This is a genomic window from Xanthomonas populi, from assembly GCF_002940065.1.
GTDB lineage: Bacteria > Pseudomonadota > Gammaproteobacteria > Xanthomonadales > Xanthomonadaceae > Xanthomonas > Xanthomonas populi.
Genome location: NZ_MDEJ01000010.1, coordinates 1 through 55179, shown reverse-complemented (window position 1 = coordinate 55179; position 55179 = coordinate 1). Strand labels below are relative to the sequence as shown.

General features: G+C 64.4%; 40 protein-coding genes, 1 other RNA gene and 6 pseudogenes. 28 read left to right on the top strand and 19 right to left on the bottom strand.

What is annotated here, in order from left to right; genetic code table 11:
* Nucleotides 1-97: 97 nt before the first annotated feature.
* Nucleotides 98-613 (top strand): annotated as a pseudogene (locus XpopCFBP1817_RS03025) (IS30 family transposase); the annotation flags it as partial.
* 166 nt (nucleotides 614-779) lie between these two features.
* Here XpopCFBP1817_RS03025 and XpopCFBP1817_RS03020 read toward each other — a convergent pair.
* From XpopCFBP1817_RS03020 to XpopCFBP1817_RS03005, 4 genes are all read right to left on the bottom strand, one after another.
* On the bottom strand, nucleotides 780-1517 hold the full coding sequence (locus tag XpopCFBP1817_RS03020; RefSeq protein WP_128415930.1) for an endonuclease/exonuclease/phosphatase family protein: 738 nt from the start codon (nucleotides 1515-1517) through the stop codon (nucleotides 780-782).
* Between the two features lie 49 nt (nucleotides 1518-1566).
* Nucleotides 1567-2382: a thiol:disulfide interchange protein DsbA/DsbL gene (locus XpopCFBP1817_RS03015; RefSeq protein ID WP_128415925.1), complete on the bottom strand. Its 816-nt coding sequence runs from the start codon at nucleotides 2380-2382 to the stop codon at nucleotides 1567-1569.
* Nucleotides 2383-2474: 92 nt separating this feature from the next.
* A complete protein-coding gene (locus XpopCFBP1817_RS03010) occupies nucleotides 2475-3125 on the bottom strand; it encodes a thiol:disulfide interchange protein DsbA/DsbL (RefSeq protein WP_128415924.1) in 651 nt (216 codons plus the stop codon).
* A gap of 92 nt (nucleotides 3126-3217) precedes the next feature.
* Nucleotides 3218-4006, bottom strand: coding sequence for a c-type cytochrome (locus tag XpopCFBP1817_RS03005; protein ID WP_167393803.1), 789 nt, complete (start codon nucleotides 4004-4006; stop codon nucleotides 3218-3220).
* Between the two features lie 144 nt (nucleotides 4007-4150).
* On the opposite strand from XpopCFBP1817_RS03005, the gene yihA reads away from it, so the two are divergent.
* Both yihA and XpopCFBP1817_RS02995 read left to right on the top strand, forming a co-directional pair.
* Nucleotides 4151-4774, top strand: coding sequence for a ribosome biogenesis GTP-binding protein YihA/YsxC (gene yihA / locus XpopCFBP1817_RS03000; RefSeq protein WP_128415923.1), 624 nt, complete (start codon nucleotides 4151-4153; stop codon nucleotides 4772-4774).
* Between the two features lie 368 nt (nucleotides 4775-5142).
* On the top strand, nucleotides 5143-6507 hold the full coding sequence (locus XpopCFBP1817_RS02995; protein ID WP_128415922.1) for a glutamate--cysteine ligase: 1365 nt from the start codon (nucleotides 5143-5145) through the stop codon (nucleotides 6505-6507).
* Between the two features lie 88 nt (nucleotides 6508-6595).
* Here the strand turns inward: XpopCFBP1817_RS02995 and XpopCFBP1817_RS02990 are convergent.
* A pseudogene (locus tag XpopCFBP1817_RS02990) lies at nucleotides 6596-8117 on the bottom strand (ATP-binding protein).
* Nucleotides 8114-8833: a response regulator gene (locus tag XpopCFBP1817_RS02985; RefSeq protein ID WP_128415921.1), complete on the bottom strand. Its 720-nt coding sequence runs from the start codon at nucleotides 8831-8833 to the stop codon at nucleotides 8114-8116. The pseudogene XpopCFBP1817_RS02990 and the gene XpopCFBP1817_RS02985 overlap by 4 nt, the downstream one beginning before the upstream one ends.
* A 137-nt stretch (nucleotides 8834-8970) precedes the next feature.
* Here XpopCFBP1817_RS02985 and XpopCFBP1817_RS02980 point away from each other — a divergent pair, with 137 nt between their 5' ends.
* The 7 genes and pseudogenes from XpopCFBP1817_RS02980 to fghA all read left to right on the top strand — a co-directional run bounded on the left by XpopCFBP1817_RS02980 (nucleotide 8971) and on the right by fghA (nucleotide 18150).
* Complete coding sequence (locus tag XpopCFBP1817_RS02980) at nucleotides 8971-10074, top strand: glycosyltransferase (RefSeq protein WP_128415920.1); 1104 nt, start codon at nucleotides 8971-8973, stop codon at nucleotides 10072-10074.
* Between the two features lie 388 nt (nucleotides 10075-10462).
* Nucleotides 10463-10834 (top strand): hypothetical protein, encoded by a 372-nt coding sequence (locus XpopCFBP1817_RS02975; RefSeq protein ID WP_425479049.1) that lies wholly within the window; start codon nucleotides 10463-10465, stop codon nucleotides 10832-10834.
* A 488-nt stretch (nucleotides 10835-11322) separates the two neighbouring features.
* Entirely contained in the window at nucleotides 11323-14889 is a 3567-nt protein-coding gene (locus XpopCFBP1817_RS02970) for a PAS domain-containing sensor histidine kinase (RefSeq protein WP_244171044.1), read from the top strand.
* 278 nt (nucleotides 14890-15167) lie between these two features.
* Nucleotides 15168-15444: pseudogene (locus XpopCFBP1817_RS02965) on the top strand (metal/formaldehyde-sensitive transcriptional repressor).
* A gap of 63 nt (nucleotides 15445-15507) precedes the next feature.
* Nucleotides 15508-16617 carry an S-(hydroxymethyl)glutathione dehydrogenase/class III alcohol dehydrogenase gene (locus XpopCFBP1817_RS02960; protein ID WP_006451640.1) on the top strand — a complete coding sequence of 370 codons (1110 nt, stop codon included), beginning with the start codon at nucleotides 15508-15510 and terminating at the stop codon, nucleotides 16615-16617.
* 68 nt (nucleotides 16618-16685) lie between these two features.
* A complete protein-coding gene (gene gfa, locus XpopCFBP1817_RS02955) occupies nucleotides 16686-17261 on the top strand; it encodes an S-(hydroxymethyl)glutathione synthase (RefSeq protein ID WP_023905099.1) in 576 nt (191 codons plus the stop codon).
* 58 nt (nucleotides 17262-17319) lie between these two features.
* The gene (gene fghA / locus XpopCFBP1817_RS02950; protein ID WP_128415918.1) at nucleotides 17320-18150 is read left to right on the top strand and encodes an S-formylglutathione hydrolase; all 831 of its coding nucleotides are present in this window, start codon (nucleotides 17320-17322) and stop codon (nucleotides 18148-18150) included.
* Between the two features lie 382 nt (nucleotides 18151-18532).
* Here fghA and XpopCFBP1817_RS02945 read toward each other — a convergent pair whose 3' ends face one another.
* Nucleotides 18533-19942 carry an aminotransferase-like domain-containing protein gene (locus XpopCFBP1817_RS02945; protein ID WP_128415917.1) on the bottom strand — a complete coding sequence of 470 codons (1410 nt, stop codon included), beginning with the start codon at nucleotides 19940-19942 and terminating at the stop codon, nucleotides 18533-18535.
* 142 nt (nucleotides 19943-20084) lie between these two features.
* Here XpopCFBP1817_RS02945 and XpopCFBP1817_RS02940 point away from each other — a divergent pair, with 142 nt between their 5' ends.
* Together XpopCFBP1817_RS02940 and XpopCFBP1817_RS02935 are read left to right on the top strand one after the other, a co-directional pair.
* Nucleotides 20085-20864 carry a PhzF family phenazine biosynthesis protein gene (locus XpopCFBP1817_RS02940; RefSeq protein WP_425479048.1) on the top strand — a complete coding sequence of 260 codons (780 nt, stop codon included), beginning with the start codon at nucleotides 20085-20087 and terminating at the stop codon, nucleotides 20862-20864.
* Nucleotides 20861-21787 carry a DMT family transporter gene (locus XpopCFBP1817_RS02935; protein ID WP_128415915.1) on the top strand — a complete coding sequence of 309 codons (927 nt, stop codon included), beginning with the start codon at nucleotides 20861-20863 and terminating at the stop codon, nucleotides 21785-21787. Before XpopCFBP1817_RS02940 ends, XpopCFBP1817_RS02935 begins: the two co-directional genes overlap by 4 nt.
* A 55-nt stretch (nucleotides 21788-21842) precedes the next feature.
* Here the strand turns inward: XpopCFBP1817_RS02935 and XpopCFBP1817_RS02930 are convergent, their stop codons facing one another.
* A complete protein-coding gene (locus tag XpopCFBP1817_RS02930) occupies nucleotides 21843-22181 on the bottom strand; it encodes an SRPBCC family protein (RefSeq protein ID WP_128415914.1) in 339 nt (112 codons plus the stop codon).
* A gap of 726 nt (nucleotides 22182-22907) precedes the next feature.
* Between XpopCFBP1817_RS02930 and XpopCFBP1817_RS02920 the strand changes: the two genes are divergently transcribed.
* From XpopCFBP1817_RS02920 to XpopCFBP1817_RS02895, 6 genes are read left to right on the top strand one after another with little or no spacing between them, the layout of a single operon-like run.
* Nucleotides 22908-23000: a potassium-transporting ATPase subunit F gene (locus XpopCFBP1817_RS02920; protein WP_006452907.1), complete on the top strand. Its 93-nt coding sequence runs from the start codon at nucleotides 22908-22910 to the stop codon at nucleotides 22998-23000.
* 15 nt (nucleotides 23001-23015) lie between these two features.
* Entirely contained in the window at nucleotides 23016-24824 is a 1809-nt protein-coding gene (kdpA, locus tag XpopCFBP1817_RS02915) for a potassium-transporting ATPase subunit KdpA (protein WP_128415912.1), read from the top strand.
* Nucleotides 24825-24835: 11 nt separating this feature from the next.
* Nucleotides 24836-26884, top strand: coding sequence for a potassium-transporting ATPase subunit KdpB (gene kdpB / locus XpopCFBP1817_RS02910; protein ID WP_128415911.1), 2049 nt, complete (start codon nucleotides 24836-24838; stop codon nucleotides 26882-26884).
* A gap of 27 nt (nucleotides 26885-26911) precedes the next feature.
* Nucleotides 26912-27541, top strand: coding sequence for a potassium-transporting ATPase subunit KdpC (gene kdpC / locus XpopCFBP1817_RS02905; protein ID WP_128415910.1), 630 nt, complete (start codon nucleotides 26912-26914; stop codon nucleotides 27539-27541).
* A 54-nt stretch (nucleotides 27542-27595) separates the two neighbouring features.
* Complete coding sequence (locus XpopCFBP1817_RS02900) at nucleotides 27596-30256, top strand: sensor histidine kinase (RefSeq protein ID WP_128415909.1); 2661 nt, start codon at nucleotides 27596-27598, stop codon at nucleotides 30254-30256.
* Nucleotides 30246-30962: a response regulator gene (locus XpopCFBP1817_RS02895; RefSeq protein WP_128415908.1), complete on the top strand. Its 717-nt coding sequence runs from the start codon at nucleotides 30246-30248 to the stop codon at nucleotides 30960-30962. The genes XpopCFBP1817_RS02900 and XpopCFBP1817_RS02895 overlap by 11 nt, the downstream gene beginning before the upstream one ends.
* 35 nt (nucleotides 30963-30997) lie before the next feature.
* Here the strand turns inward: XpopCFBP1817_RS02895 and XpopCFBP1817_RS02890 are convergent.
* From XpopCFBP1817_RS02890 to XpopCFBP1817_RS02875, 4 genes are all read right to left on the bottom strand, one after another.
* Nucleotides 30998-31074, bottom strand: a non-coding RNA gene (locus XpopCFBP1817_RS02890) — sX9 sRNA.
* A 134-nt stretch (nucleotides 31075-31208) separates the two neighbouring features.
* Nucleotides 31209-32582 (bottom strand): TolC family outer membrane protein, encoded by a 1374-nt coding sequence (locus tag XpopCFBP1817_RS02885; RefSeq protein ID WP_128415907.1) that lies wholly within the window; start codon nucleotides 32580-32582, stop codon nucleotides 31209-31211.
* 20 nt (nucleotides 32583-32602) lie between these two features.
* On the bottom strand, nucleotides 32603-33259 hold the full coding sequence (locus XpopCFBP1817_RS02880; RefSeq protein ID WP_128415906.1) for a protein-L-isoaspartate O-methyltransferase family protein: 657 nt from the start codon (nucleotides 33257-33259) through the stop codon (nucleotides 32603-32605).
* A gap of 128 nt (nucleotides 33260-33387) precedes the next feature.
* Nucleotides 33388-34041 (bottom strand): TetR/AcrR family transcriptional regulator, encoded by a 654-nt coding sequence (locus tag XpopCFBP1817_RS02875; protein WP_128415905.1) that lies wholly within the window; start codon nucleotides 34039-34041, stop codon nucleotides 33388-33390.
* Between the two features lie 355 nt (nucleotides 34042-34396).
* Here XpopCFBP1817_RS02875 and XpopCFBP1817_RS23875 point away from each other — a divergent pair, with 355 nt between their 5' ends.
* Both XpopCFBP1817_RS23875 and XpopCFBP1817_RS02870 read left to right on the top strand, forming a co-directional pair.
* Complete coding sequence (locus XpopCFBP1817_RS23875) at nucleotides 34397-34654, top strand: hypothetical protein (protein WP_425479046.1); 258 nt, start codon at nucleotides 34397-34399, stop codon at nucleotides 34652-34654.
* Between the two features lie 81 nt (nucleotides 34655-34735).
* A pseudogene (locus tag XpopCFBP1817_RS02870) lies at nucleotides 34736-36149 on the top strand (diguanylate cyclase); the annotation flags it as partial.
* Between the two features lie 91 nt (nucleotides 36150-36240).
* Here the strand turns inward: XpopCFBP1817_RS02870 and XpopCFBP1817_RS02865 are convergent.
* Complete coding sequence (locus tag XpopCFBP1817_RS02865) at nucleotides 36241-37125, bottom strand: LysR family transcriptional regulator (RefSeq protein ID WP_128415904.1); 885 nt, start codon at nucleotides 37123-37125, stop codon at nucleotides 36241-36243.
* Between the two features lie 120 nt (nucleotides 37126-37245).
* On the opposite strand from XpopCFBP1817_RS02865, the gene leuC reads away from it, so the two are divergent.
* The 6 genes and pseudogenes from leuC to XpopCFBP1817_RS23685 all read left to right on the top strand — a co-directional run bounded on the left by leuC (nucleotide 37246) and on the right by XpopCFBP1817_RS23685 (nucleotide 44218).
* Nucleotides 37246-38673, top strand: coding sequence for a 3-isopropylmalate dehydratase large subunit (gene leuC, locus XpopCFBP1817_RS02860; RefSeq protein ID WP_128415903.1), 1428 nt, complete (start codon nucleotides 37246-37248; stop codon nucleotides 38671-38673).
* 9 nt (nucleotides 38674-38682) lie between these two features.
* Complete coding sequence (leuD, locus tag XpopCFBP1817_RS02855) at nucleotides 38683-39330, top strand: 3-isopropylmalate dehydratase small subunit (RefSeq protein WP_128415902.1); 648 nt, start codon at nucleotides 38683-38685, stop codon at nucleotides 39328-39330.
* Complete coding sequence (locus tag XpopCFBP1817_RS02850; RefSeq protein ID WP_128415901.1) at nucleotides 39327-40112, top strand: class I SAM-dependent methyltransferase; 786 nt, start codon at nucleotides 39327-39329, stop codon at nucleotides 40110-40112. The genes leuD and XpopCFBP1817_RS02850 overlap by 4 nt, the downstream gene beginning before the upstream one ends.
* A 37-nt stretch (nucleotides 40113-40149) precedes the next feature.
* Nucleotides 40150-41223: a 3-isopropylmalate dehydrogenase gene (gene leuB, locus XpopCFBP1817_RS02845; protein WP_128415900.1), complete on the top strand. Its 1074-nt coding sequence runs from the start codon at nucleotides 40150-40152 to the stop codon at nucleotides 41221-41223.
* A pseudogene (locus XpopCFBP1817_RS22520) lies at nucleotides 41201-41938 on the top strand (TonB-dependent receptor plug domain-containing protein); the annotation flags it as partial. The gene leuB and the pseudogene XpopCFBP1817_RS22520, both read left to right, overlap by 23 nt.
* Nucleotides 41939-44218 (top strand): TonB-dependent receptor, encoded by a 2280-nt coding sequence (locus XpopCFBP1817_RS23685; protein ID WP_341865986.1) that lies wholly within the window; start codon nucleotides 41939-41941, stop codon nucleotides 44216-44218. It begins immediately after the preceding pseudogene.
* 180 nt (nucleotides 44219-44398) lie between these two features.
* Here XpopCFBP1817_RS23685 and XpopCFBP1817_RS02835 read toward each other — a convergent pair whose 3' ends face one another.
* The 5 genes from XpopCFBP1817_RS02835 to ilvC form a co-directional block, all read right to left on the bottom strand.
* A complete protein-coding gene (locus XpopCFBP1817_RS02835; RefSeq protein ID WP_128415899.1) occupies nucleotides 44399-45961 on the bottom strand; it encodes a 2-isopropylmalate synthase in 1563 nt (520 codons plus the stop codon).
* Nucleotides 45958-47082: a threonine dehydratase gene (locus tag XpopCFBP1817_RS02830; RefSeq protein ID WP_128415898.1), complete on the bottom strand. Its 1125-nt coding sequence runs from the start codon at nucleotides 47080-47082 to the stop codon at nucleotides 45958-45960. Before XpopCFBP1817_RS02830 ends, XpopCFBP1817_RS02835 begins: the two co-directional genes overlap by 4 nt.
* A 75-nt stretch (nucleotides 47083-47157) precedes the next feature.
* Entirely contained in the window at nucleotides 47158-47415 is a 258-nt protein-coding gene (locus tag XpopCFBP1817_RS02825; protein ID WP_128415897.1) for an ACT domain-containing protein, read from the bottom strand.
* Nucleotides 47399-49120: an acetolactate synthase 2 catalytic subunit gene (gene ilvG / locus XpopCFBP1817_RS02820; protein ID WP_128415896.1), complete on the bottom strand. Its 1722-nt coding sequence runs from the start codon at nucleotides 49118-49120 to the stop codon at nucleotides 47399-47401. Before ilvG ends, XpopCFBP1817_RS02825 begins: the two co-directional genes overlap by 17 nt.
* A 41-nt stretch (nucleotides 49121-49161) precedes the next feature.
* Nucleotides 49162-50163 carry a ketol-acid reductoisomerase gene (ilvC, locus tag XpopCFBP1817_RS02815; protein WP_128415895.1) on the bottom strand — a complete coding sequence of 334 codons (1002 nt, stop codon included), beginning with the start codon at nucleotides 50161-50163 and terminating at the stop codon, nucleotides 49162-49164.
* Nucleotides 50164-50809: 646 nt separating this feature from the next.
* On the opposite strand from ilvC, the gene ggt reads away from it, so the two are divergent.
* Nucleotides 50810-52519, top strand: coding sequence for a gamma-glutamyltransferase (gene ggt / locus XpopCFBP1817_RS02810; RefSeq protein WP_128415894.1), 1710 nt, complete (start codon nucleotides 50810-50812; stop codon nucleotides 52517-52519).
* A gap of 80 nt (nucleotides 52520-52599) precedes the next feature.
* Nucleotides 52600-54438 (top strand): methyl-accepting chemotaxis protein, encoded by a 1839-nt coding sequence (locus tag XpopCFBP1817_RS02805; protein ID WP_167393801.1) that lies wholly within the window; start codon nucleotides 52600-52602, stop codon nucleotides 54436-54438.
* Nucleotides 54439-54711: 273 nt separating this feature from the next.
* Here XpopCFBP1817_RS02805 and XpopCFBP1817_RS02800 read toward each other — a convergent pair.
* Nucleotides 54712-55179, bottom strand: a pseudogene (locus tag XpopCFBP1817_RS02800) (TonB-dependent receptor); the annotation flags it as partial.

The following is a 55179-nucleotide window of genomic DNA, read 5'->3' as shown; positions in this document are numbered from 1 at the left end:
ATCGCTGATTTTTTGAAGGTATGGTCATCATCCAGTGCGTGTCACCACGGCTACGACTTGGTTGTTCGAGGTGCCCCTAAGCGCAGAAGCGCGCGCGATGCTCCAGAGCGAGGTGCGGCGAGGTCAAAGCTTGCGCGCGATCTCCAGGGTGTTGGGGAGAAGCCCGTCGACAGTGCGTCGGGCGTTGGCCAGGCAGCACAGCACGGCCTCTTGCGCGCGCAGTGCGGGGAGACGTTACCGGGCACGGCGTCAGCACAGCATCCGGCGGCGGCTGACCCCGGAGACGGAGCTGTTCCAGGTGGTGCGCGATCATCTGGTGCTGTGGCGCTGGTCGCCCCAGCAGATGGCTGCCAAGCTCTCGCGCATGCATCCGGATGATCCTACCCAACGCGCCAGCCACGAGACCATGTACGCGAGCATCGACGCCCATCCGCTTGGGGTTTGAAGAAGGAGTTGGTCCAGGCCCTGCGCCAGCACACACCAACACGCGGATGACGGCGCACAACAGCTGCCAAACGCAGCTGGGTGCCGGAGGAGCTGCGGATTGTGCACCGCCCCGAACAGGTGCAGCAGCGTTTGGTCCACAGGCCACTGGGAAGGCGACTTGATCCAGGTGTTGCACTTGACTCTTGAGACTGCCCCGGCGCACTCATATGAGGCGTATCAGGTCCTGCGCTCCCAACCAAAAACCGCCTGCGTTATCGCACAGGCGGTGTCGAGGGGGGGGTGGGGGGCGGTCGAGTTCGCCAATACGCACCCGTAGCGACTTTTCGCGGTTTTTAACGCAGTAACTGCGTTGGCACGCGGATATCCATGCCAACCGCTAGATGATCTGAAAATGCTGCGGGAATCGCTTCGGTGCGCTCGATTATCAGGCTGTCGCTGACCAGAATGTGGTCGATCGCGCGATCAGGACGCCAGCTCGGGAAGGTATGCACTTCGCAGCTCGGCGGCTGCAATCGCGTATGGCGATACAAGGCCTGCATCTCCGGCCGGTCGGCCATGCAGTTGAAATCGCCCATCAACATCGCGTTGGGATGCTCGGACAACAATTCGGCGATGAAGGCTAATTGCGCCATGCGCGAATTGGCGCCCAGCGACAGATGCGCCACGGCCACTGCCAACCCCTCGCGCCCCTCACCGAACTTGGCCAGCAGAATACCGCGCCCGCCGATCCGGCCGGGCAGGGCGTGGTCCTGTACCTCCAGCGGTTGCAGCTTGCTGAGCAGACCATTCGCGCTGGAGGCCACCCCGCCCATGCGGCGGTTGGGTTGGTGGCTCCAGTAATCGAAGCCGGCGCGCTCGGCCAGGTAGTGGGTCTGGTTGGTGAAACCCGAGCGCAGGCTTCCCGGGTCGGCCTCCTGCAAGCCCACGATGTCGCGTTCGCCGGCCAGTTTGGCGATGCTGTCCAGGCTAATGCGCTTGCTGCCCAGCGGCAGCGCGTGCGACCAGCTGCGCGTGACGTAATCGCTGTAACGGCGGGTGCTGGAGCCGGCCTGGATATTAGCGGTCAGCACCCGCAGGGTGCGCGAATCCGATGGGTTCACGGCGTTGCGGTCGCTTGGGTCACTTGGCCAGCGTCGCGCGTTCGCGCGCGATCAGGTGATCGGCAATACGCAGCATGTCCGGAAAGCTCTGGCCCTTGACCAGGTACTTGCCATTGACGATCAACGATGGGGTGCCGGTGAGCTTGCTGCGGGTAGTGAATTGCTTGGCTCGGTTGGTCTTGGCCGACACGCCGAAGCTGCTCATGGTGTCGATGAAGGTCTTCGAATCTACACCGTACTTGGCGTAGAACCCCGCAATGTCCTGCACCGAATCCTTGCCGCGCTCGCCCTTGAGGGTCTGCTCGACGTGGATGGCCTTGTACAGCGCTTCGTGGGTCTTTTCCTGCACCTTCAGGGTCTCGGCGGCGTAGAAAGCACGGCCGTAATCGTCCCACGGGCCACCGAACATCGCCGGCACGTAGACGAAATGCACGTCTGAGGGCAAACCGGCCTTCCACGGCCCGATCAGCGCCTGGAATGCGTTGCAGGCGGGGCAGACATAGCCGAACACTTCGGCCACTTCGATCTTGCCGGCGGCCTGCTGGTACGGCTGGCCCCCTTCGATATCCAGATAGTCGGTGCCGGCAACCGGCTCGGGGCCGTTCGGGGCGCGCGGGGCGGCGCTGGGTGCGGCGACGGGCGGCGTGGTGGCGCTTTCGCCAACGGCCGGCGGTGCGGCGGGGTCGGTGGCCGGAGTGGCAGCAGCCGGCGCAGTCGCGGTGTCAGCGGCCGGCGTGGCAGCGGCGGGTGCGGTGTCGGACGAACCGTCCTGGGCCTTGCAGGCGACCAGGATCGGCAGCAGCGCCATCAGCGTCAGGGCGAAGCGGGTCTTCATCGGATTGGATCTCCAGCGTGGGGCAAGAATAAGAGCGGGACGGCCGCGGCGCGCATGATGCCACGCGCGGCAGTCGGTGGCGGTTACGCGGTTCAGCGCTTGGCAGGGCCTGTGTGTTCGCGGGCGATCAGATAGTCGGCCACGCGCAGCATGTCCGAGTAATTGCGCGCGCCGATCAGATAGCGCCCGTTGATGATGATCGCCGGGGTGCCGGGGAGCTTGCTGCGCTTGGCGAATTCGCGCGCGGCATCGAGCTTGGCGTCCACCGCCTGGCTTTTGTAGGTCTCGATGAAGCGCTGCTGCGGCACGCCGTAGTCGGCATAGAACGCCGCCAGCTCTTCCGGAGCCACGTTCTGGGAGGGCATGCTCTGCTTTTCGTGGATCGCATCGAACATGGCGCGATGGCTGCGTTTGGCCACGCCCAGGATGTCGGCGGCGAAGTAGGCGCGCGCGAATGCATCCCAGAAACCGCCGAAGGCCGCCGGCACCGGGGTGAAGCGCACATACGCCGGCTGCTTGGCCGCCCAGGCTTCCAGCACCGGTTCGAAATGCGCGCAGTGCGGGCAGGTGTAGCCGAACACTTCGGTCACTTCGACCTTGCCAGCCAGTGGCGCGTACGGCTGGCCACCGTCGATCACCATGTAATCGTCGCCTTCAACCGGCGGCGCGGTCTTTTCGGCAGCGCAGGCTACCAGCGGCAGCAGGATCAACAACAGTAGGGACAGACGGGAAAGTAGATTCATGCGGGCTCCGTGGGGATGGGGCAGTACGGGAAACGACGACGCCGGTCGCGGGACCGGCGTCGTGACGCGGTGTGGCAGTTGCGGCGTTCAACTCATGAGCGTGCGGGCGTCCCGGCGGGTGTCTGCGCGGCGGCGGCATCGTCGGCGCGGTCGTGCAGGCCCTGCAGATAGCTGGCCAGCGCCTGGATCTCCCGCTCGGTCAGTGGGTGCGCCACCTGCGCCATGATATTGAACAGCGCTGGGTTGCGCTCCTGGGTGGTGCCGGCCTGGTATTCCTTCAGGCGCCGCGCCACGTACTCGGCATGCTGGCCGCCCAGGCGCGGATACGCCGGGCCCGGATTGCCGCTGCCGGACGGGCCATGGCAGGCCATGCAGGCCGGCACGCCGCGCGCGACATCGCCGCTGCGGTAGAGTTTTTCGCCGACCTCGTAGAACTTCAGGCCCTGATACGGCCCCTCGTTGACCACCGCATCGTCGGCTACCCCGGCGGCGGACTTCTGGGTGGCGAAGTAGGCGCCCAGGTCGCGCATGTCCTGCGCGGTGAGGTCCTTGACGAACGGCACCATCACCGCCGACATGCCGCTATTGCGCTCGCCACTGGCGATCAAGGCCACTTGATGCGCCACGTAGCGCTCGGTCTGGCCGGCGATGCGCGGGTACATGGCGACAGCCGGATTGCCGTCCGGCCCATGGCAGGCAGCGCAGGCGGCGGCCTTGGTCTGGCCGGCCTTGGCATTGCCCCAGGTGGTCTTGGACAGGTCGACCTCCAGCGGCGCAACGCGCACAGGTGGGGGATCGGGAATCGGCGTGACCGCCGATTGCGCAAATGCCACAGCGGCAATAACCGGCACGGCGAGGACAAGCACACGAGCATGGCGCATCAGCTAAAGCTCCGTATGGACCCGGCCTGCGCGCGTTTGATGCTGGCTGTGGCAGGCGTACTTCGATTATCGACACGCCTTTGCGCCAGGGTCAACGAACAGTGCAGCAAAACCGCCAGACCCCGAACGTGCGATCCTAGGGAGATGTCGCTCCTTATCGAACAAGCCCGCTACCACCTGTCCGCCCATAACGCCCGGCAATTGCCGGACGATGGCGGCTACGAGGTCGCCTTCGCCGGCCGCTCAAACGCCGGAAAATCCAGCGCGCTCAATGCGCTGACCCGCCAGAACGCGCTTGCGCGGGTGTCCAAGACCCCAGGTCGCACCCAGCAACTGGTGTTCTTCCAGATCCAGCCCGAGCGCTGCCTGGTGGATCTGCCCGGTTACGGCTACGCCAAGGTGCCGCAGGACCTTCAGGCGCATTGGCAGGCCTTCATCGACCGCTATTTCCGCACCCGCGAGGCACTGCGCGGGCTGGTGGTAGTGATGGACATCCGCCACCCGCTCAGGGATTACGACCTGCAGATGCTCGGCTATGCCGCCGAACGCGGCCTGCCCGCGCACGGGTTGTTGACCAAGGCCGACAAGCTCGGCCGTGGCCAGCAAATGCAGACCCTGCAGAAGGTCAACAAAGAAGTCTCCGCCCGCTTCGGCGACAGCGTGACCGTGCAGACCTACTCCGGCGAATCGCGTCAGGGCGTGGACGAACTGCGCGGTATCGTCGGCGGCTGGCTGGGCCTTGATGGCGCGCCGCCTGCGGCCGAGTGATGCGGTCGTCGCCGCACTTTCCTCGCGGCGATGCCCGAGGCGGCCTGACGATGGCGAACCTCGGTGCGCCGTTTGCGGTTTGCGGTTTGCGGTTGCGCTGATCTATGACTGCTCGCGGGCGTTGGTGCAGTGCGCACAGGCAGTGCTGCCGCGCAACACCTCAGGCAGCGCTGCGCTGCACATGCCGGGGCCAGGAACACGTTGATCCCGTAGCGGCCGCGATCCACGACCGGTCGCCCACCGGTGGAAATGTCATGCCCTGTCGGTGTCGCCAATCCTTCCCTGCCGGGCGGTTATAGTGCGGGGCTTGCGGTGGCAGGGGAGTATCCCCACATCGTTCCCCCTTCATCACGTCTGCGAGCCTGCCCTTGTCGAGTCCCAGCCACGTTGCCGAAACGCCGATCACCGAACGCGCGGAGTTGGTCCAGGTGCTGGCCTCCGGCGAGAAGCACAGCGAAGACTGGCGGATCGGGACCGAGCACGAAAAGTTCGGCTTCCAGCTCGACGACCTGCGCGCGCCCACCTTTGAAGGTGAGCGCGGCATTCAGGCCTTGCTGACCGGCCTGACCCGCTTCGGCTGGGAGCCGGTGCAGGAAAACGGCCACACCATCGCGCTGCTGCGCGACGGCGCATCGGTGACGCTGGAGCCGGCCGGCCAGCTGGAACTCTCCGGCGCGGCGGTGGGCACCCTGCACCACACCTGCGTGGAAACCGGCACCCATCTGGACGAAGTGGCGCAGGTGGCCAGCGAGTTGCAGCTTGGCTTTCTCGGTATGGGTTTCCAGCCGAAATGGCGCCGCGATCAGATGCCGTGGATGCCCAAGGGCCGCTACCAGATCATGAAGAACTACATGCCCAAGGTCGGCTCGCTCGGCCTGGACATGATGACGCGCACCTGCACGGTGCAGGTCAATCTGGATTACGCCACCGAAGCGGACATGGTGAAGAAGTTCCGCGTCTCGCTGGCGCTGCAGCCGATCGCCACCGCCTTGTTCGCCGATTCGCCGTTCACCGAAGGCAAGCCGAACGGTTACCTTAGCTATCGCTCGCACATCTGGACCGACACCGACGCCGACCGCACCGGCATGCTGGATTTCGTGTTCGACGCTGGCTTCAGCTACGAGCGTTATGTCGATTACCTGCTCGACGTGCCGATGTATTTCTTCTACCGCGATGGCGTTTATGTCGATGCCAGTGGGCAGAGCTTCCGCGATTTCATGCAGTGCAAGTTGCCGGCATTGCCGGGTGCATTGCCGACGCTGCGCGATTGGTCGGACCACATGACCACCGCGTTCCCGGAAGTGCGCTTGAAAAAGTATCTGGAAATGCGCGGCGCCGATGCCGGCCCGTGGGATCGCCTGTGCGCGCTGTCGGCGTTCTGGGTGGGGCTGCTGTACGACGACACCGCGCTGGATGCCGCCTGGGATCTGGTCAAGGATTTCAGCACCACCGAGCGTCACGCGCTGCGCGATGGCGTACCCAAGCATGCGCTTGGCCTGCCGTTCCGCAATGGCATGGTGCGCGATCTTGCGGCGGAAGCGGTCAAGATCGCGCGCGAAGGCCTGCGCCGGCGTGCGCGCTTGAATGCCGACGGTCAGGACGAAACCGGCTTTGTGGATGTGATCGCCGAGATCGCCGAGAGCGGCGTGACCGCAGCCGAGCGCAAGCTGGCGCTGTATCGCGGCGCATGGAACGGCGACATCGATCGTGTGTTCCGCGAGTTTGCGTATTGAGCGAGCGTTGCTTGCGCCGTTGCACGGCGTTGCCGATGCGGCGCGCCGCTTGCGGTGTGTACACGCTAAACCCAGGTGCTACCCAGCGTTAGCGCCGTTCCGGCATGCAGGGCAGGCGCACCGTCACGCGCAGGCCGCCGCCGGCACGGTTGTCCAGACGCAGGTCTCCGCCATGCGCCAGCACGATGCTGTGCGCCACCGACAGGCCCAGCCCGATCCCGCCGGTATCGCGGTTGCGCGAGGACTCGCCACGCACGAACGGCAGCAGCAATTGTTCGTGCTGGGTGGGGTCGATGCCCGGACCGTCGTCGTCGATCCACAGCACGCCGCCGTCGTCGTCGCGCTGCAGTTGCAGGCGCGCACGCTTGCCGTATTTCAGTGCGTTTCCCAGCAGATTCATCACTGCGCGGCGCAGGGCCCAACGGGTCGCCATCCAGGGTGATCTCCGGCCCAGGCAGCAGCTGGGCATCGGCGCCGATGTCGGTGGCGTTGTCGACCACGCTTTCCACCAACAGGCGCAGATCCAGCGGCGCGCGTTCGCCGCGATGGCGATCGTTCTGGATGAAATCCAATGCGGCGGAGATCATCGCCTTCATCTCGTCGATGTCGGCCAGTGCCTTGTCGCGTAGTGGCGGCTGCAGGCCATCCAGGCGGAACGACAGGCGCGCCAGCGGGGTGCGCAGGTCGTGCGCGATCGCTGCCACCATGTGGGTGCGCTCGTTGATCAGTCGGTTCAGGCGTGCCTGCATCGCGTTGAATGAGTCGGCCGCGCGCACGATCTCCGGCGGGCCGCTGCGCTGCAGTGCGGGGGCATCCGGGTTGCGGCCCAGCCGGTCGGCAGCTTCGGCAAAGCGCTTGATCGGCGCCGACAGCGCGCGCGAGAACCACCACGCCAGCGGCACGTTGGCCAGCAGGCCGGCCATAAACAGCAGCACCACGTGGGTCTTGAACTCGGCCGAGAGGCGTCGCGGCGGCGATTCGACCGTACGCCAGCGGCCATCGGGCTGCTGCAGCGCGGCGGTGAAGCCATCCAGCAATGGCACGCCGGGGGTCAGACGCTCGCTTTCCCAGGCGCTGGGCGCGTCGTCCGGGCGCAGTCCGTTGCCGAACGGCGAGGCGCCAGGATGGCGATCGCGCGGCCAATCCCCTGGCGCTGGCGGCGATCGTTGCAAGGCATCGCGGCGATTGCCGTCCGGGCTGCCACTGCCGTCATGGGCCTCTGACGCCTGCGGCTGGCCCGGCATGCGCGGTGGCCGGGGTATGCCGATGCGCGGGCCCGGGCGATCGTCGGCGCTGCGGTAGAAGCGCACGCGCGGCTCGGGGACATCCAGCCAATGGGCCAGCAGCATTTCGGCGAACGTATCGCGCACCTGGCCTGTCGGCGATACCGGCGCCTGGGCGGACTCGCGCAACTTCAAGGTCTGAGTGCCGGCCGGCATGCGCGTGGACAGCAGCGCCACCACCTCCGGCAGGTGCACCGGCGGCTCGTAGACCGGCGTGCGCATCACCAGCAGGGCGATGCCGACCGCCTGGGCGGTGAGCAGGGCCACCGCCAGCAACACGAAGGTGCGGGCAAAGATCGACAGCCCGCGACGTGCCGGTTTGCTCACAGACGCGAGACGCCCGGCAGCAGCATGTAGCCTTCGTTACGCACGGTGCGAATCAACTCGGTATGCACGCGCTCGTTGATCTTGCGGCGCAGGCGGCTGATCTGGCTGTCGATGGCGCGATCGTAGACCTCGGTCTCGCGGCCGCGCGCGTAGTCCAGCAACTGGTCGCGGCTCAGCACCCGCTGCGGGTGCTCGACGAAGGTGCGCAGCAGTGCGAATTCGCCATCGGAGAGGTTGATGAAGATGCCGGTGGGGTCGCGCAGGTCGCGGCGCACCACATCCAGCCGCCAGCCGGCGAACTCGTAGACGTTGCCGCGGTGGTCGGCCTGCTCGTTGCTGGCCTGGCTGCGGCGCAGCAGCGCGCGTACCCGGGCCAGCAATTCGCGCGGGTTGCAGGGTTTTGCCAGGTAATCGTCGGCGCCCACTTCCAGGCCGATGATGCGGTCGGTGTCGTTGCCCAGCGCGCTGAGCATGATGACCGCAGGTGAACCGCGCTCGCTGGCCAGGGCCCGTGCAGCGCTCAACCCGTCTTCTCCGGGCATCATCACGTCGAGTACGATGAGGTCCGGGCGGCGCTGCGCGATGCTCTTGCGCATCTCCGCCACATTTTCGGCAACGTCCACCTGGTAGCCGTGGGTGCTCAGGAACTCGCCGATCAGTTTGCGCAGGTCAGGGTCGTCGTCGACCACAAGAACGCAGGGTTGTTGCATGTCCATGGAGGTCATCGTCGGTGGCGCGAAGATTTGGCCGCGTGGGGTGGTGGCTGCCGGATACATGGTGCTCGCAGTTGCAAGGCTGGAGCAGGCAGCATAATGATTGAATTTGTCATCCATTGGCACACGTGTGACGCGACATGACAGAACGAGACATCGCCAAGGAATCCATACCATCGGCACTGTGCGGCTGCAAGGGCAAGTGCGCGCATGACAAGGCGTTTCCGATGACGCGGGTGATCAGCCGCGACAACGGCGTGGGCCTGACCCGCGACATGGTATTGATGGCGCAGACCCTGCGTGCCGGTGGTGTGCCGGTGCAGGAAGTGGGATTCACCAGCCAGCGGGTGTACGACACCCTGCGCGAAACCCGTCTGTGGGCCAGCCGCGCGCTGTTCGGGCGGGTGCCGGTGCAGATCTTTTCCGAGCGCGTGTATGCGCGTTGCCTGCCGCTGGGCCAGGCCAACCTGCTGGTCCCCAATCCGGAGTGGATGCTGACCAAGTGGTTGCCGCATCTGCCTCAGTTCGACGCGGTGCTATGCAAGACCCATCACGCCGAACGGATCTTTCGCACTCTCGGCTGCACCACGCGTTTCATCGGATTCACCAGCCAGGATCGTCACGACCCACAGGTGGCGCGTCATCGCGCATTCTTCCATCTGGCCGGGCGCAGCACCGCCAAGGGTACCCGCGTGCTGCTGGAGACCTGGCAGCGCCATCCGAAGTGGCCGCTGCTGACGGTAGTGCAGAGCCCGCGCACCGCCGGCAAGCCGGTGGTCGCAGCGAATATCGATCACCGGGTCCGCTATATCGACGATGCCGGCCTGCGCCGGCTGCAGAACGCGCATCTGTTCCATCTCTGCCCGTCCGAGGCCGAAGGCTTCGGCCATTACCTGATGGAAGCGCTGAGCGTAGGCGCGGTGACATTGGCGACCGACGGCGAGCCGATGAACGAATTGGTCAGGCCCGAGCACGGTGTGCTGATCCCGGTGGCGCAGGTGCGTCAGCAGCGTCTGGCTTCGTATTACTCTGTCGATGCGGCGGGAATCGCGCATGCGGTGGAAACCGCGTTGGCATTGCCGCAGGCGCAGCTGGATCAGCTATCGGCCAATGCGCGTGCCTTCTACCAGGCCAACGATGCCGCGTTCGCTGCGCGCTTTCGCGCTGCGGTGATGGCATCGCTGCCTGAAAACGCCGTTGAAAACGCTGCCGTCAGTGTGGCACCTGCCGTCGTCAAGAACTGACGCGTCACGCCTGGCTCGCTTGTAGCGGCGCGATCAGCGCCTGCCAGCGCCTGCCCGCGCTTGGCGTATGACGACACGCGGGCGACACATGCGCGGCACATGCAGATGCAAAGCTTTGCTGGACGAAACGCGGGCGTCGCCCGCACGGCCACGTGCGTGCACTGCGCACACGTGCGCCATCCATCCAGGGAGATCGACGATGGTCCAGACACGCCCCACCTTTGCCGTCACCACTGCGCTGCTTGCTGCGCTGAGCCTGGGAGGCTGCGCCAGCCTCTGCGGCGCTTCTGCTGGCGCGCCACCGATGCCACCACCCCCGCCACCCCCACCGCCGCCTGCGCACGGCCATCATGGCCCGCCGCGGCCGAGTGCAGCCGAGCTGGCCGCAATGCACGCCTGCGCGCAGGAGCAGGGCGCACGCTTGCCATCACCGCCAGCCGCCGCGCGGCAGGAGCACATACCCGATCGACCACTGGATCGCGCAGCCTTCGATGGCTGCCTGGCAAACAAGGGGGTTGTGCTCCCGCCGCATCCGCCTGGCGGGCCGGGGCGCGGTGGACCAGACAGCTGGGACGAATCGGGCGAACCGCACGGCCCGCACGGCCCGCCACCACCGCATGACCCCGAATTCGACGCAGCACTACAGGCCTGCGCCACGGCGCAAGGCATCGCGCTGCCGGTGCCGGATGTGCCGCTGCCGCCGTCGTTGTTGCAATGCCTGGAAGCGGAGGGATTCAAGCCGCCGCCGCGTCACGGCTGATATCGATTGATCAAGCAGGTAGTGGTTTCTTAGCTGCCTGCTGGAAGTAGCAGTGCGATGCAACTTAAAGAGTGCCCTGTAGGTAATTAATAAGACGCGCGATACGCGTTCGCCGCCGGCCTCTGATGGGCTTTCGCATACTCATATAGATGCGAAAGTGGGTGCCAACAAAAACCGTTCGCACAGGTCTTATCGCGCACGCACCGCAGCTGCCTTGCTGCAAGCGGGCGTTGCCGTACAGCAAAAATGGCCGGTGTTTGGTCAGGTATCACTGCAAGCGGAGTGGACACCACGTTGCAGTCGCGTCGGCTCCGTCTCTGAAACGGAGCCTCACCCGTCAAAAAATACTGCAGATGTCGAGTACGCTACTACGGTCTCTTCGCTCGTGATTGCGCATTGTGTGGCTTCACCCTTGGCGAAAGATCAATGATGCGCGCAGGGAGAAACCAGTCACGATGAAGCGTGCGCCTGACGAAGATAGAGACAACGTGGAACGTTTGAAAGACGATGCGAGCTTGCTGGAAGAGCTGGCCGGCATGCGCACGTTGCATACGCTACAGGTCAGTCTTGCAGCGCAGCTCGATATGCGGGTGGCATTGCAGGAAATCGCCGCGCTTGCCTGCACGTTTGCGCGCACCGAGTGCGGTTGCGTGCAACTGGTCGACGAGCACAGCAACGACATCGAACTGGGTGTGTATCGTGGGCATGACGAGTGCCGACCGTTCGTGCAGCAGTTCTTGAAAGACGGTTTTCAGGCTATTTGCGATACCGTGCGCCGCGAGCGCCGACAGCTGGTGATCGAAGACATCGAGGCGTTTACGCCACGCAAGGGCACGCCGGACTACGCGTCTGCGTTGTGTAGTGGTATTCGTACCGCGCAGTTCACACCGATGTTCAATCGTGCCGGCGTGTTGCTGGGTTTGCTCAGTACGCAATTCACCGTGCCGTATCGGCTGGCGGAGCATGAACTCAGGTTGCTCGAATTGCTTGCATGGACCGCCGCCGATTATGTCGAGCGCAATCGTGCTCAAGCGGTGCTGCGGACCAGCGAATCGCGGCTGGTGGCGTTGTCGCTGGCAAGCTCCGAAGTGCATTACCGGATGAGCCCGGATTGGGGTGAGATGCGCGCGCTGACCGGTAAAGGCTTTCTGGCCGATACGGTCAATCCGAGTCGCGCCTGGCTGATGGACTACATTCCCGATGGCGATCAGGCATTGGTGCGGCAGAAGATCGACGCCGGCATCCACACAAAGACACCGATCATTTTCGAGCATCGGGTACGACGTGCGGACGGCAGCGTGGCGTGGATCGCCACCAAAGGCCTGCCGGCGCTGGATGCGCAGGGAAACATCTGCGAGTGGTTCGGCACCGCCGCCGACATCACCGCACGCAAGCAGGCCGAACAACGCCTGCGCGACAGCGAGACACGGCTGGCGCTGGTGCTCGACCAGGTGCCGATTGGCGTCGGTCTGTTCGATACGCAAGGCCGTTTCACTTACAAGAACCCGCAGCTGAGCGACCAATTGACCGGTCTCAGTCCCTCGCTCGATAGCGTGTATGGAGACCAATGGAAGGGAATCGACCAGCAAGGCAACCCGGTGACGCCGCAACAGTTTCCCGGTGTGCGTGCGTTGCGCGGCGAAGACACGGCAGCGCCGGTCGATTTCCGCCACCTGGATGGAACCACCGAACGTTGGCTACGCGTCACCGCCTTTGCGTTACGCGATGGCAGCAAGGTGACCGGTGGATTGACCGTGGTGCAGGACGTGACCGGACAACGCCACGTGCAGGCCGGACTGGGCGTGCTTGCCGAGCATAACCGCGACATTCTGGAAAGCATTTCCGACGCGTTCTATGGCCTCGATGCGCAGTGGCGCTTTACCTATATCAATCGTAAGGCCGAGGCGCTGTGGGCGCGCTCGCCTGCACAATTACCGGGCAAGGTGATCGGGGACGAGTTCGCCGCGTTGATCTGGTCTGCAACGCACACGGCGCACCTGCAGGCCGTACAGACGCGGCAGATGGTTCGCCTGGATGTGGCGTCGCCGGTGCTGGGCCATTGGGTCGACATCAGTCTGTCTCCCACCAGCGATGGCGGCATGTCGGCGTATTTTCGCGATATCTCCGACAGCAAACGTGCGCAAGAGCAGCTGCGTGCCAGTGAAGAGCGCTTCCGCACCGCACTGACGATCGAAACCGTGGGGGCGACGTATTTTGATATGGATGGCCGCCTGACCGATGCCAACGATGCGTTCTTGAAGATGAGCGGTTACAGCCGTGCGGATGTGGAAGCCGGCGCGCTGACCTGGCAGAACCTGACCCCGGCAACATCGCATGGCTTGACCGCGCAGGCCTTTCAAGAGTTGAAAGCCAAGGGCAGCACCACGCCGTATGAGCGCGAATATCTGCGCAAGGACGGCTCGCTCCGCTGGGCATTGTTCGCCGCCAAGCGGCTGCCGGATGGAACCGGCTTCGAGTTCGTGCTCGACATCACCGACCGCAAGCTGGCCGAAGCAGCATTACGCGAGGTGCAGGATCGCAATGCATTGTTGCTGAAGCTGTCCGATGCGCTGCGGCCGCTGAGCGACCCGGCGGCGATACAGGGCAAAGCCGCACGCGTGCTGGGCGAGCACGTGAACGCTGGCCGCGCGTATTTCGTCGAAGTGGATGGCAGAACGCAGCAGTACGTGGTCGAGCGCGATTGGCATCAACCTGGCGAAACCAGTCAGGCGCGGCGCTTGGCACTGAGCGATTGGCCGATGCCCTGGCTGATCGACGCGCAGACATGGGTGGTACGCGACACCGCCATCGACGCAGCGTTGCCCGACGACGGCCAGCGCGTGGCCTATCTCGGCAACGACATCGGTGCGCTGATCGTGGTGCCGCTGATCAATGGCGGCCAGCTGGTCGCCACCTTCGTGGTCAATCAGCGCACTGCACGCGATTGGACGGCTGCCGAAATCCGCCTGGCCGAAGAAACCGCAGAGCGCACCTGGGCGGCATTGGAGCGCGCACGCGCACAGGGCGCGCTGATCGAAAGCGAAGAGCGCTACCGGTTGATTCTGGAAAATGCGCTGGACTACGCGATCTTTACCACCGACACCAGCGGGCATATCCAGACCTGGCCACCCGGTGCGGCAGCGGTGTTCGGCTGGACCGCCGAAGAAGCGGTGGGCCAACATATCGCCATGAACTTCGTTGCAGAAGATCGCCTTGCCGGCGTGCCGCAGCGCGAGATCGAACAGGCGCACCACACCGGCTTTGCCCCCAACGTTCGCTGGCATCAATGCAAGGACGGCCGCCGCGTCTTCATCGAAGGTGCAATCCGGCCACTGCGTGATGGCGGTGTCGAGCCGCTGGGCTATCTCACGATCGGCCAGGATGTGACCCGGAGGCGGCAATGGGAAGATCGCCAGCAGGTGTTGCTGGCCGAACTGCAGCACCGCACGCGCAACCTGATGGGCGTGGTGCGCGTGGTCTTCAACCGCACGCAGCGCAGCAGCAAGACCATCGCCGAGCTGGCGCTGATCTACAACGACCGTCTGGATGCACTGGCACGCGTGCAGGGATTGCTGTCGCGCTTGAACGAGGGCGATCGCATCCTGTTCGATGAGTTGATCCATGTCGAACTTTCGGCAATGGGCGCGATCGATGCGCACGGCCAGGGCGAGCAGGTGGTGCTGGATGGCCCCAGCGGCGTGCGTCTGCGCTCCAGCACCGTGCAGACCTTTGCGCTGGCGCTGCATGAGCTGGCGACCAATGCGAATAAGTACGGTGCGCTCTCACAACCCGGCGGCCAGTTGCAGGTACGTTGGCGCTTGCTGCGCACCAGTAACGGCACGCGGCTACGGATCGAATGGAGCGAAACCGGCGTGAACATGCCAGCGCCCGGCCAAGCGCCACATGGCTCCGGGTACGGCAGCGAATTGATCGAGCGCGCGCTGCCGTATCAACTGCAAGCCGAAACCACCTATGCGCTGGACCCGGATGGCGTGCGCTGCACGATCGAACTGCCGGTGTCGGAAAGCATGCGTCTGGAGGGGGAGAAGGGTTAATGGGAGATGCTGCAGGTGCACATCACTCGCCGTCATGCGGCAGTGCGATTAGTTTCTAGGGTGCAGTCGCGAATCTGCAGGGAAGCCAGGACGGTTTTGAATCGGTCTATGGCACCGGCGCCACGGCGCCAGCATCACCGCTGACGGTACTCTGCGCACATCTCCCCTCAATCGGATACGCCGTCGCCAAACCGCATCTTCGTCAGAAGGTGACTGCATCCATGGCTTTTTTTCATCCGGATCCATATCCTGCCCCCCAGTATCTGGCCGGAGCCGTCATGCCGCATTCGCCGCAAGAGAAAAAGCGAGCGCTAGCACGCGTGCGACGCTTACGTGGGCAATGCGATGCGCTTGAACGTGCGTTGCAGACGGGCGCAGACTATGCGCCTGTGCTGCAGCAGATCGCCGCGATCCGGGGGGGCCGTGAATGGGCTGATGTCGCAGGTGCTTGAAGCGCATATCCGGGAAGATTTCGGGCATGCCGCCACGTCCGATGCGCAACGCGCCGAGCGGGTGCAGGAATTGCTCGGCCTGGTCCGGTCCTACCTCAAATGAACTCCCACCGGGTCGGCGCATGCCGCACCCGTCCTTGAATCTCATCGTCAGGAGCGTCATCCAATGAAATCCCGTGCAGCAGTTGCATTCGGACCCGGCAAGCCGCTGGAAATCGTCGAAATCGACGTCGCACCGCCGAAGGCCGGCGAAGTGCTGGTCCGCATCACCCACACCGGCGTCTGCCACACCGATGCGTTCACGCTGTCTGGCGACGACCCGGAAGGCATCTTCCCGTCCGTGCTGGGCCACGAAGGCGGCGGCATCGTTGAAGAGATCGGCGAGGGCGTCACCAGCGTCAAGGTCGGCGATCACGTGATCCCGCTGTATACCGCCGAATGCCGCAAGTGCAAATTCTGCCTGTCCGGCAAGACCAATCTGTGCCAGGCAGTGCGTGCCACGCAGGGCAAGGGCCTGATGCCCGACGGCACCACGCGCTTCTCCTACAACGGTGAGCCGATCTATCACTACATGGGCTGCAGCACCTTCAGCGAGTACACCGTGGTGCCGGAGATTTCGCTGGCCGTGGTCAACCCGGAAGCGCCGCTGGAGAAGGTCTGCCTGCTCGGCTGTGGCGTCACCACCGGCATCGGTGCCGTGCACAACACCGCCAAGGTCAAGCCGGGCGAGAGCGTGGCGGTGTTCGGCCTGGGCGGCATTGGTCTTGCGGTGATTCAGGGCGCGGTGCAGGCCAAGGCCGGGCGCATCCTGGCCATCGACACCAACCCGGGCAAGTTCGATCTGGCGCGCAGCATGGGCGCCACCGATTGCATCAACCCCAAGGACTACGACAAGCCGATCCAGGAGGTCATCGTCGAGTTGACCGATGGCGGCGTGGATTTCAGCTTCGAGTGCATCGGCAACGTCAACGTGATGCGGTCGGCGCTGGAGTGTTGCCACAAGGGCTGGGGCGAGAGCGTCATCATCGGCGTGGCTGGTGCAGGCCAGGAAATCAGCACCCGTCCGTTTCAGCTGGTGACCGGCCGCGTGTGGCGCGGCTCGGCCTTCGGCGGCGTCAAGGGACGTACCCAATTGCCGGGCATGGTGGAGCAATCGATGAAGGGCGAGATCGATCTGGACCCGTTCATCACCCACACCATGCCGCTGGAAGAGATCAACGAAGCCTTCCACCTGATGCACGAAGGCAAGTCGATCCGCACCGTGATTCACTTCTGACCGTACGGCCAGGATAGGCGCGCGGCCGCTTCCGCGCACGTGGTACCCGATACTCCGGGAGGGGCATGATGACCAGCGTCTCGATTCATCCTTCGGTAGACAGTGGTGTTGCGCGTGGAGGTGCAGAAAGCTTTCAGGGGGGAACCCTTGAATGCCATTGTGCCAGCGACAAGGTGACCGTGGAAGTGGGTGCGCAGACCGCGCATAACCACGCCTGCGGTTGCAGTAAATGCTGGAAGCCGGAAGGCGCGACCTTTTCGGTGATTGCAGTGGTGCCGCGCGACAAGGTCACGGTCACCGCGCATGCGGAGAAGCTCAAGATCGTCGACGAAAGCGCGGCGATCCAGCGCCACGCCTGTACCGGTTGCGGTGTGCATATGATTGGCCGCATCGAGAACAAGGACCATGCGTTTTACGGTCTTGACTTCATCCATACCGAGTTGTCGCAACAGTCGGGCTGGTCGCCGCCGGGCTTTGCGGCGTTCGTGTCCTCCATCATCGAAACCGGCACGCCGCCGGATGACATGGACGGCGTACGCGCGCGTCTCAACGAGCTCGGCTTGACCCCGTACGACTGCCTGTCGCCGGGATTGATGGATGCATTGGCGGCCAATGTGGCACGCCATAAGGGCTTGCTGCACTGATCGCCCAACCCCGCGGTCGGCATCCATGTCGGCCGCAGGTTTTTATCGAAGGAATCTCATGGAACGTATCGAACACCGTGCCTGCTTCGGCGGTTGGCAAGACGTCTACCGGCACCAGTCGCAGAGCTTGAACTGCAGCATGCAGGTGGGCGTGTATCTGCCACCGCAGGCCGCCGATGGCCCGCTGCCGGTGCTGTACTGGCTCAGCGGCCTGACCTGCACCGAACAGAATTTCATCAGCAAGGCCGGCGCGCAGCGTTACGCGGCCGAGCATGGCGTGATCCTGGTCGCACCGGATACCAGCCCGCGTGGCGACGACGTGGCCGACGCGGACGGCTACGATATCGGCAAGGGCGCCGGTTTCTACGTCGATGCCACCGAGCAGCCGTGGGCGGCGCACTACCGCATGTACGACTATGTGGTGAACGAATTGCCGGCGTTGATCGAAGCGACTTTCGCTACCACCGGCGCGCGCGCGATCAGCGGCCACTCGATGGGCGGGCACGGCGCCTTGACCATCGCATTGAAGAATCCGGGCCGCTATCGCAGCGTGTCGGCATTTTCACCGATCGTCGCGCCGAGCCAGGTGCCGTGGGGTGAGAAGGCGTTTGGCCAGTATCTGGGGCCGGATCGCGATACGTGGAAAGCCTATGACGCCACTGCGTTGATCGCAAAGACGCAGGAGCGCTTGCCGCTATTGATCGATCAGGGCGACGCGGATGAATTTCTCGAAAACCAGTTGAAAACTGCGCTATTCGAGGAAGCTGCACAGACCGCTGATTATCCGGTCACGGTACGTCTGCAGCCTGGTTATGACCATAGCTATTACTTCATCTCGAGTTTTATCGGCGAGCATATTGCGCATCATGCTGCGGCGTTGCGTGGTTGATTGTTTCGTTGCGTGAGGAGTGGCTGGTTGAGTGAGTAGTGGAGTGCGTGCCATGGGATGGCGAGAGGTACGCGCCTGGCGCCTGGCATTGCTGTATTGCGTGCGCTGGTGTCATGAGTAAAGCGGCAACCTGATGTCCCTTCTCCCTTCGGGAGAAGGTGCCCCGCAGGGGCGGATGAGTGTACGAGCGAAGCCTCGTGCAGTTTGAAAGTGACGACGGCTTCGCCCCTTACCCTCACCCCAACCCCTCTCCCGTGGGGAGAGGGGCTCGCTATTGCGCATCTGAAAGTTCGCGTCAAGTAGATGCGGCGACATCGTTGTTGTTGTTCAACAGCAACAGCAACAGCCGACGCCAATTCAAAAGTTGATGCCAACAACGAAGCTAACGCGCCACCTGCGCCGCAAGCTTGCCCAATCGTCGCATCGCACGTTCCAGCGTGTCGCTCCACGGCTGGCCGCAGGTCAGGCGTAGATGATCTGCGTAATCGCCGCGGCTGGAGTACAGATGGCCCGGCGAGGTGCCGATACCTTCGGCCAATGCGGCTTCGAACAAGGCTTGTCCACTTTCACCGTTCGGTAATTGCAGCCACAGCGAGAGTCCGCCGGCCGGGTCGCCCACCCGCGTTCCCTCCGGCCAATGCCGCACGATCGCATCGCGCAGGCGTTGGCCGTTGTCGGCCAGGGTGCGGAGTAGCTTGCGCAGATGCCGTTCCAGATCGTGCTGCGCAAGATAATCGGCCAGCGCCAGTTGCGGTAGGCTGGCGCTGCCGACGGTGGAAAAGTATTTGGCGCGCACCAAGGCGTCGGTCCAGTCGCCGCCCAGCAACCACCCCACTCGCAGGCCGGGCGACAGTACCTTGGAGAACGAGCCGCAGGTGATCACGTTGGCATGCGTGTCGAAGTGGCGTAGCGGGCGTGGGCGCTGGCCCGACCAATCCAGTTCGCCGTAGATATCGTCTTCGATCACCACGGTGCCGTGGCGCGCGCAGCTGTCGAGCAATGCGTACTTGGCACTGTCGGGGGTGAGGCTGCCGTTTGGATTTTTGAAGTTGGGCACCAGCAGCGCCGCGCGTACCGGCGTGCGTTGCAGCAGCGCGTCCAGGCGCGCGACATCGATGCCGTGGCCGGCGCGGTTGGGGACTTCCAGCACCTTGAGTCGTAACGCGGCCACCGCCTGCAGGATGCCGTGGTAGGTGGGCGTTTCCACCAGCACTACATCGCCCGGTGCGGTGAGCGTGCGCAGCGCCAGGCTAATGGCCTCCATCGCACCGGCGGTGATCACCACTTCTTCTGCGGCTACGGTGGTTGCGCAGTGTGCGTAGCGCTGTGCGATCTGCCGGCGCAGTACGGCGTGGCCTTGTGGCGGTGCGTAGTCCAGTGCGGCAGTGCGTTGGCGCCGCAACTGACGCGACAGGGCGGCGGCCAAGTGCGCAGCCGGCAACAACGCCGGCGCGGGAGTGGCGGTGTGCAGCGGCAGCAGGTCGGTACGCGCCAGGGTGTCGAGCACGCGCTGCAAGGCAGGGTTGTCGACCATGCCGGGTTTGCGCCGACGCGTTGCGGGTGTAGCGACAGGCAATGCAGAGGCGGTGGTGCGCACGAAGTAGCCGGAGCGCGGCCGCGCCTGCACGCGCCCTTCGCGTTCCAGTTGCAGGAAGGCCTGCACTGCGGTGGCGGTGCTGATGCCGTGATTGGCAGCCAGTTGCCGGATCGAAGGCAGGCGCTCGCCGGCACGCAGGGTGCCGCCTTCGATTTGCTGTCGCAGCTGAGTGGCCAGCGATTCGTACAGAAGCATGTGCCGGTACCTTTCATCTGTATTGGTCGATTTGCAGCGTATCTGAATCTGTCAGGGTCGTGTACTGCGCTGCAGACTGGGTCGGCCCGGTGAGTGCGCCAGGTGTGTGTTCTCTTCTGTGAGGTTGGCCGTGCTGCTTCCTATGTTTATGGTCGATGCGTTCACTACGGTGCGTTTCAAGGGCAATCCTGCGGCTGTTGTGCCGTTGCAGGAATGGCTGCCGGAGTCGCTGATGCAGGCGATTGCCAGCGAACACAATTTGTCGGAGACCGCATTTTTCGTGCGCGACGAGAGCGGAGTATTCGACATTCGCTGGTTTTCTCCGATCAAGGAAGTCGGCTTCTGCGGGCATGCGACCTTGGCCAGCGCGTTCGTGATTGCCATGCATCAAGGCGCTGCATTCCCGTTGCGATTGCGCGCGCCTGCAGTCGGTGAGATCGAGGTCGCCAGGGTGGCCGAGAGTACCTTCGAGCTGTGCTTCCCCAACCAGATGCCGTCGCTGGTGCCGGTAGTGCCGCAAGCCTTGTTGGAGGCGTTGTCGATCGCGCCACAGGCTGTCTATGCAAACGCGCAGGCCTACATCGCCGTCTACGCCGATGAAGGACAGGTGCGTGAGGTAACGCCCGATCTGAGCCGGATGTTGGTGCTGGCGCCGCGCGATGTAGCGGTCACCGCGCCGGGGACTGGGCATGACTTCGTCTCGCGCTATTTCTGGCCGGCCAATGGCGGTAGCGAGGATCCGGTGACCGGGTCGATCCATGCCGCGTTGGCGCCGCTGTGGGCACAAACGCTTGGCAAGACGCAGCTGCGTGCGCTGCAGGCATCGGCACGCGGCGGTGAACTCGATTGCCGGGTCGAGCCGCAGCATGTGTACGTGCGCGGCAGCGCTGTGCAGTATCTGCAGGGAACGATTGCGCTATGAGCATTCCCTTGGCGGTTCAAGCGACATCGGCCGGTGCTGCACGACGTGCGATCTGGCAATTGCTGGTGGCCGAAGTGTTGATCGGGTCGGTGGGCGTCTTCGTGCACGAAAGCGGGCAGGATTCGGTGACTGCGGTGTTCTACCGCTGCCTGTTCGGTGCGCTGTTTATGACGGTGTGCGGTTTGATCGGTGGGCAGCTGCGCGGCCTGTGGCGCGAGCGTGCGCTGTTGCGCGATGCGGTCATCAGCGGTGTCTTGCTGGTGCTGAACTGGGTGGCGTTGTTCGCCGGCATGGCGCGCTCGTCGATCGGTGTGGCGGCGATGGTCTACCACGTGTTTCCGTTCGTGATGTTGATCCTTGCCGCATTGCTGCAGGGCGAGCGCACGCGCCGTGTCGACCTGGCCTGGACGTTGCTGGCCTTCGTCGGTGTGGCGTGTTCTGCAGATCCGGCGCGGTTGTGGCAGAGCGCCGATCGCGGCTATCTGCTCGGCATCGCGCTGACCTTGCTGGCGGCGTTGCTGTGCGGTGCATCGTTGTTGATGTCGCGCCGCATCAGCCGCGAGCGGCCACTTGCTGTTGTGACCGTACAATGCTGGGTCGGCACCTTATTGCTTGCGGGGTTTTCCAGTGGCGCCGCGCTGCATCCGGGCCTGCACTGGCTGTGGCTGGTGGGCTTGGGCGTGATCCACAGCGGCATCGTGTATGTGCTGTTCTATTCGTCCTATCGCCACCTGCATGTGGCCACGATCGCGGTACTGGCGTTCGTGTATCCGCTGGTCACGCTGTTGCTGGACTATCTGCTCTACGGCCACGCGCTGGTGCCGGTGCAATGGCTGGGCCTGGCGTTGATCGTGATCGGGACGCTGGCGGTGAATCTGAAGTGGCGTTGGCCACGGCGTGTGGTGAACAACGCGCTGACCTGAGCAGGCTTGCCGCCGCGGTGCCGCCGCCGCGCCGTGCGCGCAGCGGCAGTGGGCTTCAACGCACGTCGCGCAATTCCCAATGATGTCCGGCCAGTGCCTGCATGCGCTGCTTGAGCAGGTCGCCGGGGATGCTGGTGGTGGCGACTAGGTCGATACGTGGGTCACCCTGCTTGCCGCTCACCGTCGCCGACGGATCGGTGACGCCAAAGCTCGTGTCCACCGCGTCTGGGTCGGCCTGCAGCTGGCGCCAGCGATCGAACCAGGCAGGGTCACGCAGGGCCGCCTGCAACTGTTCGGCAAATGCCTCGGCACCGTGGGCGCTGAAGCTCACGCTCGCATCGCCGCCGCGGGCGAGCGTGGGGTCGGGCAGGCTGATCGAATAGCGGAAGGGCATGTGCGAAGACTCTGATAGATGACGTCCGCACGTTAGTGCAGCGGCGGTGAGTGTTGCGTCGACAGGTGCGCGGGCGCACAGCTCTCGACGGCCTACTTTGGCTTGTACAGTCGGATGTCGCGTGGACTTGTGCGCGCTCGACTGTCAGTAAACGTTTGACGATGGTTGAGAGGCGGACACAGGGCGGCTGATCTGCGGCTTTGTTGCAGGGCCCTTGCCCGCCCACCCTCGCGGGACACGCCGTGAATCCGTCCCTGGAGGCTGTTGTGGGGCATCCATGCCGCAGAAGGTCCCGCGACGGTGGGCGGGCAAGGACCAGTCGAGATGGTCGGTGTGCATGGTTGCAAGCAGGGCATGGCGCGCGTTGGTTGAATAAACGGCGTGTCCGATCAGCGTGTCAACGAAGGCACTCGTCGTAGTTGCCTTGAGACCACTGCAGAGGGTGGATACGTCGCTGCATGCCGTCGCTACGCAGCATTTATGCAGAATTTACGCGGCAGCCATGACAGGTCCATAGCGACTTTACGCAGCCCGGGAAGACACTGCGCAGGTTGGCGGAGCGGTTCCGCCCTGGACGATCCCGATGCATCCTTTGACCTGTCTGCTCAATCGGTGCTGCGCGCACGGTGCGGCAGCGCTTTGCCTTGTTGGCCTGCAGACGCTGCATATGCCGTCGCGCATCGCATCCATCGCGCCGCGTTGCGCGCGTCATCGGGAGTAACCGACATGCCTGCCTGGTTGTCCCTGCTGTGCGGCGTGGCCGTACTCGTTGCCGCTGCGTATTTGTTGTACGTGGTGTTGCGGCCCGAAGACTTCTGATGCGAGTGCGCTCCAATGACTGAAACCTTTCTTGTCTATGCGCTGGCCATCGTGCTGGCGTGGCCTCTGGGCCGCTATCTGGCGGCGGTGATGCGTGGCGCGCCGATGCGCGGCGATGCGGTGTTCGGCTGGATCGAACGGCCGTTGTATGCGTTGCTCGGCACCCGCCCGCAGCAGGGCATGTCGTGGCGCGGCTATGCCGTGGCGTTTTTGCTCAGCAACCTGATTGTCGGCCTGCTGACCTGGGCAGTGTTCATGACCCAGGCGTGGCTACCGTTCAACCCGGATGCCATCCCGAACATGCGTTGGGATACTGCGCTTCACACCATGGTGTCGTTCGTCACCAACACCAATCAGCAGCACTATTCGGGCCAGGCGCAGTTGTCGTATCTGGCGCAGATGACCGGCATCGTCGGCCTGCAGGTAGTGACACCGATGATGGGACTGGCGTTGGCAGTGGCGACCCTGCGTGCGTTGTTCGGCGGGCGCGCCGTCGCGAGCGTGTCCGATGCCTCGCCGGCATTGGAGGCGACGGCGAGCGCCCCGATGGCAGGATCGGACGATCCGGAGAGAGTGCTGTCGCGCCAAGGACGGCAGCAGTCGACTTCCGGGTTAGAGGCCCTGCCCGAGGCAGACGTCGGCAATTACTGGGCCGATGTGATCCGCGCCAGCGTGCGCGTCCTGCTGCCGTTGTGTCTGCTGTGGACCGTGCTGCTTGGCTGGCAAGGCGTGCCGTCCACACTGCAGGGTGCGGCAACGGCCGCACCGCTGGATAGCAGTGCCGGCATGCCCAAGCAGACCATCCCGGTCGGCCCGGTTGCGGCGATGGTTGCGGTCAAGCAACTCGGCACCAATGGTGGTGGCTGGTACGGTCCCAATAGTTCGGTGGCGCTGGAAAACCCAACGCCGTTGAGCAATTTTCTCGAAACGCTGGCGATCGTGTTGTTGCCGATGAGCGTGGTGTTCATGGTTGGCTATCTGACCGGGCGCAAACGTCTCACCGCATTGGTATTCGGCACCATGTTGACGATGTCGGCCGCATCCACCGCGCTGTTGCTGTGGTCCGAAGCGTATTCGGCCAGCACGAGCTCGCCTGCCTTGATGGAAGGCAAAGAGGTGCGTATTGGCGCCGATGCGTCCGCGTTGTGGGCGGCGTTGACCACACAGACCTCTAATGGCTCGGTCAATGCGATGCATGATTCGTTGGCGCCACTGAGCGGCCTGGTCACGCTGGTGAACATGCTGATCAACGCGATCTGGGGCGGCATCGGCTGCGGTTTGCAGCAGTTTGTGGTGTATCTGTTGCTGAGCGTGTTTCTGGCCGGTTTGATGACAGGCCGCACGCCGGAGTTGTTCGGCCGCAAGATCGAATCGCGCGAAGTGCAGTTGCTTGCGCTATTGATTCTGCTGCAGCCGCTGGTGGTATTGGGCTTCACTGCGGTAGCGTTGGCGGTGCCGGCATTGACTGCCAATTCCAATCCCGGCTTTCACGGTATCAGCCAGGTGTTCTACGAGTACACCTCTGCATTCTCCAACAATGGTTCGGGTTTCGAAGGCCTGGGCGACGCGACGTATTGGTGGGACCTGAGCTGCTCGGTGGTGTTGGTACTGGGCCGGTATCCGTCGTTGATTTTGCCGTTGATTGTGGCTGCGCGTATGGCGGTGAAGCGGCGTGCGCCGGAGTCGGCCGGCAGCTTGCAGGTCGAAACCCCCACCTTTGCGTTGACCCTGATGGCGATCGTGCTTGTGCTCACCGTGCTGCAGTTCATGCCGGCACTGGTGCTGGGTCCTATCGATGAACACCTCGCCCTGGCGGCGTCCTGAGAGTTTGAGCAATGTCTACGATCGATACGACTGAAAAACGCGAGCGCGGCGACGCAGCGTTGTTCGATGCTGCCGTGCTGGTTGCGGCGATGCGTGCTGCCTTCCTCAAGTTGGCGCCGCGGCATTTGCTGCGCAGCCCAGTGATGGCGGTGGTGATGGGAGGCACGGTGTTGGCGGCGGTGATCACCGCCAGCGGGCATGGCAATGCCGGCTTCGGCTGGGCGGTGACGGCGATTTTGTTCGTCACTGTGTTGTTCGGCAATTTCGCCGAGGCCATCGCCGAAGCGCGTGGGCGTGGACAGGCGGCCTCGTTGCGCCGTGCGCGCAAGGATTTGGTGGCACGTCGCGTAGAAACCGCACTCGGTGGCCGCGAGACCCGCGTGCCGGCGGCGGAGTTGCGGCCGGGCGACTACGTGATGGTGTCCGAAGGCGAATTCGTCCCGGCCGATGGCGAAATAGTGCGCGGCGTTGCAACGATCAACGAAGCCGCGGTGACCGGCGAATCGGCACCGGTATTGCGCGAGGCCGGCACCGATCGCAGTGGTGTGATCGGCGGGACGCGGGTGCTCTCCGATGAGATCGTGTTCAAGGTCACCGCCGAGCCGGGGCATAGTTTTCTGGATCGCATGATCGCGTTGGTGGAAGGCGCCAACCGGCAGAAAACGCCGAACGAAATCGCGCTTACCTTGTTGCTGGCGGCGATGACGCTGACGTTCTTGATCGTGGTGGCGTCGCTGCCGGCGATCGCAGGTTTCGTTGGCGTCGCATTGGATCCTCTGCTGCTGATCGCGCTGCTGGTGTGCCTGATTCCGACCACCATCGGCGGGCTGTTGCCGGCGATCGGCATCGCCGGCATGAACCGCGCGCTGTCGGCCAATGTGTTGGCCAAATCCGGCAAGGCAGTGGAAGTGGCCGGCGACGTAGACGTGTTGCTGCTCGACAAGACCGGCACCATCACCTTCGGCGATCGGCAGGCCACCGCGTTCCATCCGCTGGCAGGCATCGATCGTGCGCAACTACGCGATGCGGCGATGCTCGCCTCGCTTGCCGACCCGACGCCGGAAGGCAAGTCTATCGTCAAGCTGGCACGCCAGCAGGGTGCGGTGGCGGTCGAACCAGAGGGTGCGCACTTCATCGCGTTCACCGCGCAAACCCGCATGTCCGGCGTTGATTTGGCCGGGCGTGGCATCCGCAAGGGCGCCGGCGACGCGATCGTGGCGTATGTGCAGGCGATGGGTGCCACGGTGTCGCCGGAATTGAACGGACGCATCGAAGAAGTCGCGCGCAGCGGCGCGACACCGCTGGTGGTGGCCGAAGGCCGTCACGTGCTCGGTGTGGTCGAGTTGAGTGACGTGGTCAAGCCGGGCATCAAGGAGAAGTTCGCGCAGTTGCGTGCGATGGGCATCAAGACGGTGATGATCACCGGCGACAACCCGCTCACTGCCGCAGCGATTGCAGCCGAAGCCGGCGTGGACGATTACATCGCGCAAGCGCGCCCGGAAGACAAGCTGGCGCGCATCCGCGCCGAGCAGGCCGGCGGACGGCTGGTGGCGATGGTTGGCGACGGCACCAACGATGCACCGGCGCTCGCGCAGGCCGACGTAGGCCTGGCAATGAACTCCGGCACGCAGGCGGCCAAGGAGGCCGGCAACATGGTCGATCTGGATTCGGATCCTGCCAAATTGCTGGCGGTGGTCGAGGTGGGCAAGCAGCAGCTGATCACGCGTGGTGCGTTGACCACGTTCTCGTTGGCCAACGATGTGTCCAAGTATTTCGCGATCCTGCCGGCGCTGTTTGCCGCGGCGATTCCCTCGATGGCCGCACTTAACGTGATGCAGTTGTCCAGCCCGCGTCATGCAGTGCTTGCGGCATTGATCTTCAATGCACTGATCATTCCTGCGTTGATTCCGTTGGCGCTGCGCGGCGTGCGCTTTCGTCCCTCCAGCGCCACGGCCTTGCTGCGCCGGAACATGCTGATCTACGGCGTGGGTGGCGTGTTGCTGCCATTTGCCGCAATCAAGTTGATCGACCTGGCGCTTGTCGCCACTCTGGGAAACTGAGTCATGACGATTTCTTCAAACACTCGCATGTCCCGTTCGCTGCCGTTGCGCGACGACGGCGCCTTGCGCGGCGCGGTGATGCTGGCGTTGTTCATCTTGTTTGGTCTGGGCTTGAGCTATTCGTTGGTTGCCACGGGCATCACTGGCGCGCTGTTTCCCTTGCAGGCGCAGGGCTCGCTGCTGCGTGATGACACGCGTGTCGTCGGCTCGGCACTGGTGGCTCAGCCGTTTGCCGATGCGCGCTATTTCCAGCCGCGTCCTTCGGCGGCCAAGTACGACCCGACAGCGGCGGCCGGCAGCAACCAGGCGCGTTCCAATCCCGATCTGCAGGCCCGCATTGCAGCCATGCGGGCCGAAGTGGCCGCACGCGACGGCATCGCACCGGAGGCGGTTCCCAGCGAATTGCTGACCCAATCCGGCAGTGGCCTGGACCCGAATCTGAGCCCGGCTGCCGTGCAGGTGCAACTGCGCCGTGTCGCCACCGCGCGCGGCTGGCCGGAACAACGCGTAGCCGCTCTGGTGCAGGCTGCTACCGAACACCAACAGTTCGGCCTGCTTGGGCAGCAGCGTGTGAATGTTTTAGCGCTGAACCTTGCGCTGGATGCGGCTGGGAATCGGGAATCGGTCATCGAGAATGGGTTGAAGCAAAAGCGCTAGGATCGTCAGGCAGCTGTAGGCTTTGCGATTCCTATTCTCCATTCTCCATTCCCGATGACCGACGCCCGCACCCAACAAGCCGACGCGCTGATCGGCGAACTGCAGCGCGAACATGGGGGGCGCCTGACCGTCTTTCTGGGCGCCGCGCCCGGCGTCGGCAAGACCTACGCCATGTTGTCGCGCGCGCGCGAGCGCTTGCGGCAGGGCATGGACGTGGTGGCCGGTGTGATCGAAACCCATGGCCGCAGCGAAACTGCCGCGCTGCTGGATGGCCTGCCGCTGTTGCCGCGCACTCGCATCAGCTACCAGGGCCGGGAGCTGGAAGAACTCGACCTTGACGCGTTGCTGGCGCGCAAGCCCAAGCTGGCCCTGATCGACGAGCTTGCCCATCGCAATGTGCCGGGTAGCCGGCACGAGCGACGCTGGCAGGACATCGTCGAACTGCTCGATGCCGGCATCGATGTCTACACAACGGTCAACATCCAGCATCTGGAAAGTCTCAACGACATCGTGCTGCGCATCACCGGCGTGCGCGTGTCCGAAACGGTGCCCGATGCGGTGTTCGATCGCCTGCGCGACATCGTGTTGGTGGATCTGCCGCCGCGCGAACTGATCGAGCGGCTGCAGCAGGGCAAGGTGTATCTGCCCGAACAGGCGACGCAGGCCTTGCAGGCGTTTTTTTCGCCCTCCAATCTCACCGCGCTGCGCGAGCTGGCGATGCAGGCCGCTGCCGACCGCGTCGACAGTGATCTACGCGACACCCAGGCCGCGCGCGGTTTGCCCGGCGCCGCCGCATTGCGTCGCCGGGTGGTGGTGGCCATCGATGGGCGTGGCAGCTCGGATTATCTGGTGCGGGTGGCACGGCGGTTATCCGAGCGGCGCGATGCGCCGTGGACCGTGGTCACCGTGCAGACGCGCACCGTGGCCGATGCGGCCTGGCAGCTTGAAATCGACCGCGCGTTCGCACTGACACGCCGTTTGGGGGGAAATACCGCGCTGCTGCTCGGCGCCAACGTTGCAGAAGCGCTGCTGGATTTCGCCTCGCAAAACGGCGTGTCCACCCTGGTGCTGGGGCGCACGCGCGAGCGCCCGCTCGCGCGCATGTTCAACCGCACCCTGACCCAGCAATTGTTGCAGCGTGGCGCGCATTACGAACTGGTCATCGTCAGCTCCGCCGATGCGCGTGCGCGTGCACGCCAGCGTTGGCGCAATCCGCGTCAGTGGCTGCAACGTTACGACCTGGCGTTCGCGGCGACTGCGGCCGCTGCAGCGGTCGCAGTGGCGTGGGTGATCCAGCTCTGGACTGGCATCGACGATCTTTCGATGGTGTTCATCGTCGCGGTGGTGCTGGTGGCCTCGCGCACGCGCATGGCAGCCGCAGTGATCGCCGCGCTGCTGAGTTTTGTCGCCTACAACTTCTTCTTCATCGAACCGCGTTTCACCCTGCATATCAGCGCGCGCCAGGGCGTGGTGACGGTGTGCCTGTTCCTGATCGCAGCCCTGGTCGCCGGCCGTCTGGCCTCGCGTCTGCGCAGCCAGGTACTGGCCTTGCGCGCCGCCAATACGCATGCCAATGCATTGCAGGCACTGGCCCGCGAACTCAGCACCGCCGCCGATCTGGGCCAGGTGCTGGAAGCCGGCCGCCGCGCGTTGGCAACGGCACTCGATGCAGAAGCCTGGTTGCGTCTGGAGCAACGCGAAAGCGACGCACCGGCCAGCTTCGGCACGCTCGATCGCAGCGCGGCGGAGTGGACCCAGCGCCACGGCCAGCCGGCCGGCCGCTTCACCGATACGCTGGCCGGCGCGCAGTGGTGGTGCCTGCCGGTGCGGCACGAGCGCGGTAGCCTGGGTGTGGCCGCGCTGCGCTTCCGCCAGAACGTGGCGCGGCCCGGCCTGGAGCAACGCAGGCTTGCCGAAGCGATGGTGGAAGACATCGGCCAGGCGGCGCTGCGCACGCGCCTGGTCGCCGATCTGGAAGGCGCACGCGTCAGCGGCGAAACCGAGCGCCTGCGCTCGGCATTGTTGTCGTCGGTCTCGCACGATCTGCGCTCGCCGCTGGCCTCGATGATCGGCTCGGCCAGCAGTCTGGCCAGCTATGGCGATGCGATGGACGCGCAGGACCGCCACAGCCTGCTGGACACCATCCAGCTCGAAGGCGAGCGGCTGGATCGCTACATCCAGAACCTGCTCGACATGACCCGGCTCGGCCACACCGGGTTGACCTTGAATCGCGACTGGATCGGCGTGGACGAATTGATCGGCTCGGCCACGCGCCGGCTGCAGCGCTACCAGCCAGCGGTGCGCCTGCAACTGGATCTGGCCGGCGACCTGCCGGCGATCTGGGTGCATCCGGCACTGGTGGAACAGGTCATCTTCAACGTGCTGGAGAATGCGGCGAAATTTTCGCCACCGGGCATTGCGGTGACGGTGCACGCGCGTCTGCAGGCTGGCGCCTTGCAGATCGATATCGGCGACCAGGGCCCGGGCATTCCCGAAGACGAGCGCGCGCGCATTTTCGACATGTTCTACAGCGTGGAGCGCGGCGACCGTGGTCGCAATGGCACCGGGCTGGGCCTTGCCATCTGCCAGGGCATGATCGGCGCGCACGGCGGCAGCGTGGAGGCGCTGGCCGGCGCAGATGGTCACGGCACCACAATCCGCATTACGCTGCCGTTGCTCGTTCCCGCCGCGCCACCTCGCCCCGATGCCGACTGATCCTACTGCCATCCCGCCCGCCCGCGTGCTGATCGTCGACGACGAGCCGCAGATCCGCCGCTTTCTCGACATCAGCCTGCGTGCGCAGGGCTACCGCGTGCTGCAGGCCGGCACCGCCGAAGAAGGCTTGGTCACGCTAGCCGGGCAGGGCGCCGACCTGGTGGTACTGGACATCGGCCTGCCCGATCGCGACGGCCACGAAGTGCTGCGCGAGATCCGTCAGTGGTCCAACGTGCCGGTGATCATGCTCACCGTGCGCGCGGGTGAAACAGAGAAGGTCGCCGCGCTCGATGCCGGCGCCAATGACTACGTCACCAAACCGTTCGGCGTGCAGGAATTGATGGCACGCATCCGCTCGCTGTTGCGCCAGGCCGGCGCCGGCAGCACGGTGGAAGAAAGCGTGTTCGACGACGGCCGCCTGCACATTCATCTGGGCCTGCGCGAAGTCACGCTCACTGGCGAGGTGGTGCCCTTGAGTCGCAAGGAATACGCCTTGCTTGCGCTACTGCTCAGACACGCCGGCCGCGTGGTTACCCAGCCGCAACTGCTGCGCGAGGTGTGGGGCCCCACTCACGAAGACGACACCCATTACCTGCGCATCCTGGTCGGCAAACTGCGCCAGAAACTGCACGACGATGCCGCCGACCCGCATTACATCGTCACCGAACCGGGCGTGGGCTTGCGCTTTATCGGTGTGACGCGCTGAGCGAGGTGCAATGTGGCGCCCGCAAGATTTAGAGCGGCTAACAAAACGTAGCGAGCAGTCGTCAGGTGGGTGCGGACGGCGCGCTCAGAACCGGAGTCTACGAGTGGCACATGCCGATTCCGAGCACCGGCCGCGCCCGCCCGGCGGCTGCGCAGTAGTTTTGTTAGCCGATCTAAGACAAGTACAGAGAATTTGCGCAAAAAAGGCGGGCCTGCGCCCGCCTTTTGCGTTACCTGTCAGATCGTCTTACTGCAGCGAGCCACTGCCTTGCAGCTTCGACTCGGCGTCCTGCGACAGCAGGCGGTTTACATCCTGCAGATCGGTGATGTCGAGCTTGCCGATCGCCTGGCCCAGCAGCAAACGGTTCTGCAGGAAGTTGTAGCGCGATTGCGCGTAGTTCACCTGCGCCTGGAACAGGGTGCGCTGGTTCTGCACCACGTCCAGCACGGTGCGCGTGCCGACTTCCAGACCCACCTGCGAGGCGTCGTACGCAGCCTGGGCAGACACCACGGCCAGACGGCGGGCTTCCACTTCGCTGATGCCGGCAACGACCGTCTGATAGGCATTACGTGTGTTGCGATCCAGCGCGCGCTTCTGCTGCTCGTAGGTGTCCTGCTGGATGTCACGCTGCGATAGCGCTTGGCGAACGGCCGACTGCGTGGCGCCACCGGCGAAGATTGGAATCGACACGGTCACGCCAATCGCGTCGGCATCGATGTCGCGGCCCTGGGTGGTGAACACGCCGCTTTCTGCGGCTCCGGTGCCCCAGCTATTGCTGCGCCCCACGCTGCCGGTCAGGTTGATCGTAGGCAAGTGACCAGCGCGTGCTGCAGTAATGCTGGCTTCGGCCGCACTGACCTGTAGTTGCTGTGCCTTCAACGCCGGATTGTCGGCGATGGCTGCGGCAACCAGTTGATCGACATTGGCGTAAGCAGCCGGCACTTCAGGGCGGAACTCTTCCGGCAACGCGCGCAGGCCCACCACCGGCTGGCCGGTCAGTTCGGTCAGTGCCTGGTAGTAGTCCTTGAGCGTGTTGCGCGCATTGATGGTGTCGGCGCGCGCCTGATCATACTGAGCGCGTGCTTCATGCACGTCGGTAATCGGCGCCAAGCCCACTTCCAGGCGCTTGTCGGCATAGTCGAACTGCTTCTTGGCCGCTGCCTCGTTGGTCTCTGCCGCCGCCAGCGATTCGATTCCCACCAGTACCTGGAAATAGGCTGCCGAAGTGCGGGTGATCAGGTCGTTGTTGGCCGATGCCAATGTGAAGTCTGCTGCCCGTGCGACTTGGCGCTGTGCACGCAGGTTGGAGAACTGGGTCCAGTTAAAGATGGTCTGCGAACCCTGGATCTGGCTGGAACGCGACGAGGTGGTGATGAGGCCCTCCTGGCGCTCGATCTCGCGGTGCGATTTGCTGTAGTCGTAGGCGCCGTTGAGCTGCGGCAACAGCGCCGCCCGCGCCTGCACCTGGCCTTCCCGATTGACCAGGCGGGTGGACTCGGCCACTGCCAGCTGCGGATCGCCGTTGCGGGCCATTTCGTAGACCTGCAGCAGATCGGTGGCGTTTGCAGCCATCGGAGAGAGGGCGGCGGCCAGCGCCAGGACGAGGGATCGGCAGATCATCGGGGAAGCTTCCTTGGGAATCAGAAGTGGAATCGGGGCGTCGGTGCGGCGCCCTGAAGATAGGCGAGGTCGGTTTCGAACAACGATTCGATGCGCGGTGCGTTGACGTCGCCACGGACCAGGACCGCTTCCATCACCGGTTCGCGACCGCGCACGACAAACAGCCGGCCATTCGGGCGCAACCATTGCAGCCACGGGGTCGGCAGCGTGTCGACCGCGCCGGTGATGCAGATGGCATCGAAACGACGCTCGCTCTGCCAGCCGAACGCATCGACGGTTTCGATGCGTACGTTGCTGCCCAGGCCGGTGCTGTCCAGATTGGCGCGTGCGGCGGTGGCGAGTGCCGGGTCGATCTCCAGGCTCACCACGTCGCGGGCCAGTGCGGCCAGGCAGGCGGTGGAAAACCCACTGCCGGTGCCGATTTCCAGCACGTCGTCGCCCGGCTGCAGATCCAGCGTCTGCAGCATGCGACCTTCGACCACCGGCTTCATCATCTTGTGACCGGCCGACAGCGGAATTTCCACATCGACGTAGGCCAGGGTCTTGTAAGCCCCGGGCACGAAGGCTTCGCGCGGCAGGCGCGCCAGCACGTCGAGCACGCGCAGGTCCAGCACGTCCCACGGCCGGATCTGCTGTTCGACCATCTTTTCGCGGGCTTGGGAGAAATCGATCGTCATGGTGCGGCTATCCAACGCAGTGGGGCAGCCATTTTACCGGTGCGCGAGGCAACTGGTGCATCTAGCATCGCGGCGCGCGGCTAAAGCACGCAGCGCCGGGAGTCATCGCCACCAACGTCTCGGTGCAATCAGCGCGGCGCATACGCTCTCAAAAAGAAATCCACGCTGGCCTGAATGTGCTCATCCACCTGCGCGCGGGTGGGCTGGCCGTGCAGGCCGCACATCATCAGCGCATGCAGCTCGCCTTTGAGCAGGCAGAAAAACTGAGAGGCAGCGCGCGGAAGCTCGGGGATATCCAGTTGACCATCGGCAACCCGCGCCGAGAGAAAATCCGCCAGCGCCTGTTGGGTTCGCTTGGGGCCGGCATCCCAGAACATTGCGCGCACGTGCACATTGCCAGTACCAGGTGCCATCATCATGCGGTGGGTGGCGATCGCCGAGTCGGTACTGACCAGCGCAAAGAAGGCGTCGGCGATTTCGATCAGCTGGTCGCGCACACTCCCTTTTGGGGCGTGGTCGAACAGATCGTCTGGCATCATGTGCTCGCATTGTGCGCGGATCGCTTCAGAAAACAGGCTCTCTTTGTCGCCAAAGTGACTGTAGACGGTCAGTTTGGAAACACCTGCGACTGCGGCGATGCTGTCCATGCTGACCCCAGCAAAGCCCTGCTCCGTGAACATGGTGCGGGCGGCGCCAAGAATGGCGGCGCGTTTCCCAAGATCCTTGGGACGCCCAGGACCGTTGCTCTTGGTCTTGGACTTGAGGGGGGGCAAGCTGGACATGCCGCCAATACTAGACCATTGGGTTCTATATTTATACTCGGGCCTATGAAATGCATTGAAGCGCTCACAAACCGTCGCGCCTGATTCGCTGGCGGAGTGACTGCGGTGGACAAGCTTGCTTATCGCCGATAACTGTCTCATCTGAAGGCCTCCCGGTGTCATCGCCTGCCTGGCAGCTGTAGGCGATCCTCTAGGGATTCTCTGATTAACCACTTGCGCGAAGCTTAACTCATTGATTTGACTGAGCCGCATAGCGGCGATGCATGGGTTAATCAGACCTTCCCTAGGGCGTTGAAAAACCCGGTGATAGAGTGACTGACGGTACGTCGACGTATGTCGGCAAACCTGCAAAGGTGTGGCGCGCTTCAACGGCCGCGATTTCACGGTCTACGACCGTCAGAACACCCCTGGCTTCGAGCTGGGCGGTGTGTTCGTGGTGGTGCGCGACAGCACCGGCGGGATGTGGTTCGCCACCGCATTCGATGGGGTCTATCACTCTCAGGATGGCCACTGGCAGCAGCTGGGCGATGCCTCCGTCCGGCATCTGGCGGTCAGCGCATTGTTGCGGCGTGCCGACGGCGCGTTGTGGGTGGGCACGCCCCAGACGCTGTAACGGATCGAGGCCGATGGGCGCGTGGTCGATGTCGGCCGCCAGGCCGGTCTGCCGCGTGCACGCGTCACTGCGCTATCGGCCGACGACGCTGGCGATCTGTGGATCGCCAGCGATCGCGGCCTGCTGCGCCTGCGCCGAGAGACAGTCCGCGTCTACGACCATCGGGTCGGGTTGCCGCGCGACAAAGTGGTTCGGGTGATCGACGACGGCCGCGTCTATTTCTGGTTGTCGAGCAACCACGGCGTGTTCCGCAGCGCGCGCAGCGATTTCGACCAACGCGATGCCGGCACGCGCGGGCAATTGAGTGTGGAAGTGGTGGATCGCAGCGACGGCATGCCCGGCAGTCAAGCCAACGGCAGCAGTGCACCGGCCGGGTGGATGACACAGTCCGGACAGGTGCTGTTTCCCACCGCAGCCGGTCTGGGCGTGATCCACTCGACGCGTGTGGGCACCTTGCAAGGTCATCGTGTGCCGATCGTGTTCGAGCGCTTGCTGGTCGATGGCATGGTGCAGCGGTTGAACGGCCCGCATCGATTGGGCGCAGACACCCGGCGTATCGCCATTGACTATACCGGGTTGAATTTTTGCAGGCCGGACAAGGTGCGTTATCGCTAGCGGCTGGAAGGCTCCGACCCGGAGTGGGTGGATGCCGACAGCGCCATCGAGGCGATCTACACCACTCTGCCGCCTTGGCGTTTTCGCTTCTGGGTGCAGGCGATGTGGCTGCCGGTGGACTGGCGCCAGACCGAGTTGCTGGGCCAATCCAGCTTGGTCATCGAACTGGCGCCGCCCTGGTGGCGCCGTGGCGACGTGAGGGCGCTGGGCATCCTTTGCCTGGGCAGTGTGATCTACGGGTTTTATCTGTGGCGCTGCGCCAGCTACCGTCGTCGCCAGCGCCAGCTCAACACGGTGATCGACCGGCGCACGGGCGAGTTGAGCGATAAGAATCTCGCGCTGCTGCAGGCCAGCCAGGAGCGCGAGGCGTTGATGCGGCAGCTGGAATATCGCGCCAGCCACGACGTACTCACTGCGCTGCCCAACCGGCGCGAGGCCGAGGCGCGTGCTGCAGCACTGGTTCGACGAGGCGCACGTCGGTGGTGCGGCATTGGCGTTGGCGCTGATGGATATCGATCACCTCAAACGCATCAACGATGCCTACGGCCATGAGGTCGGCGATGCGGTGCTGTCTGCGATTGGCAAGGCATTGAGCGAACAGGATCAGGCGCAGTGCTTTGCTGCCCGGCAGGGTGGCGAGGAGTTCTTGCTGGCGGGCATCGGCCTGGGCCCGGCGCAGGCACGCGCGCTGTTCGAGCGCATGCGTCAACGGCTTGCAACGATCGGTGTCGACGCGCAGGGCACAACCGTGCGTTGTACCGCCAGCATGGGCATGGCGATGAGCGATGAAGCACCGAGCCGGCGCGAAGTGCTGGCGTTGGCGGATCGTCGTTTGTATCAGGCCAAGCGGCAGGTGCGGGATCGGTTGGTGGGGCGGTAACGCGCTTGCGTTGCAACGCGTGCTGGCCGCGCGCATTGCTGGTTTCGGTACGTTCGATACGAACAAGCGCAGCTCGCAAAGCAGTCACCGTTCACCCCTGCAGCTGCTCCGCCTGCGCATTCAACAACGCAACAAACGCCTGCGCGGCCCGTGACAAGGTGCGCCCGCCATGTGTCACGCAGCCCAGCACGCGCGACAGCGCCACATCGGCCAGCGGCAGGGCGACGATCTGATGATCGATCATGCGCTCCGGCAACACGCTCCAGGCCAGACCCACCGAGACCAGCATCTTGATCGTCTCCAGATAGTTTGTGCTCATGCGCACACGCGTTACCAGACCGCGCTCGGCGAACAGGCCGGCAACGATGCGATGGGTGAACGTGCCCGGATCCGGCAGCACCGCCGGATGCGTCACCACATCATTCAGTGTCACCGCGCGCACCGCCGCCAACGGATGATCCGGCGCCACTACGAACTGCAGGCGGTCGTGCCAGATCGGCTGCGCGCGCAGCGGTGCACGTGTGTCCGGCGCGAGCGTGGTGACCGCCAATTCCACTTCTCCGCGCAGCACGGCTGCATAGGCCAATTCCGAATCCATGAACTGGATGTCCAGCGCTGCCTGCGGATGTTCTGCAGCGAAGCGCCGCAGCAGTGCGGGCAGGCGGTGCAGTCCGACATGGTGGCTGGTGGCCAGACTCAGGCGCCCACAGACGGCAGCCCCCAGGTGTTCCAGCACACGGCGGGTGTCTTCCAGCTCGGTCAGGATGCGTTGCGCGCGCGGCAGCAAGGCCTGGCCGGCTTCGGTCAGCACCACCTGGCGGCCGAGGCGGTCGAACAGGCGGGCGGACAATTGCCCTTCCAGCAAGGCGATGCGCTTGCTCACCGCTGGCTGGGTGAGGTGCAGGGCCTCGCCGGCTGCCGAGAAGCTACCACTCTGTGCGATCGCCACGAACGCGCTGAGGTTGGCCAGGTCCATTGCTATTCCTTAAATTCATTTATTGAATAAACAATATGAATTTGCGTTATTCAAGGCAAGCTCCTAGCATCGAACTCAGCCAGGTGGGCGAACCCACCGTCCGCCAATCGGGTTGCTGCGATGACCGCCAAGACGCTGTACCACAAATTGTGGGAACTGCACGAGGTCACGCGCCGTGACGATGGCTCGTCGCTGATCTACATCGACCGCCACATCCTGCATGAAGTGACCTCGCCGCAAGCCTTCGAAGGCCTGCGCCTGGCCGGGCGCAAGCCGTGGCGCATCGACGCCAACATCGCCACGCCCGATCACAACGTGCCGACCACACGTGCCGAACGTCAGGGCGGGCTGGAGTCGATCACCGACGAAGTCTCGCGCCTTCAGGTGCAGACGCTGGACGAGAACTGCGACGATTTCGGCATCCTCGAGTTCAAGATGAACGACACCCGCCAGGGCATCGTGCACGTGGTCGGCCCGGAGCAGGGCGCCACCTTGCCCGGCATGACCGTGGTCTGCGGCGATTCGCACACCTCCACGCATGGCGCGTTCGGCGCGCTGGCGCATGGCATCGGCACCTCGGAGGTCGAGCATGTGCTGGCCACGCAATGCCTGATCGCCAAGAAGATGAAGAACATGCAGGTGCGCGTGGAAGGCACGCTGCCGTTCGGCGTGACTGCCAAAGACATCGTGCTGGCGGTGATCGGCAAGATCGGCACCGCCGGCGGCAACGGCCATGCGCTGGAATTTGCCGGCAGCGCGATCCGCGCGTTGTCGATCGAAGGCCGCATGACCATCTGCAACATGTCCATCGAAGCTGGCGCGCGCGTGGGCATGGTGGCGGTGGATGAAAAAACCATTGCCTATGTCGAAGGTCGCCCGTTCGCGCCCAAGGGCGCCGACTGGGAGGCGGCGGTCGCGTTGTGGCGCACGTTGGTCTCCGATGCCGATGCGCACTTCGACACCGTGGTGGAGCTGCGCGCAGAAGACATCAAGCCACAGGTCAGCTGGGGTACCTCGCCGGAAATGGTGCTGGCGGTGGATCAGCACTTGCCCGATCCGGCCGCCGAACATGATCCGACAAAGCGCGATTCGATCGAGCGCGCGCTCAAATACATGGGCTTGCGGGCAAACCAGCCGATAACCGACATCCGCCTGGATCGCGTGTTCATCGGCTCGTGCACCAATTCACGCATCGAAGACCTGCGTGCGGCCGCTGCGGTTGCCAAGGGCCGCAAGGTCGCTTCCACCATCAAGCAAGCATTGGTGGTGCCGGGCTCGGGTCTGGTCAAGGCGCAGGCCGAAGCCGAAGGCCTGGACAAGGTGTTTTTGGACGCCGGCTTCGAATGGCGCGAGCCGGGTTGCTCGATGTGTCTGGCGATGAACCCGGACAAGCTGGGCAGCGGCGAGCATTGCGCCTCCACTTCCAACCGCAATTTCGAAGGCCGCCAGGGCGCCGGTGGTTGCACCCATCTGGTCAGCCCTGCGATGGCAGCGGCTGCTGCGATCAGCGGCTACTTCGTTGATGTGCGCACGCTGATGCAGGCCTGAGGAACGAACATGAAGCCTTTCACCCAACACACCGGACTGGTCGCGCCGCTGGATCGCGCCAACGTCGATACCGACCAGATCATTCCCAAGCAATTTCTCAAGTCGATCAAGCGCACCGGCTTCGGTCCGAACCTGTTCGACGAGTGGCGGTATCTGGATATCGGCGAGCCTGGTCGCGACAACAGCCAGCGCCCGATCAACCCGGAGTTTGTACTCAATTTCCCGCGCTACCAAGGTGCCATCGTGTTGCTGGCACGCGAAAACTTCGGCTGCGGTTCCTCGCGCGAGCACGCGCCGTGGGCGCTGGACGAATACGGCTTTCGCGCAGTGATTGCACCGAGCTTTGCCGACATCTTCTTCAACAACAGTTTCAAGAACGGCCTGCTGCCGATCGTGCTGGCCGAAGCGGAAGTGGATGCGCTGTTCCAACAATGCCTGGCGACCGAGGGCTATCAACTCACCGTGGATCTGGCCGCACAACGCGTGCGCCGCTCCGATGGCGTGGAATACAGCTTCGACATCGATGCCTTCCGCAAGCACTTCCTGCTCAACGGGCTGGACGACATCGGCCTGACCTTGCAGGACGCCGATGCGATCGGTCGCTTCGAACAAGGCCATCGCGCGCGTCAACCGTGGTTGTTCGGCGCGCTGCAGTGAACTCGGTTGCCAACGCCACCGATGCGGGAGCGCAGAGCGCGCATGTCGCTGCGCAGTTCGGTCCGCAGGCGCAGGCCTATCTGCACAGCGACGTGCATGCGCAAGGCGCCGAGTTCGCCGAGCTCCGCGCTGGTCTGGCCGGTCATCGCAACGGCCGATTGCTAGACCTTGGCTGCGGTGCCGGGCATGTGAGTTTCCAGCTGGCGCCGTTGATGGCCGAGGTGGTGGCCTATGATCTGTCTGCCGACATGCTTACCGTCGTGGCCGCCACCGCCGCCAAGCGTGGGCTGACGAAGGTGCGTACTCTGCAAGGCGTCGCCGAGCGCTTGCCGTTCGAGAGCGGCAGCATGGATGCAGTGGTCAGCCGCTACTCGGCGCACCATTGGAGCGACCTGGGACAGGCACTGCGCGAAGTGCGGCGCGTGTTGCGGCCAGGCGGGATCGCTGCCTTTATCGATGTGGTGGCGCCTGGGCTGCCATTGCTGGACACGCACCTGCAGGCGATCGAGTTGCTGCGCGATACGAGCCATGTGCGCGACTACAGTGCGGCGCAGTGGTTGCAGATGGTGGGTGATGCCGGCTTGCGGTTGCAGCGTCATCAGTGCCAACGGCTGCAACTGGACTATCTGAGCTGGGTAGACCGCATGCGCACGCCGGAGGTGTTGCGCGCGGCCGTTCGCGCATTGCAGCACGCGGCGGTGGACGAGGTGCGCGACTACTTTCAGATTGCGGCCGATGGTTCCTTCAGCACCGATGTGCTGGTGGTATGGGCCACACGTTGATTTTCAGGGAGCTACGGCGCCAACTTACGAGGATTGCATGAGCAAGCAGATTTTGATTCTTCCTGGCGACGGCATCGGCCCGGAGATCATGGCCGAAGCGGTCAAGGTGCTGACGCGGATCGACGCGCAACATGGCCTGGGTTTCACCCTGGTGTACGACGAACTCGGTGGAGCGGCCTACGACAAATACGGCAGCCCGTTGGCCGACGAAACGCTGGAGCGCGCACGCGCTGCCGACGCGGTGCTGCTGGGCGCAGTCGGTGGGCCGCAATGGGACACCATCGATCCTGCGCTGCGCCCGGAGCGTGGCCTGCTCAAGATCCGCTCGCAGCTCGGGTTGTTCGCCAACTTGCGTCCGGCACTGTTGTATCCACAGCTGGCCGATGCCTCCACGCTCAAGCCGGAGGTGGTGTCCGGGCTGGATCTGCTGATTCTGCGTGAGCTCACAGGCGGTATTTATTTCGGTCAGCCGCGCGGCACGCGCACGCTGGACAATGGCGAGCGCCAGGCTTACGACACCTTGCCGTACAGCGAAAGCGAGATCCGCCGCATCGCCAAGGCCGGCTTCGAGATGGCGCGTTTGCGCGGCAAGAAGTTGTGCTCGGTCGACAAGGCCAACGTGTTGGCATCTAGCCAGCTATGGCGTGCGGTAGTGGAAGAAGTTGCCAAGGACTATCCGGACATCGCGCTATCGCACATGTATGTGGACAACGCGGCCATGCAGTTGGTGCGTGCGCCAAAACAGTTCGACGTAATCGTCACCGACAACATGTTCGGCGACATCCTGTCCGACCAGGCGTCGATGCTCACCGGCTCGATCGGCATCCTGCCATCGGCCTCGCTGGATGCCAACAGCAAAGGCATGTACGAGCCGTGTCATGGCTCGGCGCCGGATATCGCGGGCAAGGGGGTCGCCAATCCGTTGGCCACCATCCTGTCGGTTGCAATGATGTTGCGTTACACCTTCGCGCAACCGGCTGCAGCGGATGCCATCGAGCACGCTGTCGGCAAGGTGCTCGACCAAGGCGTGCGCACCGCCGACATCTGGTCGGAAGGCACCACCGAGGTCGGTACCGTGGCGATGGGGGATGCGGTGGTGGCCGCGCTGTAAAAGCCCTTCTTGCTTGAACAGTGGTGGCTATCGTTCTGGTGGACGATGGCCATTTTCGTTAGGTCGGTCGGCAAGGTCATGCAAGTCACTGCGGTGTGCGATGGTGTTCGCGCGTAGGCTTGGGGATGCAGCCGGCTGCTGGCCTTGCGTCGACTCCGGGCGCCGTCGTCATCGTTTCTCGTCGATTGCAGGAGAGATCTGCATGTTCATCCGAGTTCTGCGTTCGCGTTTCCACCTACGACCGTCTCGCATTGCGCTTGCGCTGCTGGCGGGGCTCGCGCTGCCGCCTCTTGCAGCGGCGCAGGAAACGTCAAGCGCCACGCGCGACCTGGACACGGTCACCGTTACCGGCTCGCGCATTGCGCGCGCGCAGGTGGAGGGTCCGGCGCCGGTGACCGTCATCACCGCCGAGGACATCCGGAAGCAGGGCTTCAGCACGGTGTGGGAATCGCTCGGCACGTTGACCCAGTTCAGCGGCAGCGCCTTCAACGAAAGCGACCAGACCGGCAGTTCGCCCAATGGCCAGTATCTCAACCTGCGCGGCCTGGGCCCGGGCTACCAGCTGATCCTGCTCAACGGCAAGCGCATGGCCGATTACCCGTAGTCCTACGGCGCCAACGGCACCGCGGTCAGCCTGGGCAGCATTCCCGCCGCGGCAGTGGAGCGCATCGAGGTGATGAGCGGCGGCGCCTCGGCGATCTACGGCTCCGATGCGGTGGCCGGCGTGGTTAACATCATTACCAAACGCGATTTCAACGGCGACACGCTGCGCCTGCGCGGCGGCACCACCACGCGCGGCGGCGGCGACAGCGGCCAGTTGCAATGGAGCGGCGGGCGCACCGGCGATCGTTGGAGCCTGACCTACGCGTTCGAGCGGCTGGACCGGGAAGCGATCGTCGCCAGCCAGCGCGACTTCCTGGATTCGTACGACGACCATCCCGGCAACAAGGCCGATCCGTCCAGCCCCAACGCGTCGATTTCCGGGGTCTACCTACGCCGCGGCAACACCTACCTGTGGCCGAGCAGCGGCACGTTGTCGACCTCGGCCGGCGCGCTGGACGCGGCCTGCGCGGCGACCAACCCGGCGTTCGTGCCCTACAAGACCGCCGACAGCCTGGCTGCGCCCAAGCGCTGCGGCGCGTTCGGCTATTACGAAGGCCGCTCGGTGCAGAACGGCTACGGCAAGACCTCCGCCTACCTGTCCGGCAGTTTCGATGTCAGCGACGATGTCACCGGCTATGCGCAGGTGCTGGCCAATCGCTCCAAGGACGAAAGCTCCAGCCAGACCCACTACTACATCGGCGAAGGCGCGTTGACCGTCTACGACCCGGATCTGGGCCTGGTCACCGCGCAGCGCGTCTTCCTGCCCTCAGAAGTGGGCGGGATCAAGAACATCGAGTACGACGAGAAGTCCTGGAACCTCAACGCCGGCGTGCGCGGCAAGCTGTTCGACGGCCGCTTCGACTGGGATGCGAGCGTGTCGATGTCGCGCTACGACATCACCACGCGACGTCCGCGCTTCCTCACCAACGCGGTGCGCGACCACTACATGGGGCCGGTGCTGGGCTATCGGCCCGATGGCACCGAGATCCGCGAGTTCTACGCCGATAGGCTGTTCGCGCCGGGCAATGCGGCGCTGTACGACCAGCTCACTACCGAGGTGGTGAGCCGCGGCGAATCCAGCACCGACCAGGCCCAGTTCGTGTTCAGCGGCGACCTGTTCGTGCTGCCGGCCGGCATGCTGCAGATCGCCACCGTGCTAGAGGCGGCGCGGCAGAAGTACGACCTGGATCCGGATCCGCGCACCACTGTGGCCTACACCGGCAGCGAGCGCGTCTACAACCTGACCCAGACCCCGGGCGGCGGCCCGCGCGACCGCTACGCCGCCGGCTTGGAGTTGCGCGTGCCGATCTTCAGCCGGCTCAGCGCCACGCTGGCCGGGCGCTACGACAAGTACGACGACATCACCTCGGTCGACGATGCCACCACCTGGCAGGCCGGGCTGGAATGGCGGCCGTTCGACAGCCTGCTGCTGCGCGGCAGTCACGCCACCAGTTTCCGCGGGCCGGACCTGCTGTGGATCTACGCGGGCACCAGCGCCAACAATCCCACCGTCACCGACGAATACCTGTGCCGCCGCGATGGCCTGGATCCGCTGTCGGACGCCTGTTCGGCCGCGCACGAGTACCAGACCTTCTCCACCCAGTCGTCCAATCCGCTGCTGGAGGAAGAGAAGGGCAAGTCGACCACGCTGGGCTTCGTCTGGGACGTGCTGCCGACGTTGTTGCTGAGCGCGGATTACTACCGGATCGACCTGGAAGGGCGAGTGCAGGAGATCTCCAGCGAGACACTGCTGGAGAACAACGCCAACTGCCTGCTCGGCCGCGACCGCGCCGGCAATGCGGTCGATACTGCGTCGGCGGCGTGCCAGTTCTATATCCAGTCGGTGACCCGCAGCCCCGGCACAGACCTGAACGCCGAAGGCCGGATCACCGCGTTCGAGACCTTCCCGATCAACCAGTCGCTGATGCGCACCGACGGTGTCGACGCCAATCTGCGCTACAGCGTCGACCTCGGCGATTGGGGCGCGTTCGGCCTGCAGGCGGGCTATACCCACGTACTGAAGATGGAAGTGGCGCAGTTCGCCGGGGCCAAGCCGGTGGACGCGATGAACGACGTCGACTACCTGGCGTTCCGCACGCGCAGCAACTGGCGTCTGAACTGGAGCATCGGCAACTGGTCCACCAGCCTGTACGGCTACCGCTACGGCTCGCGCCCTAACTACGCCCAGAGCGGACGCGTGGCGCAGTACGTGGTCTGGAATGTGGACATCGCCAAGCAGATCACCGACAAGGCCACGCTCGGCCTCAGTGTGTTGAACGTGTTCGACAGAATCCACCCGCGCGACGACACCTACACCTCATGGCCGTACTTCCCGCGCGTGTACAGCGCGATCGGGCGGCAGTTGTACGCCAACTTCACCTACAAATTTTGAGGTGCGCATGCGCTTCGCCACAGGGTTCGCTCCAGCAGCTTGCCGCAATGGCGTGGCAGAACTTGGATAGCGCCATCACGATTCCCTGCCAATCCCTACGCCCAGGCTAAAAAACCAGAACGGCCAGCAGATCGCTCTGCTGGCCGTCAGGATCGGATCGGTAGATCGCTGCGCGCCGCGTTACGCCACCGCAGCCGTCTTGCCGGCGACCACGCCACGCTCGCGCTGGCGCAACAGGCGGTTGGCCACATCCAGCCACGCCAGTGCGCTGGCTTCGATGATGTCCTTGCTGGTGCCGGTGCCTTCGTATTCCACGCCGTCGTGGCGCACGCTCAGGCTGGCTTCGCCACGCGCGTCTGCGCCGATGCCCACGCTGTGGACCTGGTAGCTGTCCAGCTCCAGCCTCACGCCGGTGGCCGAGGCCAGTGCGCCGAACAGTGCATCCACCGGGCCATTGCCTTGCGCGGTTTCAGCGACACGATTGCCTTCCGGATCGGATAACTCCACCAACGCGTTCGCACGGCTACCGACATCGCTGATGGTCATCGAGGCCAGGCGGTAGCCTTCCTGCACGGTGGCATCTTGCATCAGTGCCTGCAAATCGGCGTCGGTGACCACGCGCTGCTTTTCGCACAAAGTTTTGAACTGTTCGAAGACCAGCTTGACCTCGTCTTCTTCCAGCAGATAACCCAATGCACGCAGACGCTGCTCCACCGCAGCGCGGCCGCTGTGACGGCCCAGCACCATCTGCGAGGACTCCCAGCCTACGTCCTCCGGCCGCATGATTTCGTAGGTGCCACGATGACGCAGCATGCCGTGCTGATGAATGCCCGACTCATGCGCAAACGCGTTGCCGCCGACCACTGCCTTGTTGCGCTGCACCGGCATGCCGACCAGGCGCTGCAGCAACTGCGAGGTGGAAACGATGCGTGGCGTGTTGATGTCGGTATCGATGTTGTAGAACGCACCGCGCACCTTCAGTGCCATGGTGATTTCTTCCAGCGCGCAGTTGCCCGCGCGCTCGCCGATGCCGTTGATGGTGCATTCGACCTGCCGTGCGCCGCCTTCGATGGCGGCCAGCGAGTTGGCCACCGCCAGACCCAGATCGTTGTGGCAGTGCGCACTGAAGATGACGGTGTCGGCACCTTCCACGCTGGCGATCAGGCGCGAGAACATGCCGCTGATCTCTTCCGGCGTGGTGAAGCCCACCGTGTCCGGCAGATTGATTGTGGTGGCACCGGCGGCGATCGCCACGCGGGTGACCTCGGCCAGGAAATCCTCTTCGGTACGGGTGGCGTCCTCGGCGGAGAACTCGACATCGTCGATGTAACCGCGCGCCAGCGCCACATGCTTGTGCACCGATTCCAGCACCTGCTCGCGGCTCATGCGCAGCTTGTGCTCGCGATGCAGCGGGCTGGTGGACAGGAACACGTGCAGGCGTGGGTTGGCAGCCGCTTCCAGCGCACGTGCGGAGGTTTCGATATCGGCTTGCAGGCAGCGCGACAGTACTGCCAGCGTGGGGCGATGCAACTCGCGGCCGATCATCGCGACGGCTTCGCGGTCAGAATGCGAGCTGGCTGGGAAGCCGGTTTCGATGATGTCCACGCCGAGCTCGTCCAGCGCGCGCGCCATCACCAGCTTTTGCTGGGGCGTCATGCTGCAGCCGGGGGATTGCTCGCCGTCGCGCAGGGTGGTGTCGAAAATTCGGATACGCGGGGTCTGGTTGGATACGGTCGTGTTCACCATGAAGACTCCTCTACGGCGATGGCGATGGCGGTCACAGGCGTTGAAGCGACTGCGGATGGGCGGGAAAGAACGGGTGTTTTGGGAAGTGATTTGGCGCTGCGTTCGTTGCGCAGTCGCTCGGTATTGCGACGACGCGGCTTGCGTGGCGGCCGAGGCCGCACCTCGGACAAGAGGGTGGCCAGAACAGTTGCGTCGATATTACCGCCAGAGACCACTGCGCACTTGCGTTTACCCGAAACGCGGCGACCAGCGGCCAGCGCCAGCGCACCGGCGCCCTCGGCGATGACGTGTTCTTCCAGCGCCAAACGCACCAGCGTTTCGCGTAATTCGGCCTCGCGCACGATCACCACATCGTCGAGCAGGCTTGCGCATAAACGGCGAGTCAGAAAGCCGGGAATCTTGACCTTCACGCCGTCGGCCAGCGTGGCCACCGGGGTGATTTCGCGGAAGTCGCCGCGCACTGCGCGCGCCATCGAATCGACGCCTTCCACCTGCGCGCCGACGATGCGCACGCCTTGCGATTTCAGTGCCAGCGCCACCCCGGAGGCCAGCCCGCCGCCGCCGATTGGCACGATCACCACGTCCGGCGCATGCGCGGCCAGTTCGATGCCCACGGTGCCTTGCCCCGCGATCACATCCGGGTCGTCGAAGGCGGACAGAAAGCGGTAGCCGTTCTGGTCGGCCAGCTCGCGCGCAAATGCAAATGCTTCGTCGTAACTGTTGCCATGCTGGCGTACAGTTGCGCCCCAGTGCGCGACACCGGCGATCTTGGTCTGCGGCGCGCCGTACGGCATCACCGTGATGGCCTGCACGCCCAGCCGATATGCCGACCACGCCACACCTTGTGCGTGATTGCCGGCCGAGGCGCAGATCACCGGACGCTCGTCGCCGCGTTCCAAGCCGGCCAGCAGCGCATTCAATGCGCCGCGCACCTTGTAGGAGCCGGTGCGCTGCAGATTTTCCAGCTTCAACCACACACCGAAGCGCTCGGCGTAATGCAGCGGCGTGGGCGACAGGTACTTGCGCAGGCGTGCCTGCGCAGCCAGCACGTCGGCAACGCTGACGGCCACGTCGCTTACGTTTGGCTCCTGCAGTGACGGGCAACGGGAATCAGGCATTGCGGCACGCGAACGGCCGATCCGGAAGAAGACACCTCCGGACAGCGGTTTGATGGTCGCGCGAGGTCTGGGTGTTCATGCAGCGACCTCGACCGATTCCAGCGCAGTGATCACCACCGACGCGCAGTCGTACACCTTTTCCAACTGCAGGCGCAGCGTTTCCGGTGGGCGTGTACTGTCCACATCCAACTGCAGATGCCAGCGGCCCGCATCGTCCGGGGCGCAGGCGCCCTGGATAGCGCACGGACGGAAGCCGCGCCGCTCGGTAATGCCGAGCACGCGCACCAACGCGCCTTCGGCCGGCTTCAGCACCAGATCAAGCCGGTAACGCATGCGATGTCTCCTTGGCCGCGTGTGCTGGATTGCTGTCCAGCATGGTGCTGTTGGCGTTATTGGGCGGCACCAGCGGCCAGACGTTGGCACGCGCATCGATGGCCACGTGCAGCAGGCCGGGGCCGGGCTGTGCCAGCAGTTCGGCCAGCGCGCCATCCACATCGGCACGCGCGACGATGCGCTTGGCCGGGATGCCGAACACCTGCGCCAACGCCGCGAAATCCGGGTTGTCGGACAAGTCGATCTCGCTATAGCGCTCGGCAAAGAACAGCTCCTGCCACTGCCGCACCATGCCCAGCGAACTGTTGTCCAGCAGCACGATCTTCACCGGCAGCTTGCAGCGCGCAATCGTCACCAGCTCCTGCACATTCATCATGAAACTGCCGTCGCCGGAGACCAGCACCACGGTGCGGTCGGGGCAGGCGAACTGCGCACCCATCGCCGCCGGCAGGCCGAAGCCCATTGTGCCGAGTGCGCCGCTGGTGAGGTGATTGCGCGGATGATTGAAACGGCAATGCTGCGCCACCCACATCTGATGCTGACCCACGTCGCAGGCGATGATGGTGTCGGCCGGGGCCACTTCGCTCAGGCGCTTCAGCAACGCCGGCGCGTAGATGTCGGTACCGGGCGCGTCGTAGCGCGCACCGTATTTTTCGCGATTGGCAAAGCAACGGGTGCGCCATGCCTGGCAGTTGCCGCGTGCCGCGCTCAAGGCTTTCAAACTTAGTGCCACATCGCCGGGCACTGCGATGTCGGCAGTGCGCAGCTTGGAAATTTCATACGCGTCGGCATCCAGATGGATGACGCGCGCAAGCGGGGCGAACTCACTCAATTTGCCGGTAGCACGGTCGTCGAAACGTGCGCCAACGACCACCAACAGATCGCATTCCTGGATCGCCATATTGGCCGCACGGGTGCCGTGCATGCCAAGCATGCCCAGGTAATCCGGATGCGCATGCGGCAACGCCCCCAAACCGCGCAAGGTCAGCGCGGTGGGGATGCCGGTGACTTCGACAAAACGGCGGAACGCGTCCACCGCGTTGCCCAGGGCGATGCCGCCACCGCCGTAAATCACCGGGCGCTCGGCACTGGCGATGGTCGCCAATGCCTCGGCCAATTTCGCATCTGCCGGTGCCGGCGGCGGCACCGCCACCGCCGGCACGTGGTCGGGCAAATGCGAGGCATCGGCGACCTGCACGTCCTTGGGCAGGTCGATCAGGACCGGCCCTGGGCGGCCCTCGCACGCGATGCGAAACGCCTCGCGCACGATCTCCGGAAGCTCCTCCACACTCCGCACCAGAAAGCTGTGCTTGACGATCGGCATGGTCATGCCGAACACGTCCAGTTCCTGGAACGCATCGGTGCCCAGCAAGGGCGTGGCAACCTGGCCGGTCAAGCACACCATCGGCACCGAATCGAGCATCGCATCGGCGATGCCGGTGACCAGATTGGACGCGCCGGGGCCGGAAGTGGCCACACACACGCCCACCCGGCCGCTGGCACGGGCGTACCCGTTGGCGGCAAGTGCGGCGCCCTGTTCGTGACGAACCAGGATGTGCTTGAGCCTGGAGTCCACCAGGGCGTCGTAGAACGGCATGATGGTGCCGCCCGGATAGCCAAACAGCGTTTCCACGCCCTCGGCTTCCAGGGCCTGCGTCAGCCAGCGCGCGCCATTGCGGGGCGTGCTGTGTGCGGAGGTGTTCATGCGTTGCGGACCTTTCGTATTAGCGGGGGGGTGCTGTGGCATTAAGCCGCTTGTTGATTCTCAGGTGCGGCAGCGGCCTGTTGTTCGCCGTTGAGCCAGACCATCTTGGCGCGCAGCTTCTTGCCCACTTCTTCGATCGGGTGCTCCAGATCAGCCTGCTTGAACTTGGTGTAGTTCGGCAGGCCGGCCTCGTATTCGGCCACCCAGTTCTTGGTGAAGGTGCCGTTCTGGATGTCGGTCAGCACGTCCTTCATGCGCGCCTTGGTGCTGGCGTCGATCACGCGCGGGCCGCTGACATAGTCGCCGTACTGCGCGGTTTCGGACACGAATTCAAGCATGCGGGTGATGCCGCCTTCGTAAAACAGGTCCACGATCAACTTCAGTTCGTGCAGCACTTCGTAGTATGCGATTTCGGGCTGATAGCCGGCTTCCACCAGCACTTCGAAACCGGCCTGCACCAGCGACGAGGCGCCGCCGCACAGCACCGCCTGCTCGCCGAACAGATCGGTCTCGGTCTCTTCCTTGAAGGTGGTCTTGATGATGTTGGCGCGTGCACCGCCCAGGCCGCCGGCATAGGTCAGCGCGAACTGCTCGGCCTTGCCGCTGGTGTCCTGGTACACCGCATAGATACACGGCACGCCGCGGCCGATTTCATATTCGCGACGCACCAGTGCGCCTGGGCCCTTCGGCGCGACCAGTACCACATCCAGATCTTCGCGCGGCTTGATCATGTCGAAATGCACGTTCAGGCCATGCGCGAACAGCAGGCAGGCGCCCTGCTTCATGTTCGGTGCGATGATCTCTTCGTAAAGCTTCTTCTGCACCATGTCCGGGGTCAGGATCGCGACCAGGTCGGCGCTCTTCACTGCCTCGGCTGGCGCCACGACGGTGAAGCCATCGGCCTGCGCCTTGGATTCGGTCGGGCCACCGGGACGCAGCCCGACGGTGACGTCGAAGCCGGAATCGCGCAGGTTCAGCGCATGCGCGCGGCCCTGGCTGCCGTAGCCGATGATCGCGATTTTCGGTTGGATGTCGTTGCTCATGGAGTAAGTCCTTGCGGGGGTTGACAGTGGGGAAGGGATCAGCAGGCAGTGGAGACACTGGCCGGCCGAGCAAAGCGGGGATGGACGATGGCACTTGCCATGCAGGCACGTGCACCGGCGCAGTTGTGGGCGCGGGTGGTGCAGATGGCGGCGATGTCAGTGATGTCGTTCATGTCATTCGAAACTTTTGGTGGTCCCTGAAACGCGAAACCCCGCGCCGTTGCCGGTGCGGGGTTTGATCGAAGCCTTGTGTGTCTATTGCCTACACGAAGTCTCGTCCCGCAACGGTTGGCGAGGTAATAAGTACGAGCACGAGAAGCGACGCTGCCAACGCGCCGAAGGGCGCGGATGCTGGGGCGTTCGACATAGTGTGGTGGTCCTGCATGGGAATGAGATAACCATCGCCGCAGGTGGGATGTCAACCCTTGCGCGTGAAACGGCCGCCTCTATTTGCAAGTCGCCGCGCCAAACCGCATGACAGCAGTATGGTTACCGCTGAAACCGGATCGATGCACGGCAGTGCGGGCCGATGCGGGTCACTAAATGCGCGGCATTCGCGCCGCCGAGCAATGGTCATCTAACGAGACAGCATGCGCCGCTGGTATGGTTGGCGACGCATTCTGTTGTGTCGTGGAGGCCGCCTGTCATGCGTTGCGTACCCGTCTTATTGGTGTCTGCTCTGGTGCTGCTCGCGCCTCCTCTTGGTGCTGCTGATCGCGTGACCGGGCAGGCGTTCGCTACCCGTTCGGAAGTCATCGCCCCGCATGCGATGGCGGCCACCTCGCAGCCGTTGGCCAGCCAGATCGCGCTGGATGTCATGAAGGACGGCGGTTCGGCGGTGGATGCGGCGATCGCCGCCAATGCGGCGCTGGGCCTGATGGAGCCGACCGGCAACGGGGTGGGCGGGGATCTGTTCGCCATCGTCTGGGACCCCAGCACCAACAAGCTCTACGGCTACAACGGCTCGGGCCGCTCGCCTAAGTCGCTGACTCTGGCCGAGTTCCAGCGCCGCAGGTTGAAGGATATCCCGCCGACCGGCCCGCTGCCGGTGTCGGTACCGGGTGCGGTGGATGGATGGTTCGCGCTGCACGAGCGCTTCGGTCGCAGGCTGATGGCGCAGAACCTGGCCCCTGCCATTCGCTATGCCCGTGAAGGCCATCCGGTGGCCGAGACCATCGCCTATTACTGGGACCGTTCGGTGCTGCATTTGTCGCAGTATCCCGGCTTCAAAGAGCAGTTCACCATCGACGGGCACGCTCCGCGCAAGGGCGAGCTGTGGAAGAACCCGAACCTGGCCAACACGCTGCAGCAGATCGCCGACGACGGCCGCGATGCGTTCTACAAAGGTGACATCGCCCGCACCATCGGCGCCTACTTCAAGACCAATGGCGGCTACCTGAGTTACGAGGATATGGCCAGCCACACGGGCGAGTGGGTGGAGCCGGTGTCCACCAACTACCGCGGCTATGACGTGTGGGAATTGCCGCCCAACAGCCAGGGCATTGCCGCGTTGCAGATGCTCAACATCCTGGAAGGCTACGACTTTTCCAAAATCCCGTTCGGTTCGGCCGAGCACTTGCACCTGTTCACCGAGGCCAAGAAGCTGGCGTTCGCCGATCGCGCGAGTTTCTACGCCGACCCGGCCTTCCAGCCGGCGCCGCTGGCCAAGCTGATCTCCAAGGATTACGCCACGCAACGCCGTGCATTGATTTCGATGGACAAGGCGCTCAAGGAAGTGCAACCGGGCACGCCCAAACAACTGGAAGAGGGCGACACCATCTACATGACCGTGGCCGACGCCGATGGCATGATGGTGTCGTTGATCCAGTCCAACTACCGCGGCATGGGCAGCGGCCTGGCGCCGCCCGGGCTGGGTTTCATCCTGCAGGACCGCGGCGAGATGTTCGTGCTGAAGAAGGACCACCCCAATGGCTACGCGCCGGGCAAGCGGCCGTTCCAGACGATCATTCCCGCCTTGGTCACCAAGGATGGCAAACCGTGGCTGAGCTTCGGGGTGATGGGCGGAGCGATGCAGCCGCAGGGGCACGTGCAGATCGTGATGAATCTCGTGGATTCCCATATGAATGTGCAGGAAGCCGGCGATGCGCCGCGCATCCAGCATGAAGGCTCCACCGAGCCGACTGGCCAGGCCACTGCGATGAGCGACGGCGGCGAGGTCAATCTGGAAACCGGTTTCTCCTACGACACCATTCGCGCGTTGATGCGCAAAGGCCACCGGGTGATCCTTGCCGACGGCCCGTATGGCGGGTACCAGGCGATTGCACGCGACCCAGCCAACGGTGTGTATTACGGCGCTTCGGAAAGCCGCAAGGACGGGCAGGCGGCAGGTTACTGAACAAGCGCTTGTGGGTGCGCTGCGCCGCTCAACTCCAGCCGCAGCGGGCCGCTAATGATCGTGATGGTTTAGGAATTCCCATGAGCTCGATGCAACAGCCTGACCTGCCGTCGCAAATGCGTGCGGCGTTGCTCCCCGATGCACCGGTCGCTTTGCTGCGGCTATCGGCCGATGCGTGCCTGGTGGCCTGTAACCGCGCCGGCCTGGACGTGCTTGGCAAGACCGCCAGCGAACTGCAAGGCGCGTCAGCGTCGGTGCTGTGGGGATTGAGCGCAGCCGATCTGGTCGGCGAAGACGGCGTGTGGGCCGCCGCGGGCGACGACCCGGCCCGGCGCGTGCGCTATGTGCGCGATCGCGAACATGGTGGCTGGATGCTGTCGCTGCCGCATGTGGAAACCGCGATTTTGCTGCGCGAAGCCACCCGCCTGGCCGAAGACAGCCGGCCGGTGCCGATCTCGCCACTGCTGCAGCCCCTGGTTGCACGCCTGCAGGCCGAACACGAAGACCGTACCGTGCTGGAGCGCACCGCACAGGCGCTGGCTGGTTGCGAGCTGGAACTGTTGTTGCCACCGGGGTTGGCAGAGACCGACATGGGTCGCCGGCTGCAGGCTGGCTTCGGCAATCTGGCCGAAGCGATCCGTCAGGCCGTCGCGCTGTCGGTGCAGATCGCTGCCGAAGTGCCGCCGCTGGTGGCCGAGAACGATGAGATGGTGCGCCAGTCGCAGGCGCAGACCGAAGCACTGGATGGCGCCCGCACCTCCGTAGAGCGGCTGTCGGCTAGCTTGCAGGACGTCAACGCCGATCTGACGCAGGTGATTGCGCTGGCCGCCAGCGCCGACGAAAGTGCACGTCAGGGCGTGGCTGCCGCGCATGCGCTAGGCCAGGCTATGCACGAAGTGGAACGCCGCGCGGCGCGTGCCGGCGAGGTCATCGAAGTCATCGACTCGGTGGCGTTCCAGACCAATATCCTGTCGATCAACGCCAGCATCGAAGCGGCCCACGCCGGCAATGCCGGGCGCGGTTTTGCGGTGGTCGCCACCGAAATCCGCCGCCTGGCCGAACGCGCGGCAGCGGCAGCGCGCGACGTGCGCGCGATCCTGGCCGAAACCAGCGCTGCGGTGGGCGAGGGCGCGGCATCTGCACGCGGCACCGAAGCGGTGCTCAATGGCATCACCCGCATGCTCGGCCAGGCCAGCAGCGCGATGACGACGGTGGCCGGGCGTATCCAGGCGCAGGACAGCGAGATTCGCGGGATCGAAAGCGCCGTGGATGGCGTGGTGGCGCTGGGCCGCAGCAACTTGCAGCATGCCGCGCATGTGGCCGAACGCAGCGAGGCGCTGGAGCGCGGTACCGAAACCCTGCGCGATTGTGTGGGCCTGTTCCGTTTGCCGGCCGACCCGCTGAAAGTGCACAGGCACGCGCGCGTCAAGGAACTGGCAGTGGCGACCGCCGGCCGCATCGGCAGCGCCTTGGCGCAAGCCATCGCACGTGGACAGATCGACGAAGCGTCGTTGTTCGCACGCATCTACACACCGATTGCCGGCGTGGAGCCGCCCAAGTTCAGTAGCGATTTCGACGCGCTCTGCGACGAGGTATTACCGGCTTTGCAAGAGCCGCTGCTGGATGCGCATCCCTGGATCGTGTTCGCCATCTGCGCCAATCCCGACGGCTATGTGCCCACGCACAATCTGCGCTTCACCCAGCCGCTGACCGGCGATCCCAAGCGCGATCTGGTCGGCAACCGTACCAAGCGCACCTTCACCGATCGCGTTGGCCGCAGCGTGGGCGCGCATACCGACCCGTATCGCCTGCAGGTGTATCGCCGCGACACCGGCCAGATCATGTTCGACCTGTCGGCCCCGATCTTCGTCGGCCGCAAGCACTGGGGTGGATTGCGCGTGGGTTATACACTGGAATAACGCGGTGTTGGGTTTGGAGTCTGCACGTACGCTCCCCAAAAAAAGGCCGCCGAAGATCGGCGGCAGGGAGAGAGAGCAGGTTTCTTGTTTTAGTGACTGCAGGCTAGCGGTGTGATGTGCCGTGGAAATGTCCTCGCATGCCGCCATCGCCGTGCTGTGTGCCAACCGGCCCGCTGCGTGTCAACGTTGGCATAAATACAACGACCTCCCGAAGCAGCTCGTTGTGACAACACGCGTGTCCAAATAGCGGATCAGCCAACCAACTGCGGCGAATCAGAAGCGCTGGGTGTACTTCAGGTAGCTACAGCGTCCAGGGATGGCGTAGGCCGAATCGAACGAATTGGGAGAGGCGCTGAGCGCCACCGGCGGGTCGCGGTCCAATACATTGTTCAGACTGACATGTACGGTCGCGTTCCACGGCGCCTGATAAGACACTTGCATATCGTTGAACGCGGCCGCCGCGACGTTGCCATAGTTGCCGCTGTCGTCCAGCTCCGAGTCGTCGTCCTTCATGCCCGAGTAGTAACGCACGGCCCAGTTGGCGGCCAGGTTGCCGTAGCTCCAGTCCAGGGTGAGCGTACCGCGCGTGCGCCAGTTCGGAGTGTCGGTGTGGTAGATGCCGGTGTAGCTTTCCCAGTAGCGATACGGCAATGGTGGCGATGCTGCATGCGGGCCTGGCGCAGCGACTGAGTCCGCAGCAGATCCTAAGGCCGTGCCCGTTTGTGTGGTGAGCCGATGATG

What these genes read in the sequence shown, in the direction of transcription:
- XpopCFBP1817_RS03015 (WP_128415925.1), bottom strand. Translation starts at nt 2,382, where the DNA reads ATGAAGACCCGCTTCGCCCTGACGCTGATGGCGCTGCTGCCGATCCTG.
- XpopCFBP1817_RS03010 (WP_128415924.1), bottom strand. Translation starts at nt 3,125, where the DNA reads ATGAATCTACTTTCCCGTCTGTCCCTACTGTTGTTGATCCTGCTGCCG.
- XpopCFBP1817_RS03005 (WP_167393803.1), bottom strand. Translation starts at nt 4,006, where the DNA reads ATGCGCCATGCTCGTGTGCTTGTCCTCGCCGTGCCGGTTATTGCCGCT.
- yihA (WP_128415923.1), top strand. Translation starts at nt 4,151, where the DNA reads ATGTCGCTCCTTATCGAACAAGCCCGCTACCACCTGTCCGCCCATAAC.
- XpopCFBP1817_RS02985 (WP_128415921.1), bottom strand. Translation starts at nt 8,833, where the DNA reads ATGGACATGCAACAACCCTGCGTTCTTGTGGTCGACGACGACCCTGAC.
- XpopCFBP1817_RS02980 (WP_128415920.1), top strand. Translation starts at nt 8,971, where the DNA reads ATGACAGAACGAGACATCGCCAAGGAATCCATACCATCGGCACTGTGC.
- XpopCFBP1817_RS02975 (WP_425479049.1), top strand. Translation starts at nt 10,463, where the DNA reads ATGCACGCCTGCGCGCAGGAGCAGGGCGCACGCTTGCCATCACCGCCA.
- XpopCFBP1817_RS02960 (WP_006451640.1), top strand. Translation starts at nt 15,508, where the DNA reads ATGAAATCCCGTGCAGCAGTTGCATTCGGACCCGGCAAGCCGCTGGAA.
- gfa (WP_023905099.1), top strand. Translation starts at nt 16,686, where the DNA reads ATGACCAGCGTCTCGATTCATCCTTCGGTAGACAGTGGTGTTGCGCGT.
- fghA (WP_128415918.1), top strand. Translation starts at nt 17,320, where the DNA reads ATGGAACGTATCGAACACCGTGCCTGCTTCGGCGGTTGGCAAGACGTC.
- XpopCFBP1817_RS02945 (WP_128415917.1), bottom strand. Translation starts at nt 19,942, where the DNA reads ATGCTTCTGTACGAATCGCTGGCCACTCAGCTGCGACAGCAAATCGAA.
- XpopCFBP1817_RS02940 (WP_425479048.1), top strand. Translation starts at nt 20,085, where the DNA reads ATGTTTATGGTCGATGCGTTCACTACGGTGCGTTTCAAGGGCAATCCT.
- XpopCFBP1817_RS02935 (WP_128415915.1), top strand. Translation starts at nt 20,861, where the DNA reads ATGAGCATTCCCTTGGCGGTTCAAGCGACATCGGCCGGTGCTGCACGA.
- XpopCFBP1817_RS02930 (WP_128415914.1), bottom strand. Translation starts at nt 22,181, where the DNA reads ATGCCCTTCCGCTATTCGATCAGCCTGCCCGACCCCACGCTCGCCCGC.
- XpopCFBP1817_RS02920 (WP_006452907.1), top strand. Translation starts at nt 22,908, where the DNA reads ATGCCTGCCTGGTTGTCCCTGCTGTGCGGCGTGGCCGTACTCGTTGCC.
- kdpA (WP_128415912.1), top strand. Translation starts at nt 23,016, where the DNA reads ATGACTGAAACCTTTCTTGTCTATGCGCTGGCCATCGTGCTGGCGTGG.
- kdpB (WP_128415911.1), top strand. Translation starts at nt 24,836, where the DNA reads ATGTCTACGATCGATACGACTGAAAAACGCGAGCGCGGCGACGCAGCG.
- kdpC (WP_128415910.1), top strand. Translation starts at nt 26,912, where the DNA reads ATGTCCCGTTCGCTGCCGTTGCGCGACGACGGCGCCTTGCGCGGCGCG.
- XpopCFBP1817_RS02900 (WP_128415909.1), top strand. Translation starts at nt 27,596, where the DNA reads ATGACCGACGCCCGCACCCAACAAGCCGACGCGCTGATCGGCGAACTG.
- XpopCFBP1817_RS02895 (WP_128415908.1), top strand. Translation starts at nt 30,246, where the DNA reads ATGCCGACTGATCCTACTGCCATCCCGCCCGCCCGCGTGCTGATCGTC.
- XpopCFBP1817_RS02885 (WP_128415907.1), bottom strand. Translation starts at nt 32,582, where the DNA reads ATGATCTGCCGATCCCTCGTCCTGGCGCTGGCCGCCGCCCTCTCTCCG.
- XpopCFBP1817_RS02880 (WP_128415906.1), bottom strand. Translation starts at nt 33,259, where the DNA reads ATGACGATCGATTTCTCCCAAGCCCGCGAAAAGATGGTCGAACAGCAG.
- XpopCFBP1817_RS02875 (WP_128415905.1), bottom strand. Translation starts at nt 34,041, where the DNA reads ATGTCCAGCTTGCCCCCCCTCAAGTCCAAGACCAAGAGCAACGGTCCT.
- XpopCFBP1817_RS02865 (WP_128415904.1), bottom strand. Translation starts at nt 37,125, where the DNA reads ATGGACCTGGCCAACCTCAGCGCGTTCGTGGCGATCGCACAGAGTGGT.
- leuC (WP_128415903.1), top strand. Translation starts at nt 37,246, where the DNA reads ATGACCGCCAAGACGCTGTACCACAAATTGTGGGAACTGCACGAGGTC.
- leuD (WP_128415902.1), top strand. Translation starts at nt 38,683, where the DNA reads ATGAAGCCTTTCACCCAACACACCGGACTGGTCGCGCCGCTGGATCGC.
- leuB (WP_128415900.1), top strand. Translation starts at nt 40,150, where the DNA reads ATGAGCAAGCAGATTTTGATTCTTCCTGGCGACGGCATCGGCCCGGAG.
- XpopCFBP1817_RS02830 (WP_128415898.1), bottom strand. Translation starts at nt 47,082, where the DNA reads ATGCCTGATTCCCGTTGCCCGTCACTGCAGGAGCCAAACGTAAGCGAC.
- XpopCFBP1817_RS02825 (WP_128415897.1), bottom strand. Translation starts at nt 47,415, where the DNA reads ATGCGTTACCGGCTTGATCTGGTGCTGAAGCCGGCCGAAGGCGCGTTG.
- ilvG (WP_128415896.1), bottom strand. Translation starts at nt 49,120, where the DNA reads ATGAACACCTCCGCACACAGCACGCCCCGCAATGGCGCGCGCTGGCTG.
- ilvC (WP_128415895.1), bottom strand. Translation starts at nt 50,163, where the DNA reads ATGAGCAACGACATCCAACCGAAAATCGCGATCATCGGCTACGGCAGC.
- ggt (WP_128415894.1), top strand. Translation starts at nt 50,810, where the DNA reads ATGCGTTGCGTACCCGTCTTATTGGTGTCTGCTCTGGTGCTGCTCGCG.
- XpopCFBP1817_RS02805 (WP_167393801.1), top strand. Translation starts at nt 52,600, where the DNA reads ATGAGCTCGATGCAACAGCCTGACCTGCCGTCGCAAATGCGTGCGGCG.